Origin of the sequence: Priestia endophytica DSM 13796 (assembly GCF_900115845.1) — a bacterium.
GTDB classification, from domain to species: domain Bacteria; phylum Bacillota; class Bacilli; order Bacillales; family Bacillaceae_H; genus Bacillus_I; species Bacillus_I endophytica.
In genome coordinates, this window is record NZ_FOXX01000004.1 from 114,518 (window position 1) to 172,188 (window position 57,671).

The window sequence follows — 57,671 nt, forward strand, 5'->3', positions numbered from 1 at the left end:
TCATGACAGGGGTTTTGCTCTTATTTATGATTCAAAAACTTTTTTCTCTTTCCTTTGATCAGTTTAAAGATGGCCTTTTCGTTATTTTAGCAAATCTTTGGTTAGGAAGTTCGGTATTTATCCTCAGTCGCAGACATTAATCAAAGCCGTTAGCATCTGCTAGCGGCTTTGATATGATGGAGTTTGTTCGCAAAATGCGCGCGCCATCGCCTCGTATCCTTTGTCATTTGGATGAACGCCGTCTCGAGATAGCCATTCTTTTTCTTTTCCTTTAAAAAGAGAATACAAGTCGATAATATGAAGGTGTGGATAACGATTTAGCTTTTTAATGGAAGCATTCACTTTTCGAATCCAAGCGTCCCCCTCTTGGCTCTCTGGGAATGGATTATAAAGAGTAGCAACTAGAATAAAGTAAGGAGTACTGCTTTTTTTCTTGAGGGTTAAAAGAGATTGGATAAACCCATTAAAATCGCGCTGAGCTTCTTTTAATTGATCTTGAAGCGAAGATAAACTTTTTCCTTTCATTACGTCTTCATAAGCATCAATCAAATTGTTTCCACCTGCTGTAATGGTGATGACTTCCGCTTCCACTAGGCTTTGGAGGGAACGGGGATGAGAAGAGAGTGTAGCAATTTCTTCGACAGTCAATCCGCTTCTTGCGATGGTATAAAGATCTACTCGTTCTTCCCACACACACTCTATTTTCCTTCGGTAACGCTGAGGGAATGTTGGGGAAAACAAGGAAGCTCCAACACCTGCTGTTAAAGAATCGCCTAGGGCCACATATGAAATCTTTTCGTTCTTAAAGGGAAACATATTTTCCTTCCTTTCCTCTTTCATACACTATTTTATTATTGATGTATTCTTCTCGGAAGAAAACGGCTTGTGCGTTACAGGAAAATGGGCTAGAAAACGAGACTCTATAACAAGTCTGAAAATTCAATCATACCTCTCTCTGTTGCATTCAGGTGAACAAGGATGCGAGAGACGAAAGATAACTGCAAAACTATAAATCTCCTAATTTTTGAGAAATAATCTTCCTTTCTTGCCTTTTTTTGCACGATCTAGTATTCTATTGCGTGTAAGATATATTACACGCAATAATATGAGAGAAAATGTAAGGAGTTTTGAAGAATGAAAGAGACGAACATCGACACCCTTTATGAAGAAGAATTAGATGTATTTGATTTATATATGGAAGACTTAGGGTACTCTTTTTCAACCCTTCGTCACTATGGACATGACGTTCGCCTTTATTTACACTATATAGTGGACAAACACGAGGGCAAGAAAGAAATGGAGGATACGTCCAAGCGAGATGTGAGCGGGTTTTTACGCATGCTGAGAAAACGCAGTAACACGTCGCTTCGTCAAGACCATTCCTCCGCAAGCCGAAACCGAAGATTGATGGCGCTTCGTCTTTTTTATAAAGCCATGATCAAACACGATCTAACAGATGAAAATCCGGCCTTAGAAATTGAAACCGCTAAATCGAAAAAAACGCACATTCCGTCTTATTTAAATGAAGAAGAATTACATGCGTTTTTTGAGAGCGTGCCACATGATGCGTTTTACCGCCGGAATATGTTGATTTTAAAACTAATGGCCTTTGCAGGGCTTCGGGTCATTGAAGTGCATCATTTAAACGTTACAGATATTGATCGTTCTCGCCCTGGAATTACGGTGTTTGGAAAGGGAAGTAAATCACGCTATATTCCGCTTCCGTCCTTTTTATACGACGAGCTAAGAATATACGAAAAAGAGCGAGGAACCCCACACGCGGAGCATGAGGAAGCTTTCTTTTTAACGCGGCACGGCAAACGCATTTCACGCCGAATGATTCAGCATGTGACAACGAAAACGCTTGAAAATTTAAAAGAAAAAAAGGGATTTGAATATCTCGCAACTAAATCTCTTTCAAGTCATAAACTTCGCCATTCGTTTGGGACGTATCTAGTCAAAAACGGAGCAGATTTGCGCACAGTACAAGAACTGCTTGGACACGAAAACATTAGTACAACCCAAGTGTATACTCACATTTCAAATGAACAGAAGGAAAAAGCTATGGAATTGTTTCATAACAAGAACTGGCAATAACGAAAGGAAGACAATTAATGTTACATGAATTTACGGTACATATCCCTTATAAAAAAGCAGAAGAAATGGTCGAGAACTTAAACCTAGTTGGTCTTTATAATACGTACTACGAGGCGCCCATTGAAGTGGAAACAACATCAAACGGGTATGATTATGAAGAAAAAGAAGACGAAACTATCCCTTTTCATGTCTACATCGGGGAGGAGGAAATCGATGTCAAAGCAGTCTTACACGAGCAGTTCTCTTTTCCGAAAGAGGATATTCACTACCGCTTTCTAACAGAAGAGGATTTACTTGGACAAGCGCCGTCTTTTGAAGATATTGATCTTGAAAACGGATGGGTGATTGCGTTTCCAGACTTCTCTTCTTATGAAGGCAAACGCCGTCTTTTATTAGATCCTCAAGGTGGGTTTGGAACAGGTCTTCACGGCACAACCCAAGATTGCGTTCGGTTTATCGTTTCCCAAGATCTGAAGGGACAGAGCGTATTAGATCTTGGGACAGGATCTGGAATTTTAAGCATCGCCGCTTCCCTTGTTGGAGCTCAAACGGTAGAAGCAGTCGATATTGAACCCGTTGAACGTGAAGTGCTCTATAATGCAGCGCTAAATGAAGTATCTAATATTACCGTTCATCAGCTGGATGTCATGCATACAGAGGGAGTGATCACAGCTCAATATGATTGGATCTTTGTCAATATCGGTGGAGATGAAGCTGTTACGATTATAAACGCGCAGCAGCTTCTTTCTAAAACATCCCATATTCTAATCTCTGGTATGGTAGACTGGAACACCCTTGTCGTTGAAGAGCTTTTACAGGACCATGGATTTCAACCGATTCATCGTGTTCAAACAGAAGAATGGGTCACAATGGCCTTTCAAAAGATGAAATAATCAACATACATCCTTCACCATACGAATAAAGTAAAAGAGGTGTACAAGTTCTATTGAAGGAGGAACCGTGTGGTGAGTTTATGGATTAGTTCATTTCTGTTAGGATTGTCTCTTGCCGCTCCTGTGGGACCCATTACAGCCGCACAGCTTGATAAAGGGATGAGGTACGGATTTATGCATGCGTGGATGTTTGGACTTGGCTCCTTTATAGCCGATGTTCTGTATATGATGCTCATCTTTTTTGGAGTTGTGCACTTTTTAGAAGCTCCACTCGTCAAAACGTTCCTATGGTGTTTCGGCTTTTTTGTGCTTCTTTATACAGGGATTGAAATTTTGTGGAACGCGCGCTCAACCGATCTTTCAACGCGTTCCCGTCAAGATAAAACACTATGGAGTTCCTCGTTTTCAGGCTTTTTAATGTCGCTGTCTAATCCGTTAACCGTTCTGTTTTGGATTGGGATTTACGGCTCGGTTTTGGCTCAAACTGCTGATCAATACGGGACAAGTCAAATGTTACTAAGTAGCCTTGCGATGTTTGCGGGGATTATGCTATGGGATGTGGGGATGGCCTTTATGGGAAGTAGCGCTCGTCGCTTTTTAACACCTGGTTTATTCTTTATGATTTCGTGCTGCTCTGCGCTTTTTATGATCGGATTTGCGTGTTACTTCGGAATAAAGGCCTTCCACAGCTTGTTTTAAACAGTGGACTGTCACCCATTTCTTCCTCTTTTAATACGTTGTAGCAGAGGAGGAATGGAAAGGATGACAACACTATATACAAAAGAGACGTTAGAAGAAAATCCAACGCTATTACAGGCCTGGGAGCGGGAAGTGTTTACTCGTTTTAGCGAGAAGCTATCGAGTAAACAAGCACTGTTTCCGTGTATCCCTGCAACACAAGGGTTTGCTCTGAATCAGCTCCGTTATGGATTTTTACGTGATATCAGGACGGATGAATCGGCTCAAGACTTGAAAGAGCTTCTTACTCGTTATACGAAGATTTCTCGTTCAACAGGTAAATATGCATCCCTCATCGTTTTTGCAGAGACGCCGGAGGATGCTGTAAAGACTTATAAAGTCGAAGATTACTATACCTTGTTTTGGAAGACGTTAAATACGCTTGCCCAAGAAGACGAAAAAGAGTGGCCAATGCACATTCCAAAAGATGCAAACGATCCATCATGGGAATTTTGTTTTCACGGTGAGCGATATTTTATGTATTGTGCAACTCCAGCCCACAAAAGACGTCAAAGCCGTTCGTTTCCGTGTGTGATGTTGGCTATTACGCCGCGCTGGGTATTAGAGACGTTTAATGCAACAAAACAAAAAAGTCAACGTGTACAAGAATCCATCAGAAAGCGCCTTGTTGCCTATGATAGCATTGAGCCTCATCAAGACTTGAACGTGTACGGCACAGAAAATAACTATGAGTGGAAGCAGTATTTCCTACCCGATGATGAAACTTCTCATGCGAAATGTCCGTTCGAACATCTCTGGAAAGAAAAACACTCCAAATAGCATGAAAAAGAGCCGAAAAAGGAGAGAAAATCTCTCTTTTTTCGGCTCTTTTTAACTTGTTTTACTCAATATGCGCCTCATCTGCTCTGAGGACAGACGGAAGGAGACCAGGAAAAAGGGCTTCTAAATCTTCTGTTCGAAGAGAATAGAAATGCTGTGTTCCTTCAATTCGTACTTTAATCACACCCGCTTCCCTCAGCACTTTAAAATGGTGGGAAAGCGTGGATTTTGCTATGTTTAAATGTAAATAAGGGCTGCAATATTGCTCCGTTGTTTCCGAAAGTCCTTTTACAATCTTTAGACGAAGTGGATCACTCAGCGCATGTAAAACAGACGGTAATTTAATATCTTTTCTTGATGGTTGATATGGTGTTCTCATGATTTTACTGTATCATACTTACTGAGCTAGAGCTACTTCTTCCTCATCTCAACATTTTCCAAACCAAAATGATTGCAGTCTTAATTCCTTTATGATAAAGTTTCATTGTTCGATATTTATAGAACAAACAAGTGAAAAACGTGTAATCTCATCTCTCTTTGGGAAAAAGAAGAGGGAAAGAATGGCTTTAAAGTTCGATTAATTTCGAACAAACTAAAGGAGGAATATCCCATATGATCGGAATCGAAGCAAAAATGGTAGTAAGAGAAGATAAGCGCGAAGAGTTTTTACAAGAAGCAAAAGCGTTAATTGAAGGAACGCGCAATGAAGAAGGAAACATCAGCTATACGCTATTTGAAAGCACAGAAAACAAAAATGAATTTTTAATGTTAGAAGAATGGAAAGACGAAGAAGCTGTAGCTTCTCATAATGGAGCTCCTCATTTTGTAGCATTTGTAGGCAAAGCAAAAGAACTTCTTGCAGGTCCTTTACAAGCTAAAAAATTTGAAAAGAACGCCTAATGTGTTAGAAGAAAGGGAGATGATCATCATGAATTCAGTACTTGAAACATTAAACGATCATCGTTCTATTCGTCAGTATACGAATGAACCGGTATCAGAAGAGCAGCTAACAGCTATCATTGATGCTGTACAAGCTGCACCATCTTCGATTAATGGTCAACAAGTTACAGTCATTACGGTACAAAATCCTGAAACAAAGAAAAAAGTAGCGGACCTTACAGGAGGTCAAGTGTGGATTGAGCAAGCCCCTGTATTCCTTTTATTCTGCGCAGATTTTAACCGTGCGAAAATTGCAACAGAGCTAACGGGCACAGAGCTGAAAGTGACAGATGGAGCAGAGTCGGTTCTTGTTGGCGCGACGGATGTGGGGATTGCTGTTGGAACGGCAACAGCAGCGGCGGAGTCTATGGGGCTTGGTACAGTGCCAATTGGTGCAGTTCGAGGCCGTATGGATGAGATGATTGAGCTGTTTGATATTCCAGAATACGTATTTCCTGTATGTGGTCTTGTTGTCGGTCACCCAGCAGATCGTTCAGCGAAAAAACCACGCTTCCCACAAGAAGCAGTGCGTCATGCTGAAAAATACAACAACAATCTTAAAGGGTTCGTTCAACAATACGATGAACAAATCTCAGCTTACATGATAAATCGTACAAATGGAAAAGAAACGCGTACATGGTCAGAAACCATTTCTTCTCTTTATACACGCGTTTACTATCCACATATTAAAGAAATGCTGAACAAACAAGGCTTCAGCTTGAAAGAATAGTTTCAAAAAAACGAGGGGACCTCATCGGTCTCCTCGTTTTTTTATGATTTGTCCCACCTTATAAGCTTAATGATAATAAAAACCGCTTGCAAAATGGCTAAAAACACCGCGAGACAAAGAACGCCAATCAGCCCAATGATGACGTTTGTACTTAACAAGTTTGGAAAAAATATGTTCATGAAAAAGACTACAGTGCTTGCTGAAATTAACGCAAAGGTAATATAAGCAGAAATCCATTTCTCCCACATAAACTCGCTCCTTTTTCTTCCTTTATTGTTGATATGTCCTCACCGCCTCGTTTTTATGCATGCTAGGTTTTCCTTTTCAAAAGACAGGGAATAATCCTTTATACGGAATAAAAAAGGAGAGATAGAATGAAAAAAATAGATGCAGTGATTATCGGTGGAGGACCCTATGGATTAGGTCTTGGCGTTCTTGCTGAAGAAATAGAGAATTTCGAGGTCCTTGTATTTGAGCGGGAAGATTCCCTTGAGTGGCATCCAGGGATGTTACTTGATGGTACAACGCTACAAGATGCTTTTTTAGCTGATTTAGTCACGCTATTAAACCCAAAAAGTCCGTATACATACTTAAACTATCTTCATGAACACGATCGTCTTCATGCCTTTTTCTTTTTTGAAGACTTTGAAGTGCCTCGCAAAGAGTTTAGTTCCTATTTGAAGTGGGCCGGAAGTCAACTCCCAACGCTTCGTCTGCGTCGTGAAGTCACAGACGTGTTAGAAACGGGAGATGGATACATGGTGAAGGTGCAAAATTATGAGAGCGGAGAGGAAGAAACATATGAAACACGTCACGTTGTGCTTGGGACAGGTCATGAACCAAATGTTCCAGAATTTGTGTACTCTCTCCCTTCACGTGATGTATTTCACACAAGCCGCTATCTGTACCGAAAAGATGAGATTAAAGAAGGGGACACCGTCACAATTATCGGCTCTGGTCAAAGCGCTGCTGAAATTTATTACGATCTTCTGCAGCGGAAGCGAGACGAATCGTTCACCTTAAATTGGTATACACGCTCTGGTGGTTTTTTTCAAATGGAATCTGCTAAAATGGCTCAGCAGCTATTTTCACCAGACTATATCCGCTATTTTCGAACGCTTCCTGTCGACAAGCGAAAAGGCACGGTAGATGACTTATCAAAGCTACGACACGGGGTGAAAGGATCTTTGCTAGAATCCATTTACAAAGAGCTTTATCATCAATCGATTGACGGAGAACCTCTTACGACAACGATTATGCAAACAACTTCTCTTGAAGATATCGAAGAAAAAGAAGAAGGCTACACGCTTACGCTTCATCATACAGAGAAAGACGAATTATTCCAAATTCACTCTGATAAAGTGATTTTGGCTACAGGCTACAAACCACGTATTCCTGACTGGTTAGAACGATTTGAAAATAAAATCGTATGGGAAGATGAACACGTATTTAAAGTAGATGATCATTACCGAATTGTAAGAGAAGAAGAAAGCAAGGGACATCTTTACACGCTTACAAACTTAGAATACTCGCACGGCTCTGGAGCAACGAATTTAAGCTTATCTCCATACCGAAATGCGACCATTTTACACAACATGACCGGAGAGGAACATTTTCGTATTCCGAAAAACTCGGTATTTCAAACTTTTTTCCCAAAGGAAGAGGGGCTATAATATAAGAAAGCCACACAGAATAGGCTGTGTGGCTTTCTTATTCACCAATAAATTTAGGACTTGTGATGAGAGCGGTGTTCTTTTTCTTGTATTCCTGCTAGTTCGTTTCGAAATGGACGAAACGGGCGTTGTACAACATTTGAAGTTAAAAACCACAGAGTTGCCAAAAAACCAATTCCAATAAAAGCTATCCCCGCGAGAATTCCATAGAGCCATAGGGAATGATCGAACAGGAAAGAAAGAATCACTGACCCAACACCTCCTTCACTATTTATTGTAAATGACAAATATTTCAACGACAAGTTAATCTTTTATTACATTTTATTTATTATATGAGGAAAATATTTTTTTTATAAAACCCCGTGTTTTTTGGCATTTTGTCTATATTTTCATATATTACAATAGCAAAAAAGAGAAAATAGAGAACGAAAAGAGAGTAAATAGAGAAACGGGAGGAAAAAACGTATGCTTGTGACAAAAAGACTTCGTTTACGACCGATGTTGCTCGGGGATGCTTCGTCTCTTTTTAACGTGTGGTCTGATGAAGAAACAACCAAATACATGGACATTGAGCCCTTAACATCACTCCAGCAAGCAGAAGAGATGATTTCGTTTTTTATCGTGTTAACACAGCGAGGAAAAGGTCATCATTTTACACTTGTTACAGAAGAGAGTAAAGACATTATCGGCACGTGTGGGTTTCATGAATGGAATCATGATCATCATCGAGCGGAAATTGGCTATGAATTAAGTAGAGACTATTGGGGCCATGGCTATATGAAAGAAGCGCTTCATATTCTGCTTCATACAGGATTTCATCAATATGGCTTAAAACGTATTGAAGCGAAAATTGATCCTCATAATCATCGGTCTCGTTACTTACTAGAAAGTCTTGGATTTCAAAAAGAAGGCGTACTTCGTTCCTATGAAGAATTGAAAGGACGTCGAGTAGATCTTGAGCTTTATTCACTTCTTAAAGAAGAGTTTACGCTTTCATTGAAAAAAGATTCTTAATATTGTGTTTCATTTGATCTCTCAACACGATAGGATCAATGGATTTTAAGGAAGACACCGTTTTTTCGACATGCGGAAGCAGCAAAGGAGATGTTTCACAGTGGGCAAAACGTTTTTGAAAAGGCCATGGACCGTCTGTCTCAAGAAGGAGTTGTGAAAGCGGAATACGCTTCACTAACTCTTGAGCTCGTTTCCGATAGCAGACTTCAGGCGTTACAGAGACATAATAGCCTGCATTTATAATGTGTTGCGTTGTCTGTTCATCGCCTTTAAACCAGTGAAAATGCGCTTTCTTAATCTTATGTGCTTGAAGGTGACGGTAAACAAGCGGAGCGCCCATATGAACAGCATGCAAAAGAAGAGGGAGGTGATACATTTTAGCCGTTTGTACCATCTCTAAAAATAGCGCTTCGTATTGTTTTTTAACGTACGGATGAAAGGCATCTTCACGGTACTGTGGCATCCCAACTTCACCTATAGCTGAGAAATGAGACGTTTCATGATCAATTAAATCATGCCACTCATGGAGATCACGAGAAGATGGAAGCGGATGCTCTGGGTGAAAACCAGCGGCTGCAATAATGAAGTTCGGATAGCGGCTTTTTAATTCTAATGTACGATAACTCGAAACTAAATCTGTTGAAACAGCTACAATGCCCGTAATTCCATAATCTTGCCAGTGTTTGATTCGTTCTAGAATATTGGAATATTCAGCAAGGTGCAGGTGCGCATCAATCATCTAACATCATCCTTTATGTAAGAGTTACCGTTTATTATAAAGAAATGAGACGCCTTCGAAAAGAATTCTTGTTTAGAAACTATAGCATTGCATGCTATTATGTTGAAGGAATATCAGCTAGATGATTCATTGAAAATATAAAAAATCTTTATTTATGACTGATCGTGTGTGTAAACTCACAATGAATGATATGAAAACATTCAAAAAAAATTGTATGAAATTCATAAGCATTTTATTTTTTTCGTCTCATAACGTTAAGTTAACTTAGTTCATGAGACAGAAAATCACTATTTTATTCAACTTCCTATAATATATATTATGTAAACTAGAAAAATGAAGAAAGAGAAGAGGTTTTATTTCTTCATCCCCTATGCTAACGTTTCTCAGAGAAGTTTTTCTTTTGGATTTTTAGATTGAAGCTTCAGATTTTCATGTTAACATCGTCATTTATTTTAAACTTTCACGCCGCTTTTATAAATCTTAATTCATATTGAATCTTAAATCTTCATGTTTGGTTGCAATCAAATGGATAGAAAAATACATGTTATAGTGACAATTAATGAATTAAGCTCGTTTCAATCATTTTTACATCTTATCCGGACTTTGCTGCTTGATAAGCTTTTGGAACGTTTATACTCCGCTGGTTCATTAAAATCCTAGGATTAGCTTGAAAATGATTAAATTGCAAATCTCATTTGTCTCAGAATGTTTAATTTGCTTTGTATCTATATGAGAATTAAAAAATTAAAGGGTTAAGAACTCCCGCTTCTCTAAAAGAAGTTATTGATGTTTGAATTCATAGGAACAAATCGACTTAGAGCCACAAATGGTTTTGGTGTTAGAAAAAGGTGAAAAAGAGCGCCTCTTTCGTTATGGAGCTTTTACAGATTGCAAAGGATTATGAACCTAAAATCAATCCAGAAGTTTTTTTATGTGTTTTTACAAGACATAATTTCAAGGATAAAAATATATTTTTATCCCCTCTCTTCTCCTTTAAATAAATTTTCTTCACTTTAATTGCCTTTAATTTTTTAAGGAATACCATTCCCTTGGAGGCGTTCTACATATGTTGGATCTATAGGGTTATTTCCTCCCCACTGTACATATCTACTACTATGTCCTTGTGTATTAAAATATAGAAATACAGTTATTGTTAAGCTTGTGATACCTAGTAAAGGGATTGCAAATTTCTTCATCTCTTTCTCCTTTGTAAATATAATCATCAGTTATTAAACTATTCTTTCATAGTATCGTACAAATTGCCAAGGTTTGGGTGCACAAGAGGAGATCCCGCTTATTCCAGAACTAAAAGAGCAATCTCCGTTCTATAATAGCACGGAGACAGTAAGGGTCAAACCTAAATTGAGAACAAATATTGGTGACATACAAACACGTCTTTAATATTACTAAGTATTTTGGACTTACCATAAGGTCATTGCTCTATACTTTCTCCTATTTGAATTATCTCTACAACGTATCTATACGATAGTTATTGCCTTCAGATCCCTTGAAAAGCAAAAAACCAATCCCTTCATTTACCGCTGAGTAAAAAATGAGGTTGGTTTTTACTTATTATTTTTATTTAAATAAAAATTTTTTAGAATAATTAACTTTTAGAACACTGTATTAACAAAAAATAGATTACAATACACTACTTTACTTAGCCTAAGACCTAATCAAAGGCGGTATTTATTTTGAATTAAGCATATATCACAATACACTTGTCAAGGCTACTGATTTTGGAATGCAGGAAATAAATTGATTGATAAATTCATCGATTTCCGCTTTCGTAATGATATAAGGAGGAAGTAAACGAATAGTGTTTCCGTTTGTAACGTCCACTAGCATTCCCTTATTCAGTAATTCTAGCTGTAGTTTTTTTGCGTTTTTATGAGTGTCATGAGTACTGATCCCAAACATCATGCCACAATAACGTACTTCTTTGATAAAATAAGAATTTTCCTCCTGAATTTTTTGAAGTTTTTCATTCAAATATAAGGACATTTCATAAGACTTTTGCATTAAACCATCATCAATTAATGTGTTTAATACAGCTAATCCTAAAGCCGTACCAATTGGAGAATGAGCAAATGTTGTGCCATGGTCACCTGGTGAGAATACATCATAAAGTCGTGACCCTACTATTATCCCTCCTAAGGGTGTACCGCCACCCGCTGCTTTACCAAATTGAATAATATCAGGTGTAATATCAAAATGTTGATAAGCAAACAATTTTCCCGTTCTCCCTATACCACTTTGCACCTCGTCAACAATAAATAACATATTATACTGTCTACAAAGCTCTTCGACCCCTTTTAAATACTCCCCTGACAAAGGATATACCCCACCACTTCCTAATACAGGCTCTAGCATAATAGCAAGCGGCTTTTTCTTGAGTATTATTCTTTCTAGTTCCTTTAAATTCTCTCGTTCCACCTCATATACAGGAATAGATGTACGAGGGAAATTCTGATATACATTTTCTTGTCTTGTAAAGTGAAGAGCACCTAATGTACGTCCATGAAAACTTTCTTTAAGTACAACAACTCCATCCTGTTTTTGATTTGTTATATGTCTGTACTTGTGAATTAGTTTTAAAGTTGCCTCGGTAGCTTCCGCACCTGAGTTTGTATAATAGACTTTCCCATCTTTTAAAGAATAATCGACTAATTTTTTAGCATATTCAATAGCAACTGGGTTTAAAAAATGAAAAGGAAGATGTAAACATTTTTCAACTTGTTCAAAGGTGGCTTTTATAATATTAGGATGATTGTAGCCTAATATATTCACTCCTACACCAGAGAATAAATCAAGATATTCTTTACCGTTGACATCATAAAGCTTACAACCTTTTCCCTTTTCTATAGCAACTGGCATGCGGAGATACGTAGACATTAAATATTCTTTATCTAATTGAAACCAATTGATCATACATGATCCCCCTTAGGTGCCATCACATTCATAGCAATACACAGCTTTATGACCATTCCTGAATTGACAGCACCATCATCTTCTGTAATTTGAGTTTATGAGTATTTTTAATCTTCTACGGAAACATGAGTGCATTTAAAATGCAATTAGAAACCTTCGCTTCTCCTAACTTGCAAGGAGGTGTCAATAATGATATCCAACAGCTTGTTATAGGGAATTCCTGCCGCATGAGCACTTTTAGGAAGTAAACTATTTTTTGTCATTCCAGGCAATGTATTTACTTCCATAACATACGGAATTCCATCTTTTATAATCATATCCACTCTAGCATAAACACTGCATTTCAATGCTCTATAGCAAGCCATTGCAGCTTCAGCGACGCGGTCATGGATATTAGGTGGAAGTTCTATAACCTCCTCAATCGTAGCGCTATCATGGTATTTCGTATGATAATCAAAAAACTCAGCCGTATGTTGAATTGAAATGATAGGTAAAAGCTTTCCGTCCAAAATAGAACATGTAATTTCTTCGCCCTTTATATATTTTTCAATTACTAGTTCAGTATCCCATTTGAATACCTCTTCAAGAGAGGAAAGTAAGGAATCCTGATCGTTTACGATTGTTACTCCTATACTGGAACCACCTAAATTTGGTTTTACGACTAATGGATACCCCATTTTATCTATTTCGTCTAATTGAAGATTTTCTATATTGGAAAGGTGAATCCAATCTGGTGTTTGAATGCCCTCATAACGAATCATTTTTTTCGCTATATGTTTATCCATACAAATCCCGCTTGATAACATGTCACTTCCGGTATATGGAACGTCGAGGGTTTCCAGAGTAGCTTGAACCATGCCATCCTCTCCATATTTCCCATGAAGAGCTAATAGAGCAATATCAACATTTCTTATCTTTTCAATAAGATCTTTTTTGTCATTTAATTTAATAGGTACAACTTCGTATTTACTCTTATCCAAATGTCCAATCATTTCTTCCCCTGTCATCAGGGACACTTGTTTTTCGGAGGACACTCCTCCCATAATAACGCCAACTCTCATTTTTTCAACTCCCCATTTTCATTTTCAATGTATCACCAATTATTCTAATTCCCTGGATAATATCTTCTTCGTTCAATCTAGAGAATCCCAATCGAAACGTATTACTTCCTCTTCCATCCGTGTAAAAAACATCCCCAGGAGAAAAAACCACTCCCTTTTCATAACAATTTTTCAAAAGTGTACGAGCATTAATTCCTTTTTCTAACTCTATAAAAAGATGAAGCCCCCCGTCCCCAGTTATTCTCTTTAATGGAATGTATTGATTACAAGCTTGAAGGGATAGCTCATATTTTTTCTTATAAACAGATTTGGCCTTTTTTAAATATTTTTCAAAATAGCCATCATGCAAATATTGAAAAAGCACTGCCTGATCCAGTGTGGAGGTGTGAATAGTCCGTGCCCTTTTCATACTCTCCAGCCAGTGAATTAATTCTTTATCTGCTAAAATCCAACCAACACGTAAGCCTGGAAAAAGAATTTTTGAAAAGCTGCTGATATAAATAACGTTGTTTCCAGATCCTGCGAAAGTCAATAAAGGTGCTAGATGGGAACCTGAGTAACGTAACTCCTCATTAAAACCATCTTCTATAATAGGAATTTGATATTTTGAAAAGAGTTTCATGATTTTGGTCCTTTTTTCAGAGGAGGTCACAATCCCGGTCGGATTATGATAGGACGGAATTAAATATGCAAAATCAAAATCCGCTTGAGATAAGCTTTTCTCAACTTGATCAATATCGATACCATCATCCTTCATGTCTATCCCGTGGACCTCAAGTCCATGTAATCGAAAAAGTTTTAATGCGGTATGATGAGTAGGATTTTCACATATAATACGTCCTGATTTTTTAGTTAGAGAAGACAATAGGATATCCAGCCCCTCAGTGAAGCCATTTGTGATAAGAATATCCTTGTTGGAAATATCTATCCCTTTCATTTCCATATAGTGTAGAAGGTAATTTATTAGGGGTTTGTAACCTTTTGCATATCCGTAGTTCAAAACAATATCTCCTTCAATTGACATCCGAGTGAGAAAAGCCCTTTTAAAGTTTTCAACATCAAAAAGCTTTTCGTCTGGAGCAATGCTATTGAATGAAATCATGCCTTTTTCCCAGCGAACACCATGTTTCATTAAATCTAATTCATCCGCTAGCAAGGTAGCGGTATTGAGCTTTTCTTTCCAGTCTAGTTTTATAGATGGTGTTTTGGATACATCGACTTTCCCCACAAAATTTCCTTTTCCCTTTATTGCATAGATTAGGCCTTCTTGTTCTAAGTCCGCGTAAGCAGTGAGAACAGTATTTCTACTGACCGATAATAATTTACTAAGTTCTCGGGTAGATGGAAGTTTCTGGTCCTCCAATAGATGTCCTTTCATAATCATTTTTTTAAAGTAATCCTTTAATTGAATATAAACCGGACGATTATCCGTAAGCTTAAAATCATTAAACACTTCCTTTTCCCCCTTGCTATCATTTTTACATAAGTAACCACTACCTCAAAAGGTCCACCACATATGTATTTTCTTTAACTAGCGGTATGGTTTTATTCCCCATCTATACAGTTTATACATATAGATAATATTGTAATTTAAAATTCGCTTCATCTTCCTCCTTTTACTTTAGCGGTATTCCACGTTATAAAATGACTCTCTGTTTCCGGTTTACACATTTTCTTATGCAACCGAAATATGAGCAGAATTACAATTTTGAATGGAGATAGTCTTTGCACCTAAACTAGCGACGTGAATCTACATAAATAAAAAGGATACTGTTCATCAGCATCCTTTTTATTTATGTTAGGTTATAATTCCCTCTTGATAATCCTCTATCCTTTTGAGAAAAAAGCCAATATGAAAAGAAAGATTTTCAAAACGGCTTTAAAGTATTTCTAATTGCCCATTTTCAAAAGCGATCTGCGGTGTATAACTGTCCTTTGGAAATATAAAGGTCCAAGGCATACTCACTCCGGGTCGAATAGTAAGCGCAGGTAGAGTAAACACCTTGTCTGCGATGACTTCTCCCCTTATGCTGTAAAGTAACCTTGCATTAATAAATGTTAAAAGACGGTCCGTACCATTATGGACCAATACAGATACTAATAGAGCTTCCTTATGGTTAATTGCTTCTCGTATAGGAGAGCAAAAAATGGTGGAGCTGTTTAGATGTTTTGTTTCATTAAAGATTCTTTCAATATTTTCTCGGTCCTGATTAGCTAATGCTTTATCCCAAGACGTTTCAAATTGTAATTGTTGCATAACTAAAACCACCTTTTGAAGGTTAAGTGTAACATAAGTGGAAGAAAGACTGAATTAAACTAATTTGTCTCTTTAGTTGTCAAATTCCTCATTTTATCACCTTGTTCCCCTCTATATCATAATCTTACTATATTGAGTTTTTATGGAATGATGAACACCGCTCCATCAATAATGTGGTAACAAACCAAAAAAGCTTAAAAATTATTTAAGCTTTTTAACAGGTTATTTTTGGTAAAAGAGAGCGGAAATTGTTAGAGAAGGCTATGTGAATTCTCCGCTCCCTTTTGAATTTACAAGGTTTTTTGTTATTTAATTGTGTTCTTTTTAATTGTTTTTATTTTAGAATAGTTAACTTTTAGAACACTGTGTTATCAAAAATAGGTTATAAGCTATTACTTAAATGACAATATATAATATCGTAACTACTAGCTATTATGCTCAAACAACGTTTCTATAAAAAAGCTTCTCTTATTTCTATAATTTAAGCATCTTAGTTTCCACACCAAAGTGATCAGATACAACTAATTTGTTCTTATCATTAAAGATTACATTTGAATATTCTACCTGAACAGGCTTATTTGTTAAAATTAAATCCAATCTCAAGTCTTCCTTGTTGTCACTCCAACCTGCAATTTTCCCTTTCACTGTAATTCCTTCATCCTTTTTCTCTGCAAGATGGTACGTGTCATAAAGACCGTGAGTTAGCAAGTATTCATAGCCTTCTCCTTTAAGAAAAGCATTGTTGTTAAAGTCTCCCATCAGAAAGAATGTTTCATCCTTATTTACATGTTGAAGAAGGTTATCTGCTTGATTTTTAAATGGTTCCTCTTCATCATGCCACCACCCCATATGACATGAGTAAAAGGAAATCGGGTTGTTATTGTATGTAATTGTAGCACCGACAATTTTTCGTGTTTTCCAATGGTTAATCACGTCTGTTCCCTTAGAAACAAAGAATGAATGTTTCTCTATCATGGGATGCTTTGTTAAGATAGCCACTCCTTCTTCGTATGTTTCATAAGCGATATGAGCAAGATCCCAAACAAACGAGTATTCAGTACTACCTAACTTTTTAAGTTCCTGTAACAATACGAATGCAAAATTGTTTTCTCTAATATTGTCGTATATATATAGTTTATCAATAGACTGACTTACCTCTTGTAGTGAGATAACATCATATGATTTTTCCTGAATGATTTGTGCTAAATACTTTATTTTCTCTATTTGATTTTCCTCCTGCCAGGAATGACAGTTTAAAGTTAGGATTTTCATTTACTTTATACCTCCGACCGACTTTAGGGATTTGATCAAAGTACACGTTGAATGAAAAGACTCTCTGATTGCAGCAATCAAAAAGGAGGATTCTCTCCCCCTTTTTTTAAAAAGATCTATAGCCTTATTTACAGCAACTAAAGGCCTTAGGTAACAAGGCTACACCCTATCTATTAAAACAAAATGTATTTGGTTTTTAGCCGTTCGACTACTCAGCATAAGTTATTTTAAATTACACTTTAAAATTAATTCTTGTCTTGACACCTCTGAGGTAGAGAATTGCTCCATATTATCTAATTTGTCTAGGGTATTTGTAATAATAATAGGAGTAACAATCTCTTTATTCTTACTTTCTAAGAAAGGGATATCAAAGGTTGATAATACATCGCCTGCTTTTACAGATTGTCCTTCTTCTACAAATGTTTCAAATCCTTCTCCTTTAAGGTCAACAGTCTCTAATCCAACATGAATGAGAATTTCTAAGCCTCTCACAGACTTAATTCCTATCGCGTGTTTAGTAGGGAAAACTTGAACGATCTCCCCCTCCACTGGGGACAAAAGCTTTCCTTCTTTCGGTATGATTGCGATACCATCTCCCATCATTTTATTTGAAAAAACAGGATCAGGCACTTCCGCTAATGAAATAATCTCTCCAGTAAGAGGAGAATATATTTCTTCTGTTTGAGTTTTTACTTTCTTTTGAAATAAATTTTTAAACATTTATGTCAGCTCCTATGTTTTAGAATAGTTCTTTAATACATGTGGTGAAAGACAATTCATTCATTCCAAAAAATATATGTATAGTACCTAAATAATGATAATCACTATATAGAAAATAGATTGCAATTTAGATAGCCGTACTCCTTATCAAAGGGAATAGGAATTTGTATATTTTGATAGATTTCTTCTTTTTGTTATAGCTTATTAGGATTCTTCTTTTTGAGACACTTCAATATGTTGTCGATACTCTACATACTTTCGAAACAATGTTTCCCCAACAATAAAAAGGGTGGAAAATGTCGGAACTGTAGTGCCATCATCTAACTTAGTTTCTGAGCAATTAGCATATAAGTTGAAAGGAGTCATTCTGGCTAACACATTATTTCTTAAATTTGTTATAGAAATGAAGGGAATTCCTTTTGAAACGATCGATCGTACTGTAGGAACCATTATCGGTGTATCACCTGATAATGAGATAATAATCACAACGTCCCGAACCGTTACGTCTCTGATGATCATCTCAAACTCTGAATGAACTCGTATAACATGTAAATAGCGTTGCATAGCACGAAACATTCTTTGCAGTTCATATGCACAATTCAACTGTAAATCCCCAGTTCCATAAACAAATATCCGTTCAGATTGCTCTATTAGCCCACATATCTCATGAAAATTTTTGGTTTTCGTATATTTTAGAGTTTCTTGTATGTCTGTGCTCAATACTTCCACACTGCTTACTTGTTCACTCGGTCCTTCTTGGTCTTCCCATTTTAAAAAAACACGAAATTCACTATAACCACTAAAACCTAGTTTTTGGGCTAAACGGAGAATCGATGAACGAGAAACATTACATTTATCCGCTAAACTGTTGATTCCTAGCTCATAGCATGAACTTTTATGATTTAGAACGTACTTTAAGATATGAAAATCATTTTCATGTAATTGATTATAATATTTGTTAATTAACTCTTCTAACTTCATCGTTTTTGTGCCCTCCTCAGTTTTTTATATTCTATCACATTCTTTAATACGTAAAGGAGAGGACATAAAACCAAGAGAACGAGAAGTGTTAGTGATTTTTATATCTTTTATTTACCTATATTCATTAACATAGATTTTAAAATATGCTCCGGGATTACATGCATTTTTTCATGATCTGTTCTAGGAAACAGGAATAGGATTTCTGTTTTATAAGTACTTCACCCCTTGTAATACCCATTAAAGTTTTCTTCATATATCTTCTGTTCAATATTCTCACCGCTTGCATTATCTTTATAGCATATCTAAAAAACAGTAACAATAAATCACAAGCAATATGGTCCTAATCACAGTTTTTGTTCTTTTTCTCATCTTCTAGGAATTTTCCCACCAACGATAGAGTTACTCCATGAACTCTACAATTTGAAAGGCATCAACAGACCATTCATAGTTGTGAAATGCTTAGTAGAATAAGAGTCTTTCTTTTCTAATGTCTTTCTCCATATCACTTCTCTCCCTTTAGTTATAAAGAAGAGAAAATTCTCACCCTCTGTGAAAAATCACAATAATAGTGATTGTGACCAGTTTGCTTTCGAATTATTGCTGAAAGGAAAATATATGTGTGAAAATAAGGAAAACGTTCCCTACTATGGAGGAGGAAATCGTATGTAATCAAAATATCATTGAGAAAGCAAGACCTTATCTGTTTCCTATGATTTTTAAGCATTAAGGAATTATTTTTCGTTATATGAATGAGGAGGTTTTATTTTATGATGAAAGCGGTTCAACGCTTCGGTGGAGCAATGTATGTACCCGTTATGCTTTTTTCTTTCGCAGGTATAGTAGTTGGGCTAACTATTTTACTTCAAAACCCTCAGATAATGGGTAATCTTGCAGATCCCGATGGTCTTTTGTATAAGTTTAGTTATATCATTCAAGAAGGTGGATGGACGGTATTTAGACAAATGCCAATTTTATTCGCCATCGGAATCCCAATCGCCTTAGCAAAAACAGCTCAAGCCAGAGCCTGCATGGAATCACTTGTTGTATACTTAACATTTAATTATTTTGTAAGCGCTATCCTGACCCTTTGGGGAAACAAATTCCGTGTCGATATGAATGCCGATATTGGTGGTGTAAGCGGACTAACGGAAATAGCCGGTATTAAAACATTAGATACAAGTATTATAGGATCTATTTTAGTCAGTTGTATTGTTGTTTATATTCATAATCGTTATTTTGATAAAAAACTGCCCGATTTTCTAGGAATCTTCCAAGGCTCTACTTATGTTTTTTTTATCTCATTTTTTGTAATGCTTCCACTTGCATTTATTGTTACATTTATTTGGCCCATTATTCAGGGAGGCATAGCATCTTTACAAGGTATTCTCGTATCTTCAGGCGTTTTTGGAGTAGGTTTGTACACGTTCTTGGAACGAGCTTTAATTCCGACTGGCTTACATCACTTTGTGTATACTCCATTTATTTATGGACCAGCTATAGTAAACGGTGGGATTAACACGTATTGGATAGAACATCTAAACCAATATGCTTCTAGTGCGTTATCATTGAAAGAACTCTTTCCTCAAGGAGGATTCGCTCTTCATGGGAATTCAAAGATATTTGGTGTTTTGGGAATTGCGTTGGCTATCTATGCAACGGCAAAACCAGAGAAAAAGAAGGTAGTTGCTGGGTTACTGATACCAGCTACCTTAACGGCTGTTGTTGCCGGTATAACAGAACCTATTGAATTTACTTTCCTCTTCATTTCTCCCGTTCTATTTATTGTACATGCTTTTTTAGCAGGGATAATGGCAGCTACTATGTATGCCTTTGGTATTGTAGGAAACATGGGCGGGGGAATGATCGAAATGGCAACTCAAAACTGGATACCACTCTTTCATAATCATTGGATGACCTATGTAACACAATGGATGATTGGTCTTTCCTTTACCGCTATTTACTTCTTTATGTTCCGTTACTTAATTGTAAAGCTGAATGTAGCAACACCAGGTCGTGAAAAAGAAAATGGAACCGATGCCAAACTCTATACGAAGAAGGATTATAAAGCTCAAAAACAACATGGTTCAAATAAGGATGCTGCCCCTACAGATGCTTATTCTAATCAAGCTCTGCTTGTACTCGAAGCGCTAGGTGGAGCGGATAATATTGCAGATGTAACAAATTGCGCAACCCGCTTGCGCGTTAGCGTTATTGATGAAACAAAAGTACAAGCAGACGCTACTTTTCGTGCCAGTGGTGCCCATGGCATTGTTCGAAAAGGAACAGCTATTCAGGTGATTATAGGCCTTTCTGTTCCTCAAGTACGAGAGAGAGTGGAGAGGTTTATTACCAAAGCTAATGCTCAGTAAGTTTTTCTATATATAAACGTGAAAAAAGCCGCACCATTTTGAATGGTACGGCTTTTTTGTCTATGTTTTAAATTACAATTGCTTGAAGCGGTCATGTATATTATTTTGTTTATACGTTCCCCCTTCACTGAACTCCATTAATTCCATTGAAAGGGCTAAGTATCTTTTTTCAAACAAACAAGCGAAATGTTCCTTCATCACTTGAAAAAGTTCATCACATACTTTATCTTTCTCCAATGAAGAGCGCCCAGCCCCAATCTTTAAAGTAGCATGTACAAATGCATCATCTTCTTTTCCGTCAGCTATCCTATAATGTTTAAGTTCCACGGCTCTTGAACGGATTCCTCCGACAGGAAAGGTACCATTTTGCGCTATAAGTGTGCTATTCACTTTCTCGAGTAATTTTAGAATATCTGTTTCTTCCTTTATATTATCTGTGTACTCCACAATAAAATGAGGCATCTTTTCCCTCCTCTAAATAAATGGCTATCAGTTATGATTCACAGTACTTTCCTTAACATCCACTTTACTCTTTCTATTAAATTTAGAATCACCAACAATCATATTTTCTAATCTTCCAATCCCTTCAATTTCTGTCACTACTTTATCCCTTGCTTTAACCCCTTTAAGGCCCTCTGGTGTCCCTGTTAAAATAATATCTCCCTTATCCAAAGTCATAAAACTGCTTAAGTATTCAATCAATGCCGGAATGTCAAAAATCATGTCCTTCGTTGTTCCTTCTTGGGTGAGTTGATCGTTAATATAAGTACGTATTTGTAGATTCATGGGATCTTTGATATCTTCTCTATCAGTCAGCCATGGTCCAATAGGCGTACATGTATCCCGATTTTTCACCCGTAAATTCGGACGATAATAGTTTTCAAGATAATCGCGAATCGCATAATCATTAGCAATGGTGTACCCTTCCACATAATGATAGGCATCGTCGCGCTTTACATTTCTAGTTTTTCGACCTATTACGACTGCAAGTTCACATTCATAATGCATATAGTCAACACCGTCCGGACGATGTGTTTCCGCTTTATGTCCGACAAATGTGTTAGGACCTTTTAAAAAGACAAGAGGTTCTTCTGGAGCATTAAACGCGAGTTCTTTGGCGTGGTCCGCATAATTGAGACCTAAAGCAAAAACGGTGCGAGGCTGAACAGGTGGCAACCAAATAACTTCGTCTTCTGACACAAGCCGTCCGTCATTTAAACGTAGTAAACCGTTTTCTTCAACAGCATCATGTACCCCACCACTATAAGCTATACGAGCTCTCTTCATACCTTTCCTCCTAACTTCACTTCATCCTCAGCGACAATTTGATTTTCCAAAAAACCCACTTGATCTATTTCAATTCGAACATAATCCCCTTTTTTAGCTATTGGAGCATTTTCAGGAATCCCTACAAGAAGGACATCCCCTTTAGCCAATGTCATAAATTCGGTTACATCCGCTATTAAATGTTGGATTGGGCGAATGAGGTTACTTGTTGTATTTTCTTGTTTTAATTCGCCATTGATATATACTCTTATCCCTAAATGATCCGGATTTTTAACTTCACACTTCTGCACAACCCAAGGACCAACAGGACAAAAACCGTCGCGAGCTTTTTGCTTTATTGCTGGTCGGTATATACTTTCATGAGGAACACTCACATCGTTTACAATTGTAAATCCTTCTACATAATTCAAAGCTTCGTTTATTGAGACATTTGTTGCCTGTTTTCCTATGACAATTCCAAGTGATGCTCCTATTTCTAATTCATCTATATCTATGGGGCATGGAATAGGCATACAGTGTCCAATCACTGTATTCGCTGGTTTAATATACATTATCGGAGCTTTTGGAGGTTTTTTATAAGGAGCCTGATGTATAGCCTCTCCTAATGAGCTTAGGGCACCTTTATAATTTAGTAATGTTCCATAAATTGTCCCACTTGTTGGAGCATCAAGAACTAACCCTTTTGTTTGATCGAATATAGCACTGGTTCCTGTATAGCTTGGATCTATTGCTGTTTCTTCCGTATACGAAATTCCATGCCTTTTCATCTGTACGTTACTCATCTTGTCACTCCTCACATAAAGTATCTTATAGCTTGTTTCTAATGATCATTTACGCCTTTTACATCTACGCCTTTTACATCGTTTCCTGTATTTGATTTCACTAAAATTTCATCAAAATCCCCTGTTTCCTTTCTTGTAGAAAGTACGGTACCTAGATAAGCGCCTAAGAATCCAAGTGGAATAGATACAATTCCTGGAGAGGTTAATGGAAATAAGGGTTCTCCAACAAATAGAGAGGCTCCTTTTATTGGACTCCATATACTTGGGCTTAATGAAACTAAAAGAAGTGTTCCTATTAATCCAACAAGAATTCCTGTGATTGCACCATTTATATTGAAACGCTTCCAATAGACTGTAAACAAAATAACAGGTAAATTAGAGCTAGCTCCTACTGTTAAAGCAAGCGAGGCTAAAAAAGCCACATTCATATTTTGGACAAATAAAGCTAGGATAATAGAAAGAACGGTAATTACAATAGAGGCAATACGAGCCATCTTCATTTGTTGACCTTGTGTTGCCTTTCCATTTTTTAGAATTTCATTATAAAAATCATGTGAAAAAGCGGTTGCTCCCGTAATAACAATGCCTGCCACTACGGCTAATATCGTTGCAAATGCAACAGCTGAGATAATAGCAAATAACGTTTCTCCTCCAAGCATTTCTGCTAATAAAGGAGCTGCCATATTTCCAGCAGAGTTCGCCGCCATAATTGTATCCACTCCTACAAATCTAGCAGCAGCAAATCCTAAGAAAATAACCATAATATAAAAGAGGCCTATAATCCACATGGAATAGACAACAGACTTTCTAGCAACTTTTGCATCTGGAACAGTCAAAAATCTGCTTAATACGTGAGGCAAACCAGCTGTGCCAAGAACTAAACCAAGCGTTAGTGAAATAGCATCAAGCCCATTTGTATACTTTGCCCCAGGATTTAAATAGGCTTCTTTAAGTGGTGTGGCTGTTTTCATTTCTTGGAATATACGAATAAAATTAAAGTCAAACTTACTCATGACAAGGATAAAGATAAAAATCGTCCCGCCCAAAAGAAGAAAAGCTTTTATAATTTGTACCCAACTTGTCGCGGTCATACCTCCGAAGAGAACAAATGTAAGCATAACAATCCCTACGATAATTACGGAAAGTTCATAGTTGATATCTAATAAAAGTTTAAATAAGGCTCCAGCCGCTACTAGTTGAGCTAGCATATAGAAGATAGATATCGTTAATGCGTTAAAAGCCGTTACTGCTCTTATTTTTTTAGATCGAAAGCGCTCTGTAATCATGTCAGCTAGCGTATACTTTCCTAAATTGCGCAGTGGTTCTGCAACAAGCAACAATACGACAAGATAAGATACAAGTGCTCCGTACATCAGAAAAAGGCCGTCATAGCCAAAAAGGGCAATAGCGCCAATTAGACCTAGAAAAGAAGACGCAGACATAAAGTCTCCTGCAATAGCAAAACCGTTTTGCCACCCTTTTAATCCACCTCCAGCTGTATAAAAAGAACGAGCATCCTTCGTTTTTCTAGCTGTGTAAAAGGTGATCAAGAGAGTGATAAAAACAACTAAGAGAAAAAGTGCGATAACTTTACTGTCCATCTCGCCCCATCTCCTTCTCTTCTGCTTCTAGCACATCTTTTGCGATTTGATCAAATTGGGCTGCTTTCTTTATATATAAATGACAAACTCCCCATGTCATGAAAAACTGGGCAAAGGCAAAAGCCCAGCCCCATGAGAAAGGCTCAATGAGCGGTTTTGTTAGAATATCAGAATAAAAAGCTAATATAGGAAGTAGTAACGAGAATGCGAGAAAAAAAACGGTAGTGAACAACGTGAATCTCTTTTTAGATTTTATTAATTTTTGAAAAGGAGATGAAACTACCATTCTTTTATAATTAAGCGAAACAGGGGTTTCCGCTGCTTCTTTCTTCAATTCCATCTTAACTTCCTCCCTTAATTCTACTTTCCGTTTTTATAAACTAGGCTTGATTAAAAATAACTAGCTTTAATTCCAGCATTTCTTCCATTGCATATTTTATTCCTTCTCTTCCCGTACCGCTTTCTTTCACCCCTCCGTAAGGCATATGGTCTACACGAAATGTGGGGATATCATTAATAAGAACGCCTCCAACATGAAGCTTATCAGCCATCTTTAAAGCTGTATGAATGTTCTCTGTATAAATCCCAGCCTGTAAACCATATTTAGAATGATTGACTTCTTTTGCTGCTTCTTCCATTGAAGCCACCTTATTTATCACAACAATTGGAGCAAAGACTTCTTCACAGGAAACTTTTAAAAATGATTTGGCATTTAAAACAATCGTTGGGAGTAAGGCATTTCTTTTGGTTTCTCCCCCAAATCTGATTTCAGCACCTTGTTCCTTAGCCTCTTTTAACCAGCTCAGTGTACGCTTTATATCATTCTTAGAAATGAGAGCTGACACATCTGTTTCTTCATCTAATGGATTTCCAACCTTTAACTTTCGCGTTTCTTTTACGAATTCTTCAACAAACTCTTCATAAATGTTCTCATGAACGTAGATGCGTTGAAGAGAAATACAAACTTGTCCTTGAAAAGAAAATGCACCTTTGACACAACGAGAGGCTGCTTTTTTAATTGGGACTCCTTGATCAATAACAACGGCCGCATTTGAACCTAGTTCAAGCGTCACACGCTTTAGACCTGCTTTATTACGGATACCAAGTCCAACACTGGGACTTCCTGTGAAAGTTATGGCAGCAATCCGCTGATCCTCTACTAATTGACCACCAACTGTTTTGCCACTGCCTGTTATAATGTTTAGAGCACCTGCTGGGAGACCTGCTTCATGAAACAAATCTGCTAAAAAATAGGAGGAAAGAGGAGTCTGTGATGCAGGCTTGAGCACAACCGTATTTCCAGTAGCAATTGCGGGTCCTACCTTATGAGCAACTAAGTTCATCGGAAAGTTAAAAGGAGTAATAGCTCCAATAATGCCGATAGGCTTCTTTACCGTATAGGCAGTTCGATTCTGTCCTCCTGGAGCTGCGTCAAGGGGTAAAGTTTCCCCATAAATCCGTTTTGCTTCTTCAGCTGCAAATTTATACGTATGAATGGTTCTCTTTATTTCCTCTCGTGCTGCCGTAATAGGTTTTGCTGCTTCATTTGCAATAATTGTGGCTGCCTCTTCTTGGCGTTCTCTAAGCAACTGAACGACTTTCTCTAGAATGCTAGCCCGTTCATATGCTGGCATTGCCGCCATTTTCTCTCTTGCACGATCAGCAGCTTCTATTGCCATCTCAATTTCTTTTTCGCTTACTACTGGAATTTCAGCAATTACTTCATCAGAATAAGGAGATTTTAAAAGTCTATACTCCTCTGCTTCTTGCCAGACTCCGTTAATATATAACTCTCTTCTTAATTTAGTTTGCGTTGCCACGTCTAAGCCCCTTTCTTAAGGTTGTTTTGGATTAAATAACAAGCTCATCCCTTTGTATATATTTGTTCATATCATTCAGTTTGTTTGGCTCTCCTTTTATAAAATCGAGCCAACTTATGTTTACGGACTTAAAATCCTCTTTACAATCACATTTTTTCATTTGAACTAATAAAGAAGCTCCATTTTTGTTTATAAACATTTGATGGCAGACTCCCTCATAAGATGAATCATTAACCTCTACTTTCACTTTATATAATCCTGGCTTAGGCAATCTGTACTCTCTATCAACATGAATCTCCATAAAAATATTATTTTGACCAACATGGGAATAGTAGAGAGGTGTTCCTTGAACTTGATAAGGGCGCCCAAGGTAGCTTGGTATATCTCTCACTCGTCCATGTGCAAGCAACCCTCTAATAGCTGTTGAACTAATTTTTTCATAGTGATGCTTCACTTTCGAAATCACGGTCACCTCGAATTTACCCGCGCCATGCCCTACCATTGTTTCCATGTTCCCTTTTCCTTTCGCTCCATAGCAGTAATCAAACCCTGCTACAACGTGCTTACATTTAAAACTACATATATATTCGTCTACAAATTCCTTAGGAGAGAGAGCAGAGAAGTCTGGAGTAAACTCGACAATAAATAACTTCTCCACCCCTAATTCTTTAAAACCTTCTTCTTTTACTTTTAGTGGCGTTAAATATTTCATTGGCTTCTTTTCCGGAAATAAAATGTCTTTTGGATGGGGGAAAAAGGTCATAACGCCAAACTTCAATTGCTTTTGCTTTGCTATCTGTTTAGCCTTCTCTAAAATTGCTCGGTGACCGACATGAATCCCATCAAAGAAACCAAGTGCTAAAACACAAGATTCCCGATTACAAACCGTTGTTTTTTCCATTGGGTAGCGAAGATGAATGGTTTCCATTCTGCCCTCTCTCCTTTTTAAGTTAACTGTGGGGTCGTTAGTCTACTATACTTTCCTTCGTAAAAAGCAAGTGGTTTTCCATCACGAAAGATAACATCCTCAACTTCTCCGATAAATAGCGTATGATCGCCTGCTACTTGGCTTCCATATACAGTACAAATAATGTTTGCTAAAGACTCTTTTATAACCGAATTTCCATTCCTCTTTTCAAAGGAAACGTTCTCTTTATCACTTGATTGGCCTGCGAACAACATGGATACTTCCTGCTGTTCCTCGGATAGAATGTTAACGGAAAAACACCCTGATTTTTTAATTTTGGAGAGCATTTTTGCTTTTTCATCTATCGAAATCAAAATGAGAGGCGGGTTAAGCGAAACAGACATAAAGGCATTTGCTGTCATCCCATGAACTTCTCCATCTATATCGGTTGTAATAACCGTAACGCCTGTAGCAAATTTCCCCATTGCATTTCGAAATGTACGATTATCCATTACAAGTCCTCCCTCTTAGATCACAAACTCTGGTTTTCGTTGGGCAAGGTTTGGTTGTTTTGTTGAGATTTCTTCATTTGTTTCAATATCTAGAAAAGGTGACGTTTCATTAAACCAGCTAGCTGGTGCTTTCGCTCCCCAGAATGTTTGGCGTCTAGGATCATTTAAGTCCCAACGCACAGGTTCAAAGTCGTTATCACTTGTCAAATAGTCCCCATTGTAGAGTTCAATACGATAGCCGTCTGGATCTCTTAAGTAAAGGAAGAAGGCATTAGATAAACCATGACGAGCTGGTCCTCTTTCAATATTTTCAGCATATCCTAGTGAAGCAAGAACATCACAACAATGAATCAGAGCTAATGGATCTGGAAGCCAATAAGCAAAATGATGAAGTCTTGGACCTTCTCCATTCATAAATGCCTGATCATGCACAGTTTGCTTACGATGTAACCAAGCAGCCCAAATACGATCTTCTTCTGTTGTTGTATATTCTGAACAAGCAAAGCCAAGTTCGTTTATGAAAAAATCATACGCTTTCTCAACATCCGGAACGGCACAGTTCACATGATCAATACGCTGAATACGAGCACCACTGTATAAATCATAGCGCTGGATTAATCGTTCCGCTTTTTCAATTTCGCAAAAGAATTCAAGTGGAATTCCTGAAATGTCATGGACATGTAATGCTCTTCCAAGGGCATGTTGTTTCCCTTTTTCTACCCATTTTGTTTTTAAACCTTTTGACTTAAAGAGCTCTTCAATACGCTCTAAATCTTCCTCTTTCTCGACCTTATATCCAAGTGCTTGTACCCCTAGCTTTTCAGATTTCTTCAACACTAAACTGTGATGAGTATGCTCTTCAAGCCCTCTCAAATATACACAATCATCCTTAGTTTCTGTTTCAATCATTCCTAGAGCTTTTACATAGAAATCTTTAGAACGATTCAAATCTTTAACGTTAAGTACAGTTCTTGCAATTCGAATAATATTAAATTTTATCACCTTTATCCCCCTCTTACCCTTATTTACTTTCTACAACTTCTTCTGAGCGATTTAGAAATTCTTTTACACGACCCACATACTCTTGCTTGTCATATCCGTTATAGAGGGCACTTGCCATACGAACTGGATCGCCAAAGAAGAAACGTTCGTAAAGTGTTTGACGTGAACCAAATGCACTTATACATATATCCCATGCAAGACGATACAGTTTCACTCGGCTGTAAGCGTCTCCATTTGCAGCTTGAAGATACTTATCGAGATCTGAGCGAATAGGGGAATGAAAATCTGCTTCATTCGGAATAGCCATCAAACCGCTCGCTCCCATCAATTGCATAATTTCAGTAAAGCGAGGATACAATTTCGGAAAATAGTGACGAGCAACATTTAAAGGCGCAAACTCTGGCGTCATTGTGCCCCATTGGTCCATTTTGGCATTAGCTTCTGAAGCTGTTACATACGCTTTCATTGTTTCGAGTCCAATAATCACTTCTGAAATTTTTTCTTGAATATGCTGATACTGTCCAATATTGATTGTTTCTGCCATAAGTTGAAGAGTGCCAAGAATAAACTCTGTTTTAGCAATATTTTTAGATACAACTTGGTGGGTCATATGAACAACAGCATTGCTAGCATTATAAGCCTCATTACACGTGTCTACGTCTCCTAAAGAAAACACGCGATCCCAAGGTACGACTACATCATCAAACACAACAATCGTATCCATTTCTTCAAAACGTGAACCTAATGGATGATCAAAATTTGATTTACCATAATCAAAAGATTCACGACAAATGAATTTTAACCCAGGCGTATTATTAGGAATTGAAAATGCATAGGCATATGGATTTTCTTCTTCTGATTGTTTCAATAATGTAGAAGGAAAAACCATAATTTCATCAGTGATTCCACCTTGGGTAGCCAGTAAACGAGCTCCTTTAATGATGACCCCTTCTGACGTCTTTTCTTTAATTCGCGCTGCGATGAACGGATCAGGAAGTTGGGCAGTGTTCACTCCTCTATTTACTTGAGGATTAATTAAAGTATGGGTTAAAGACAAATCTTGTTCCCGGCAATATTCAAGGTAATTTTCCATGTTTCTCGCATACATTTCGTCTTGTTTTCCAAACATAGCGGCAGCGGCTCCATATGCCATCATGCCAACATTAATGTAGTCTGGAGAACGTCCCATCATTCCATTATTGTATCTGGCCCATTCTTGCATCATTTTACGTCGCATTTTTAAATCTTCTTTTGTTTTTGGCTGCATGAACGAAGTTCCAATTCGATTTCCTGTCATTGGTGAAATATACGTCATATAGTCTTTTTTATCTCGGTCATGCTGCATATCATACAGCGCCGCCTGTGTTTTCATCACTCCTTTAAAAGCTGGATGCTCAGATACATTTCCTGTTACTTGTTCTCCATTAATCCATACGTTTGCTTTTGCCTTATCAACGCGTTCAATATATTGTTTTCCTGTTTTAGCTGGCATCTCTTTTTCCCCTTTCATGCATCTCTGTTAGTTCCACTGCTATCATATTGATGTTCATCACTTTCCAAATTGAGGGATATGATGATTACCAATAGCTACATGAATAACTTTTGGTTCAGTATAAAATTCAAAAATAGCGTAATGTCCTCCCTCACGACCAATACCACTATCTTTCGTTCCTCCAAATGGAATGCGAAGATCGCGAACATTTTGTGCATTGATCCAAAGCATGCCTGCTTCAACTGCTTGTGCAACTCTGTGGGCTCTTTTAATATCGTTTGTCCATACGTATCCAGCTAGACCATATCTCGTGTCATTTGCTAGAGAAATAACTTCTTCCTCTGTTTCGAATTCAATAACAGCCATAACAGGTCCGAAAATTTCATCCTGACATACTTTCATATCATTTGTTGCATTTAATAGAAGAGTTGGTGGAACAAAGTTACCTTCTTTTACTTCTTCTGGTACAGTTCCTTGAACAACTTCACAACCTTCTTCTTTCGCAATCTCAATATAGCGTTTTACTTTATTGAAGTGATTTTTTTCAATTAAAGGTCCAAGCTGTGTAGAAGGATCCATCGGGTCCCCAATTTTAATATTTACTACACGTTCTTTTAATGCTTTAACAAATCTATCTTTTATATTTTTGTGAAGAAACACGCGTGAGTTCGCTGTGCAGCGTTCACCATTAAAAGAAAAGATTCCCCAAACAGCTGCATCAAGTGCTTGATCAAAGTTTGCATCATCAAATACAATGAGAGGAGACTTACCTCCAAGTTCCATGGATGTTTTCTTTAATGTATCCGCTGAATTTCTTATAATTGTTGCCCCTGTTGTCGTTTCTCCTGTAAACGATATAGCTTTTACATCTGGATGAGCAACAAGAGCAGCGCCAGCACTCTCTCCAAATCCATGTATGACGTTAAAAACGCCTTCTGGTAACCCGGCTTTATGAATGATTTTGGCTAACTTATCTGCTGTTAGCGGAGATAACTCTGCAGGTTTTAGAATAACGGTGTTTCCTGTTGCGAGAGCTGGTGCTACTTTCCAAGTTTCGAGCATAAATGGAGCATTCCATGGTGTAATAAGTCCAACAGGTCCAAGCGGTTTATATAATGTATAATTAATAAACTCGTCATCTACCGGGTATGATTCGCCATGTAATTTTGTTTGAACTAAGCGGGCATAGAAGCGAAAATTTTCTGCAGCACGAGCCGTCATTTTCTTTGTTTGGCTAATAGGAAGACCTGTGTCCATAGATTCTAAGAAGGCAATCTCTTCAATATCTTCATCAATTAAATCTGCAATTCTATTAATATACTCCATTCGATTTTGGACTTTCATCTTTCCCCATGAACCTTCAAAGGCTTCTTTAGCCGCTGCTACCGCTTTATTTATATCTTCCTCTTGCCCAGATGAAACAGTGTTAATAACTTCATTTGTAAATGGATTTGTATTCTCAAATGTTTCTTTAGAGCTTGTTTCTACGAATTCACCGTTAATATAGAGTTTTACACGTTCAACATGCACATCTTTCATTCTTGTCGTAGTAATAGCTGTCTCGTTTCTCATCTTTTCACATCCTTTATATCATTTCCTTGTTGCCTTTTAATTCATTTATTTTACTCCGCTGTGACTTTATCAAGTTCAACATAGTGCTGTAGGACTTCACGAATCTCATCTTGAAGTTCCTGTGTCGGCAAATCCATCGGTAAACGAAGAATAGGTTTAATTCGGCCCATCATCCCTAGCGCTGCTTTTAATGGAGCTGGGTTCGTATCTTTAAAAAGAACATCATTTAATGGCATTAACTCATAGTGGAGATTTGCAGCTCGTTCTACATCGCCTTCTTTCCATGCGTCATAAACTTCTGCCACTTTTTTAGGTTCAACATTTGCTGTCGCACTGATATAACCAGCTCCCCCAATTGCAAGCATTGGATAGCAAAGTAATTCAATACCTGAGTAAAGAAGAAAGTCTCTTCCACATTCTAATAACACACGATTAACATGCTCAAAATCCTTGTTTGATTCTTTAACGCCAATAATATTAGGGCAATCTTTATTTAATTTGGCTAGTGTCTTTACTTCCAAATTCACTGAGGTTCTTCCAGGAATGTTATAGACGATAATCGGAAGACTCGGTACTGTATCTGCTACTTTTTTGAAATGTTTGTAAAGAGCATGTTGAGATGGTTTGTTGTAATAAGGAACGATAATAAGTACCCCGTCTACTCCCTTAATCTCACTTGCTCTTTTTGTTAAATAAAGCGTTTCCTCATGATTTGTAGATCCTGTTCCAGGGACAAAAGGAACCCGACCATTAATGGCTTTAGCTGCTCGCTCTATCACCTGAATTCGTTCCTCGATTGTTAAAGAGCTAGGTTCTCCTGTAGTTCCCGTAACAGAAATACCATGGCTTCCACTTTCAATATGCCAATTAATAAGAGATTCTAGCGTCTCAAAATCAACAGAACCGTCTTCATTAAATGGGGTAATAATTGGAGCAATTGATCCTCTTAATTTTTGTTTCACCTGTTCGAATTTTGACATCGTTTTTTCTCCTTCTTTCCTGAATTTTTTAAGCAATTACTATTACACCTACAAAATAACTAAAAATTAAAAATATTTAGAATTTTATATTGGTATCGCTTACAAAAATAATGTATCATAATGTCAGATATATGAAAATTACTTAAAAAATTGGTTTTCCATACGAAAAAAGTATACCGAAACAAGGAGGATAAGCTTATGGACTTAAGACAGCTCCGCTACTTTACTGCTATTGCTGAGGAAAAACAAATTACAAGGGCCGCTAAGAAACTACATATGGCGCAGCCCCCTCTTAGTCATCAGTTAAAATTGCTTGAACAAGAATTAGGTGTTTTACTATTAGAACGTAACGGAAAGGAAATGGAACTTACAGAAGCCGGAAAAACATTGTATAAACGCGGCAAAGACCTTATTGAAAAATTAGAAGAAATCAATGTAGAAGTTCAAGAAACAGGAGAAGGACTTAGAGGAATATTGGCTTTTGGGACTGTAAAAACATGCTTTTCTTATTTATCAGAAAGAATCCGTCTATTTAGAGAGCAATATCCTCTAGTAACCTATAGAGTACTTGAGGGAGATTCCTATGAACTTACCAAATATCTGCAAGAAAGAAAGATTGAATTTGCAGTTGTTCGCTTACCGGTAGATATGGAGAACTTTTCTTTTCTGCCTTTACCAAAAGAAAAGTTTGTAGCCATTGTTCCCGAGGATTTAGAGGTGCATTCATCACTTTCATTAAAAGAGGTTGCTAAAATGCCTCTTATGTTATTACACCGTATAGATGGAACAGGGTTGTATGAACTTGTAATGGAGGCTTTTATGAAGAACGATTTAAAACCTAATATTGTATGTGAATGTGCAGATGCTGCTATCCTTTTATCTCTCGTGAAATCAGGCTCTGGCATTACCTTACTCCCTGAATCAACCTTATCCTCGTTTCCTTTAAACGGATTGAAAATCATTAAAGTTAATGACTGTGTCATTGAATCAAAAGCAGCTGTAATTTGGCTAAAAGATCGTTACATATCTAAAAGTGCCAAACGTCTTATTGAAACGTTTAATGAAACGTTTAATGTTTAGTAGCGAAGAACTTTAAGTCCATCAAAAAGCACTAAAGCACTGGTGTTAACTATTAACCCCAGTGCTTTTTAACATCATAACTTTATATTTTATACTCGGGATAAATTCTCAAACTTCCAAAATGGAGATTGTATCTCTATTATTTGTTGGATAGCTTGCTTTTGGTGAGGTGCTAAAATATTTGTAGGAAGTCCTTTTATTGTTTCATAATACGGGTCTTCTCTTACTTCACTTTGTAACCCACTTATCCCTTCTATAATTTTTAGCGTGCAAATTGGCACATATGCTGCACTATATCCTCCTTCATGACATAGAACTAAACGTCCCTGACAAAGACGCTTGGCTAATTCTTTTATGGCAATAGCCATTTCTTTAAAGCCTTCTGCTGTTACCATCATTTGGGCTAGAGGATCAAAGACGCTTGCATCTTGACCAGCGGCTACAAGGATAATCTCTGGTTTAAATTGTTCTGCTATCGGACTGATAATCTTCTCTATAGCATACAAATATCCCGCATTTCCTGTTCCAGCAGGTAGGGGAATATTAACATTAAAACCTGCCCCGCTATCTTCCCCAACATCCTCAGCATAACCTCTATTAGACGGAAAATTATATTCTTGATGAAGGGAGATTGTTAATACTTCTGGATCATTATAAAAAGAACTCTCCGTCCCATTCCCATGATGAACATCCCAGTCTATAATTAAAACTCTCTTCAAGTTATATTCTTTTTTTGCGTAATGGGCAGCAATGGCTACATTATTAAAAAGACAAAACCCAATACCTTTATCCCTTTCAGCGTGGTGTCCCGGTGGTCTTGTGAGAGCATATACATTTTGAACTTCACCTTTCATCACTGCATCAATCCCTGAAATCACTCCTCCAGCAGATAATAGGGCTATTTCATAAGAACCTCTCCCTACAATTGCTAATTCTCCTGCATCTCCTCCCTCAGTACGACTTAAGTATTCTACTCGATCAATATAAGAACGAGCATGATTCCATTCTACTTCTTTCCTTGTAGCGGAACGAGGCTTTAAAACGTGCAGTTCTTCTATAAATCTACTTCTTTCTAAAAGATTCTTCACTCTCCTTTTACTTTTCGGACTTTCCCCATGTTCATCAGCCTCAATCCATCCACCTGGTGGCAAAAAAAGCGCTCCATTTCCTGTATCATGCCAGAAATAGCTTTCATCACAAATAAACCCCATTTTATTCCCCATTTTCATTCCTCCCATATCTCTTAAAGAAGCGGTGTACAATCACTTCTTCTTTTGTATTTTTTAACTTTGATTTGGCTGTGTCATAGATAACTTGATATGAAGTGGTTTTTTCACCCTTTTCCCTCTCTCATGACAAGTAAAGGGAAGCCTAGAAATTTTAGCTCCCCCCCCGATGCCATGTTTATTCATAAACTTAAATTTGTTCTTCAAATCTTTTAAGTGCTTTATCCATTCTGCTAATGATTTCTTCCACTTGTTCACTCGTAATAATAAGCGGTGGTGCAAGGGCTACTGTGTTTGTCCCTTTCCAATCAAAATAACGTAGCTGTAATCCTAGCTCCATACAAATATCTGTGTATTGTGCTGCAGCATGTTCAGATGGGGCAAATGGAATACCACTCTCTGGGTCTCTAAATAGCTCTATCCCCGCTAAAAGGCCAAGACCTCTTACTTTCGTTACATGTTTATGATTTTTTTCTAAATATTGAAGACCTCTTAATAACTCTTCGCCACGCATTCGACTATTTTCCACAATGTTGTCTCTATCAATCATTTCAATCGTTTTTAATCCGACTGCACAAGCAACAGGATGACCGCTATATGTGAATCCGTGAAACATCATCTCATCAGATTGCACAAACGCTTCCCTAACATGTTCTCTCATAATGACGGCTCCAAGATGAGCATATCCACTTGAAATTCCTTTTGCTACACAAAGAAAATCTGGTACTACGTTCCAATGATCTACACCAAACATTTTTCCAGTACGCCCAAATCCGCAGATTACTTCGTCAGCAATCATTAAGATACCATGTTCATCACAAAGTTTACGTACTGCTTCAATATATCCTTTAGGAGGAAATCTTACTCCTCCTGCTCCTTGAATTGGTTCGATAATCACGGCAGCGATGGTATCTGCTCCCTCTGCTTCTATCGTTCCTCTAATAGAGCGTGTATAGTTTGGATCCGTTTTATCTCCAAGTTCAGCTTCTACTGCATGAGCTGCGGCTTTAAGAAAGTTTGGAGCATTGGAAGTTGTAAACTTTTGAAATCCTTCTATCCCAGTAGCACTTGTAGCACCTACTGTAACCCCATGGAATGATTGATCTAGGGAAATAATCTTTGTACGCTCTGGCTTTCCTTTCACTTTCCAATAGAAACGAGCTAACTTGAAAGCTGTATCATTAGATTCTGATCCTCCTGATGTAAAGAAACAAACATTTAAGTCCCTAGGTGCCATTGAAGCCACTTTTTGAGCTAAAAGAATAGCTGGTTCGTTTGATTGTCCACTAAATGAAGAACTATAAGAAAGTTTTAGCATCTGTTGCTTAGCCGCCTCAGCTAACTCTTCATTTCCGTATCCTAAATTTACATTCCAAAGCATAGACACACCATCAATTCGTTCTTTACCTTGTAAATCTTTAAGATACACTCCACGACCCTCCGAAAAAATAGTAGGGGGACCTGATAGGTAATGTGCTTTTGGGGGAGTAGTTGGGTGCAAATAATGTTTCTTATCAATCTCTGCTAATTCGGAATGTGTAAAAGTAGAACCTTTCGATAATTTTTGCATACGTATTCCTCCTAAATTATATTAATGGGGAAAAAATCCCCTGTTCTCACTTAGGACCTCCATCAATTGTTGCTTCCTCTTTATTAGATAAGAAGGCTTTGAATTCTTTTGAGGATGAGGATCGAACAATAAGATAAATAAAACCTAGACCTAACCACAAAAGGCCTACTGTTTTCCCAGCTGTCGAAAGTCCCCATAAAATATAGAGACACACGATGGTTCCTAATGATGGAATTATTAAATATTTCAATACATTTCTTTGCTTATTTTTTATATAGTAATGGTTAATCACACATATATTGACAAAGGCAAACCCTAATAATCCACCAAATGCGACAAGATCTGATACCAATTGCATATTTAGCGATAGAGCCCCTATGATGCCAGCTATAGACATTAAAAGAATGTTATTAACCGGTGTTTTATATTTCGGATGGATATACCCAAAAAACTTCTTTGGCATGACATTATCACGCCCCATTCCTAAAAGTAAGCGACTTGAAGCTGATTGACTCGCCAATGCACTCGCTACCCCAGAAGCTATAATCATTACTGTAATAAAGGTCTGAAGAAATAGACTACCAATAGTATCGAGTATGTTAAAAAAGGCTGTATCCGGGTTCTTAATCACTGTATAATGGCCTACTATAATCACAGCTAAATAGGTTACTGAAACATAAAATATAGTTTGAATAACACATGTGAACACGATAGCTAACCCAATCTTATTCCCGCCTACACTTGTTTCTTCTGCTAATGTTGTAATAGCATCAAATCCAAGATAAGCAACGATAACGATAGCAGATCCGCTAATAATAGCGCCAATAGAGAAATGGCTGGGATCATAGATCGCCTCAAACTGAATAAGGGATAAGTTTCCTGTTACAATATAATGGCCTGCACTTATAAGAAAAACTAAAACAGCCAAAATCATTAAAAGGACTAATACTGTATTTACTTTAGCAGCAACTTCAACACCCATTATATTTACTACTGTAATAGGAAGGGCAAAGATAAGGACCCATGCCCAAATCGGAATACTTGGCACAAGAGCATGTGCAAAATTAGAACTAATAAGAAAGGTAAGCATAGGAATTAAAAGATAATCAAGTAGCATTCCCCACCCTGCAATAAAACCTATCTTAGGATGAAGAGCATGCTGGGCATACGTATAAGTAGAACCAGCTACAGGATATGCTTCTACCATCTTTCCGAAACTGTAGGCTGTAAATAACATAGCAACAAATCCAATAATATAAGAAAGCACTGAATGTCCTTCGGAAATGGCTGTTATAATTCCAAATAAGGACATCGCTGCTACTGGAGCCATGAATCCTAGGCCAAAGATTACTAAATCTCTTAACTTTAATGTTCGATTAAGTTCAATTTTATTTGGACGAAAGTCTATGTCATGTACTGATTTCTCTGTCTCCAATCTTCTCCCCCTTTCCAAATAGCCAATAAAAAGATCGAATTCTTACTACATCTCTTTTTCTCAAAATATAAAACTTCCGTCATTCTTTCCTAATAGAGTTACAGGAAGAATGAGGTGTTCATGTAGAAATTCAGCCACCATACCAGTTCATTGCTCTCTCATTTAAATCCACCCAAACGTGTTTTGTTTGAGTATACATTTCTAGAGCTTGCACTCCTAATTCGCGTCCAAATCCACTTTGTTTTGTTCCTCCAAATGGGGCACCACTATCCAGAAAGCTATACGCATTGATCCAAACTGTCCCTACTTTAATTCCACGTGCCATGCGATGTGCACGTTTTAAGTCATTTGTCCAAACTCCGGATGCTAATCCATAAATGGTTTCATTTGCTTTTTGAAGGGCATCTGCTTCGTCACTAAATCGGATAATTGAAGCTACTGGTCCGAAGATCTCTTCTTTAGCAATAGTCATTTGGTTTGTAACATTTTCAAAAACTGTTGGTGTGAAGTAGTATCCATCCCCAGCTCTTGTAAAGCGTTCTCCTCCCGTTACTAGATTGGCCCCTTCTTCTATTCCTATTGATACATACTTTTCAATTTGTTCCAGCTGTTTATTTGAAACTTGAGGACCCATTTGGGTTGTTGAATCAAGCGGATTTCCAACGCGTATAGATTGGGCTTTTTTAACAAAGCGTTCTATAAATTCATCATAAATTGAATCTTGAACAAAGATTCTGGATCCAGCTGCACATACTTGTCCTTGGCCGAAATAGATTCCAAAAGAAGCCATATTTATCGCATCTTCTAAGTTTGCATCATCGAATATAATATTTGGTGATTTCCCACCAAGCTCTAATGAAATAGGTTTTAAATTTTCACTTGCTGATTGCATAATAAGTTGGCCTGTACGCGTCGAACCTGTAAAAGCAATTTTATCAATTCCAGGATGAGAAACTAGAGCATTACCTGCTGTGTGACCGAACCCTGGAACTACATTAATGACCCCATCCGGAAGACCCTCCTCTTGGAATATCTTCACTAACTCCAAAATGCTAACTGGTGTTTGCTCTGCTGGTTTTATCACAATTGTATTTCCCGCTGCAAGAGCAGGAGCGACTTTCCACATTGTAAGCATGAGCGGGAAATTCCATGGAACGATTGCTCCGATAACGCCTAAAGGTTCTCTTAATGTATAATTAAATCGGTTCATCGGAGAGGCCAATGTTTCTCCACTTAGCTTATTCGCCATACCCGCATAAAACTCTAAAACATCAATTGTCGCTGGGATCTCAATCAGTTTAGTCTCATTAATAGGCAATCCGTTATCTGCTGATTCTACTTCAGCAAGAAACTCCGCTTTCTCCCTCATTTTTAAAGCAACTTTATATAATAAGCGTCCCCGTTCACTTGGGTCCATTCTTGCCCAAGGACCATTTTCAAATGCTTGCCGAGCTGTTTTAACCGCATATTCTACATCTTCTGTTCCGGCCTCTGCTACAATAGCATGTACTTCCCCAGTCCCAGGATTAATAGATTCAAAGCTTCTACCTGATATGGAATCAACCCATTTTCCATCAATAAACATCTTATAATATTTCATATCCCAATATCCTTTCTACTGTAGTCTATAGAGTAACTCTCTACTAACCTCGCTCTAAGTAATTCCTCCTCCGTGTGGTTTAGCTTATAAGTCCCTTCCAGTAATTAAAGGTTATCAAGACACAACTTAAATTTATTGGATAAATCGGAACAATCAGAATATTTATTGGAGAATAATATAAAAAAAGCATTCTTTATAAGCAAAGAATGCTTTTTCCTATAAATCTCTTTATCATATTCCTTCCTATCTTCTTCCAGTAAGCTTATATGGGGTTATATATCCAAAATCCTTAAATTCATTAATGAGGTGGGACTGATCATAATATCCATTCTCATAAATAACATCATTTACTGTGTAATGGTTATTATTTAACAGCATATTTAATGAACATTGAAACCTGATAATTTTACTAAACAGTTTTGGAGAAATGCCAATGTGAGTTTCAAATTGTTTACGCAAATATCTTGTTGAATAGCCTATTTCATTTGCTAATTGATTCATAGATATATTCCCCCTCGTTGAGTAAAGAAAATGTATAGCTTGCTCCACAGGAAAAGATGTATGAAAATCAAGTAAGATATTTCTCAACGTTTTATTAAATATATCTATCCTCTTTATAAAGTAATCTTCTTTTACAATTCTTTCTACAATTGTATTATCCATTGAAATAAGCTCAATTAAGGGAAGCTCTTGATCATGCAGTTCCTTTAAAGTATAGTCCATTTTTTGAATATGATAGAGATACGGAATTCTAATACCAAAGTAAGTCGTATTTGGGATCAGATTTATACACTTACTTTTACTAACATTCCCACAAACCTTTGCACCTGGTAAGCGTTCATCACAGCTAATTAAAATATCAATACATCCATCTGGAACAACCGTAACTTTCTCTTTTATATCTCTCACTTTAAATTGATAGAAAATGAGAATAGGCTCATTCTTTAAACCTTTCTCCCTATGTTCCACATAATACTCTGTGTAAGATTTAAATTCAGGTTGGGACGGTAAATAGCTATTATTCTTTACGTTAGGTAAACAAATCACCATATATATCTCCTTTAAATATTTAATGGGATATTAATCATAAATGGTTATGTAACTTTTCATCTCTTAATAAGATACAGTTCATCCCTTAGTGCTGGATAAACATCGATTATTTACGCCTAAAAGAAAACGCTTACATTAAAATGCATATTATTTCAACTCTAAAATGAATCTCTTCATATAAAATTGAAATAACAAGGTTGTATATGTATCTCTTGTACCTATATCCAACTTTATTGTATATATTATATAGATTCTTCTAAATAGTCTCAAGTATTTGTCAGAATATTCTCTCTTATAAGCCCATATCTTAATCCCTATGCTACATAACCCATGCTTTTCCCTTCGTAATGGTGTCCATTAGCTGTCTTGGACTGTAATAACTAAATTTTTTATATTCATTAATTAAATGCGCTTGATCATAATATCCACTTTCCTCAATTATATCCCATATTGAATAATTTTTATCGTTCATAAACATAGACAGAGAACATTGAAAACGAACGATTTGTGAAAATAACTTAGGAGAAATTCCGATATCTTGTTCAAATTTTTTACGTATATATCTTGTTGAGAAACCTGACTTCTGAGCTAAATCGTTCATCGTGATATTTCCTCTACTTAAATGTATGCTATATAAGGCATTCCTTACAACGGAAGAATAACTCTTTTCATTTAAAAATATGGTGCCGATTGTTTCTTGGAATCGCTGTATTCTTCCTTCAAATGAAGGGATATTGGCTAATTGATGCGCAGGATCGTCTAATAACAATAGATCCTTTATCGGAATTTCACACTCAACTATATCCTTCATAGAACAATTTAAATTCAAAGACTCTCGTCCTGCAGGTAACCTCACACCAAAGTATTCTGCCCCTGGAACAAGTTGGATTTCCTTACTTCTAAGAACACTTCCACAAACTTTTCCATAAGGGGCTTGAGGCACACAAGTAAACAAAATATCTATACATCCGTCAGGAATCACCATCATTGAGTTAGAAATAGAATCGCACTTAAATTGATAATACAAATAATACTTGTTTCTCTTCTGATCAAACTCTCTCTTTTCTATATAATAAGCTGTCTTCATTTTAAACTCGGGTTGTAAAGGTATGTGAAAACTCCATTTTTTTCTGTTACTCATACTACGTCCTCTCTTTCTTTGTTCCTCATCTGTATAAAATAATATTAGATAGTAACATTATGAGAGCAAGTAGGTTTCAAATCTTCTTTTTTGTTAAATTACTTTACACTATATATTTTAATCATCTACTAAATATAATTGACATATCATTTGTGCGTTTTTTCCAAATCATATGGTCACTTCCATCTCCCCAGTAATCCTTCAACAAATAATGAGGTTCTCCTAATTTTTTCTTCCATATTTTCTGTGCATTGATGTATCCGCTATCCAAACAAAATTCTTTAATTTCCCTATTCTGCAAAGTAAGAATCATTACATTTAAGAGTAAAGTTCCTATACCCATTCCTTGATAAGTAGGATGAACAAATACTGTTCCTATCTCATTCCATTCTTTTAATTCTCCATCTGTACAACAATTAATCAGATCACTAGCAGGACCGTATTCAATAGTACCAATAACTTGATTATGCTTTTTATCTAGAGCTATTAGAAAATATCGATCCTTTCCATAGCTATCAAAGTCACATTCTAAGTATCTTTTCTTATCTTTAATTTCATTTTCCATATCCTCAAGTAACTCTGATAAACCTTCTTTGGCAAATGTATCTTGAATGACTGTTCTAAAAAATTGCTGGATTTCCTCAGTATCTTCCATTCGTGGCCTCCTAATTTCAACCTTATACACTTAAAATCACTCCTTACTATTCTAAAATCACCTTTTCAATTCAGTTGTCATACTTTTTATTTCGTTAGTTCCATAGCAGCTACATAGTTAGCCATGCTCTCTACAATTTTACTGTTCTAGCAGCATATAAATACAATATATCGAAAAAAATTTCTTTGTTTATTAATCCTTGCTTAAAAATAAAGAAAAAGCTCAAAAAATAATTTGAGCTTCTTCAGGAGGATCCGTCATTCTTCTTCGAAAAGTGCTACAGGACTAAATGCTTCATAATGAATATTTTCTTTTGATACACCCCATTTTACTAATGCAGTTAGAATAGATTCCATAAAGGGAATGGACCCGCACAAGTAAAATAAGGATTCTTTTGAAGGAACGGTAGATTTTAATACGTCTAGATCAATGATCCCTTCTTTATCAAAATCATGCCCAATCCGGTCCTCTTTATTAGGAGAGCTATAACAAATAAATGACTTAACGTTTGCTTGATTCTCAGCTAATTCTATTACATGTTCTTTAAAGGCATGTGTTTTACTATTAATGGCTCCATGAATAAAAGTCACTTGACGTGTAGATTGTGTCTCAACTAAAGTATTCAACATGCTGAGTACGGGCGTAATCCCAATCCCTCCGCTTATCAACACAACCGGTAATTCACTATGATCAAGAACAAAATCTCCTGCTGGAGCAGAAAACTCCAATTGTTCTCCAGTCTGTACTTGGTTATGCAAATAGTTTGAGACAATCCCGTCCGGACTATTATCATGAGCATCTTCACGTTTTACACTGATTCGGTAATACGGTTTTCCAGGAGATTCTGAAAGACTGTAGTGACGAATATGAGTATACTTTTCACCTGGTATCGTTGCTTTTAGCGTCAAATACTGTCCAGCTTTATAAGAAGCAATGGCTTTTCCATCAGCAGGTTTTAAATAAAATGATGTGATATTATCGCTTTCTTCAACTTTCTTATCTACGTAAAAACTTCGATATCCATTCCACCCGCCAGGCTGACTCTTTGTTTCTTCTTCAAGGTTCTTTTCAAGATTAATGAAAGCATCAGCAATATATCCGTAGGCCTTTCCCCATGCTTCAATAATTTCATCAGAAGCAGCATCTCCTAAAACATCTTTTACTGCTTGAAGTAAAGTCTCCCCCACAATGGGATACTGCTCTTCTTTTACCCCTATGGCACGGTGTTTCTGAGAAATTCTTTCGATTACAGGCTTGATAGCCTCTAAGTTTGTAATGTGTTCTCCTGCAGCGTAAACCGCATATCCTAACGCTTCCTGCTGAATCCCGCGTTTCTGATTTGTTTGATTAAACATATTGTACAAATCAGGAGCTTTTTCAAATAGTAACTCGTAAAACCTTTTTCCAATTTCTTCACTATGTTCTTTTAACACCGGTACTGTTGATTGAACAATTTCAATTGTTTTAGGGTCAAGCATTTCGTTTCATCCACCTTTTATAATTTATTGGGATAAACTATAGCGTTTATACGATTTAAGTTGGGTATATGTACCAATTGATATTATGTTGTACAATAACTGTTATACCTATCCATACTAAAGGATATTCTGTTTCCTCGTATTCAAACTAGGGTAGTGAATTAGATCTGCTTGGTTACGTTTTTTCAATCTTTCTAGATTTTGTGGCAATAAATAATCCATTCCCAGGATAATAGGTAATTATTTATGCTCTCTTACTTTAATGGCAAGTTATAACTGTCCTATAACTTAAATAGCCTTCTATCATCCAAATGATAGAAGGCTATTTAAAGTTAGCTAATTTGTCCACTATATGCGACATATTTATCCTTTTTATTATTCATCAGACTTTTAAGAAGTCCACTATTATATATTGAACAACTCGTAATAATAAAAAGAATCGAGTTGTTATAAAAGTCTTATTTGGCTGTGTATCCACCGTCAACAAGAAGTGTTGTACCTGTCACAAAGTCATTTTCAGCTAAGAATATAACAGCATGTGCAATTTCCTTTGGTTCACCTAGTCGACCAATAGGATGTTTGGCTACTAGACCATCATAGTACTCACCCATTGCCTCTTTGTTCACTAGTCCAGATTCAATAAATCCAGGAGCTACAGCATTTACTCGAATATTCCGATCCGCATATTCTAATGCAACGGACTTTGTTATTAAATTAACAGCACCTTTACTTGCAGCATATGGAATAGAAGTTGGTTCACCAACTGTGCCCAAAATAGAAGAAGTGTTAATAATAGAACCGCCACCCGTTTTAAGCATTTCACGAAGAGCGTATTTAATCCCGTAAAAAACACCATCTTGGTTCACAGAAATCACTCTCTTATATTCTTCAGCCGTTAATTCGTGAGTAGGTGTTTGAACACCAACCCCAGCGTTGTTAAAGATGATGTCTAACCCTCCAAAATGTTTGACGGTTTCAGAAACAAGATTTTCAACTGATTGCTCATCAGCCACATTAACTGTGATAAATAAAACATCCTTATATGTTTTTTCAACCCTTTTTCGACGCTTACTCCAGCTTCATTATTGTAATCCCCAATAACGACTTTCACTCCTTTTTCTAGAAAAGCTTTAGCAGTAGCTAATCCGATACCAGAAGCACCACCCGTTACAATTGCAACTTTGCCATCTAAGTTTGTCATAATCTAATTCCCCCTTGAAGTAATAAAAAGGATTAACAAGCTCTTCATATTTTTTCTTATCTTCTCTGTTTTATACTTAGACCCTGAGAACCAAAACAAAATAGAAAATATAATCTCTGCTACCATTTTTGAAAAGTGCTAGAGAAGCTACATGATCACTTCCCTCACTATTTCTGGTGACAATTTTCACTTTATTATCACAAGCAAATTAGTTGCTTTGGCTAATGGGAATCTAAGAAGGGTAGGTTCCATTGCTTTTCCGAGAAAAATACTAAAAATATAAAAAGCTCCCTGTTTACTAACAGAGAGCCCTTTATATTTAAAGTTATTCATTTAAATGAATGTAAAGCTTTTTAATAAAATCTGAATCTATATCTACCATGTAAAAAGCACCTAAATTGTTATGCAGCTTTTCAACCATTTTTAAGGCATTCTTATAAGCTGTTTTCAATTCACACTCTCTTAGTTTTGCAGTTATTGAAACATAGTCATGATAAGATTGAACACTTATATCCGCCTCTAAGTTTTTGGTACTGTTTAACCAACGTTCTACCGTTTTTTCCTTTACTCTTATGAGTTGTAATATATATTTTTGCACTTGTGTTAACACCTCTAGAGAACGTGCTAACTCTCCTCTCTTCATTACATTTACACCCATCAGCCAAGCGTTCGCAAAGTTATTAAAAGCGAAATTTACATTTTTATCTGTCATTCTTTCTGGACCAGATCCACCTAATCCTTCAAGCAAAGGCTGTAATTGTTCTGTAGAATCGTAAACATACATAGACTCAGGGTTTGGAAAAACTCCAGTAGATTTAAAACTTTTGATAATTTCCATTTTTGATTCAGGGAGAAAATGAAATTCCCCCCGAATCATATTTGAAAATATGACTACCTCTGTTCCATACTCATTGTAAAATATCAGATCAGCGGTGTTGACTTCAGAGATCCAGTATCTAGAGTTAAAATGATTTATATCCTGATCCCTAATGAATATATAAAACTCAACATCTGAATACTGGTCTCCTTCCCCTTTAGTAAAAGACCCATACATCATACAAGCTGAGACTGATTCATCTTCAATACATTTATTTTTAACGTTTTGAATGATTTTCTCTTGAATTAGCACATTCAACACTCCTTATCTCATATTTTCATTTTTAGATAAGGGATTTATCAAACACAGGACAGCATGAGCAACACATATATTATGCTCCTTCCATTTTTAATCAACATGAGTATCAAATATGTCTCATCTTATTTAAAAAATGCTTGAGAATATTGATCAACACCCTGTGTATTTTTAAGGGAGTCCTTAGTTAACTCTATAGCCATAAATACTTCGTCTGGTACTTCGAATGGTGATCTTATATTCCATAAACTTGCTGGTTTGAATCCGAGTTTTGGATAATAATCTTGATGCCCTAATACAATAACAGACTGATAACCAAGCTCTTTTGCTTTTCTTAATGTATGAGTAATTAATAAACTTCCAATTCCTTTTTTCTGATGATTTGGTGATACAGAAACTGGGGCAAGAGTCAGGGAATCTACAGCCCTATCATCATTTACGACTTTAATTTTAGATAACATAATATGCCCTACAATTTCGTTATCTACTGCCACTAATGAAAGTTCAGGAATAAACGCATCAGATGTTCTAATCCGATATACAAGTTCATGTTCTTTCTGATCGCTAAACGCTGCATGTAAAAATGCTTGTTTTACAAGTTCCTCTGTTTTTTTATAATCTTCCTGTCTCTCTTGTCTAATCATTATCGCCATTTCATCTCACCCTTTATGCTTTCTTATCTCTTTTTGGATTTTACGAAGCGCCTTTTTTGAACCACGTTCTATATCATGCTGCGTTTTTCGGGTAGTATAATCGATAAACAAGGTCTCTAAATCATAGCCGTCTGGATATAGTTCCTTTGCTGATATTTCTAGGGAAATCCGCTTAACATTTACTTCGATAAATTCTTCATTATAGAACACCACAACATTATAGAAATTATCCATTTCTTTATAGATGATCCCAAAGTCATCATAGTCTAATAATTTTACACGATCGCCTTTTTTATATTCATACTTTTCTTCATTCTTTTCTTTAACAACCTTAGGTTTTCTTATTTTATTCTCATCTACCCGTTCTAAATGATATCCTTTGTTCTCCATATAGTGCTTCGCTCTTTGTAGAACATTTTCTCGTACATTCATTTTTCTAGAAATCCAAAGTGCATTACTTTCTCCTGATTTTCCTATTAACAATTGATACATTGGCTCTAATGTATCACTATGAAATTGCATTGCTGCATTCATAAAGTCGCTGTGCATTTCGGAAAAACGTTTAATTTCGCCATAATGAGTTGTCGCTACTGTTATACATCCCATTTGGTAAAATTCCTCTAAAATTGAAATCGCAAGTGCAGATCCTTCATTTGGCTCTGTACCACTTCCTATTTCATCAAATAGTAAAAGGGTATTATTATTAGATGCTCTCATAATCTCTGATACATTTTTCATATGAGATGAAAATGTACTTAACGCATTTTCTATACTTTGATTGTCTCCAATATCAACAAAGATGTTTTCAAATACGGCTATTTCCGTTTCTTTGTTTGAAATAATATGAAAGCCTGACATTGCTGCTAATGTGACTAATCCAATGGTTTTTAGAACAATGGTTTTCCCGCCAGCATTAGGACCCGTAATAATCAAGCTACGATAGTTTTTCCCTATCTCAAAATGAAGTGGTACAGCCTCTTTTGTTAAAAGGGGATGTTTACAATCAACTAATTTGATATATCCATAATCATTTAACTTCGGTTCTATCCCTCCAACATGCTTACTGAATTTTGCTTTCGCAAACACCATATCATATTGACTGATAAGGTCCATATTTATCTTGATTTCATGAATATTCTCTAAAAGCACTCCTGATAACGTAGCTAATATTTGATACTCTTCTATCGCCTCTTCAGCTTTTAGGCTTGCAAGTTCTCCATTTAACTTTGTAATGGTATTTGGCTCGATAAACACGGTGGAACCTTTAGAAGAAACCTCAATTACGGTTCCTGGAACCTGGTTTTTATAGGAAGCTTTAATAGGAATTGTATATCGATCATCTTTTTTACTAATAAAGAATTCTTGAATATACTTTTTATATGAACTGCTATTGAGAAATTTATTTAAGCGTTCCTTTATTTTTTCTTCCGCTACTTCCATGTTATGTCGTATTCGTTTTAGCTCTTTACTTGCAGCTGAATCTACACGGTTTCCCTTAATTGAAAAATTAATTTCTTCTTCAATACTTTTAAATTCAGTCATTGAATTGGCGTAAGATGTTAATACAGGTGCGAAAAATTCTTTATTCATCATAAACTTTTTCATTTTTCTACATCCTCTTAAAAAGTCTGATACACTTACCAACTCACTTGGATCAAGCATCATCCCTTTTTCAAGGTTTTGTATTGTATGATCGATATTGGATACTCCTAAAAACGGCACATGTCCCTCAGCGTCTAAGATTGCTCGTGCTTCTGTTGTTTCATTCAAGCGATTTTTAACTATTTTTATATTTGTACTTGGTTTCAATTTATCTAGTAATTGTTTACCTAATCCACTTACACAATAAGATCTAACGGTCTGTTTTAATTCGTTATATTGTAACTTTTCATAAGTCGCATGATTCATTTTCCATTCTCCTCACTGTGATTTATTCATTTCACAAGCGAAGATACCTACTCATTAGATTTCAATGGGGTTTCAAGCATAAAAGAATATCATTTGCTACTTATATAAACACAAAAAAGCTGCGGGGATACCGCAGCTTTTTACATTACAAGGCAAGTGTAATATGTATAAGGAAATAAGCCATTAAAATAGAGCTATTCCCTTATTCCCTTACTATTACATGCTTTATAAAGTACTGTAGGTATCTTCATAGGTTTTGAAATAAATTCATAGCAAAATAAGGGTCCATTGTGTACCTTATCCACTTCTGCTATCGTATTTATTTCATTTAACTTTTCCTATTTAGAACCTACCGCACTCACAAAAAGCACCTCTCATTAATTTATTGTTATTACCATTGAAATCTAACTTAATGATTTTATCATACTATAAATGGATAAAAAAGTAAAGTTTAAATACATTTTTGTTCTTAGAAATTACTCTTCATCTTTATAGTAATTCCCTATTTTATCTATACGGTTGGTCCATATGCCCCCTGAATAATCGTTTGGAAGTCTTTTTAAATTTTGAATAGAATCAAAACCAGTTGAAAACTCACTTCCATCTCCACCAACAATAATTGTGCGAGTATTTACATCATCCATTCGATTTAAAAAGCGGTTTGGCCATCCCCAGAGGATGTGAGCAATTTTTTCTGGTATATGTAATTCTGTGTTTTCACATGCGTTAGGTACATTCCCTGTCCATCCTGTTGCTATATATGGAATGAGACAAGCTTTCATAGTTGCTTTAGACATAACCTTTAGATTTGGCATTTCCCTTTTCAATGAATCAATAGGTTCGTCTCCCCCATAAACCGTTATATTTTTCAGGCGCTTTTTAGAAAATGGGGATAAATATTGGGCTAGTTGTCTTCCTTCCTCTGGATCATTACTTTTCACATGAATAAGAAATGCTTGGTGAGGAAAATGTTTCATTACTTCATTCAGGGAAGGCATAAGGTTGACTCCCTTACCTCGAAAAGGATATGTTTTTCCTCCATCAGCCGTATACCCGTATCCAATATCTAATTTCTTTAACTCAGCCATTGTATAATCCCTTGTAACGCCTGTTCCATTTGTTCGGCAATCTATTGTCCAATCATGAAATACGGCAAATTGATTGTCTTTTGTGATGTGCACGTCAAGTTCAACCATATCAGCTCCATCCTCAAAAGCAGCTTCCATAGAAGGAATGGTATTTTCTAAAAAATTATGTTCCGGTTTGTAAATCCTTTCGGCTGTACATGTATCATTTTGAATATCTTTCATAGTAAATGTTTGTGCAACACCTCTATGAGCAAGCAAAAAGGGTTGACTCTCTCTTTTCTGAGCTAGTAAAGAACTATTATTCAAGTAAATAAAAGCTATTATCACTCCGAAAATCAGCCATGTAGTTCTACGTTTAAAAGCTTTTTTTAAAAACTTCATAGTCTCCTCCAATTAGTCAATATAACTTGTTATCAATTCAAAATCATATAAAAGACCATGATTAATTTCAATAATTGAAGGATTATAATTTCCTATTAATATTGGTATAATTGTAACTACAACTAATTTCGGTCACTACTTGATAGAATAGCTATGAATGCTTCATGTATAATCAATTCATATATTAGGAATGATCGGTAGTAAAAGACACCCCACCTCTTTTATATAAATATCAAAGGATAAAAAATCATTTTCACTTATTCTTATAATCATCCGTTTTCATGAGATTTGTTAAGAACCTCGCTTTGGCTTCTCTATACTCTTCCATACTCCTACCGTTAAATTCTTGTTTAATTTGATCATATTGCTGCCTCAAATTTTCATTTTCCCTTAAAACACTTGTGATTTTCCAAAATATATCGAGAGATGAGTTTCTTACGGTTAATTGGATACCTAAAGGAGGATCTCTATCGTCATCCTTAAACGAAATGAATGTGTCAGATGACACACTTCCTGAATTGACATCATAGTGTTTTACTAAAACCTCTCTAGATGAATTAAAATGCTCTTGATTCACTATCACTTGTATGTCTACGTCCCCTTTAGTAAGACTTCCGGGTATGGCTGTACTTCCTATATGATGAATTTCTGCATGAGGCAATAATAACTGTAACTTTGCTTTTTCTTCCAAGAATAATGTTTCAGCAGCTTCACGAAATACATGTTCTGCTTGAAAGTAAACTTTCTCTTCCATAATAACCCCCTTGATGACTCTTTGATTTTAAAAAACTTTAAGGTGAGAAAATGAACCTACTTGAACACCTCCTAATGAATGCTGTTTTTCAACTTCACACTTCGGATTAATATTTAACCAATTAAATTAGTTGAATATTTAGATCATTTAATATTTCTCTCCTATTGTAAGCATTTTCTATTCATTAGTAAATGTATATGGTATGTAAACCTAATTTATATAAACCAGTCTCGGAAAGTGAAGAAGCCATAGACTCCTTATTAATAAAGGAATCTATGACTTTTTTTCTCTTCTATATAGTGTTTTATTCATTTTACCTTTAGATAACATTTTTATCTACGTGATTACTTGTAATGTTAGTAAAGCATTACTTAACAACTTTCTTAATGCATGACTAACCCACCATCTACATTTAAGCATTGACCCGTAATAAAAGAGGCTAAATCAGAAGCTAAAAATAATACACTGCCAGCAATATCTTTAGGCTGGGCCAAGCGGTGCAAAGGCGTCAATTGAATAATTTCGTTTCTGATATCTTCCTTTGTCTCATGGCTTGAATCAGTTGGATAAGTCAGACCTGGAGCAACGGCATTAACGGTAATACCAAAACCGCCTAATTCCTTGGCGAGATTTCGGGTATAACCAAGCAATGACATCTTCGCTGTTGTATAATCATGATAAGGAACAATTGGAAAATGAATTAAATTACTAACCATATTAATCATTCTTCCTGACATTTGATTCTTCATATGAGGCATTACAGCCTTACATATATTATAAGCGCCATGTACGCTTCCTTCCCATTGTTGGTTGTAATCTTCCCATTCCATCTCCCACGCTGTTTTTCTTGTTTTAGGGTTAAAGGTATAGTGGCTTAAGGCATTGTTTACAACTACATCAATGGTGCCAAAGGAATCGACAACCGATTCTATCATTTCATTTACTTGATTGCTATCTGTCACATCTGCCCTAATCGCAACGGATTGACCGCCCATTGCCTCAATTTCACTAACGACTTCACCCGCAAGGTTCTCATTGTTCAAATAATTAACAACAACAATTGATCCTGCGGCACCAAACTGTCTGGCCATCTCCGCTCCAATACCCCTGCTTGCTCCTGTAATTAATACTATTTTCTGCTTTAAATTCATCGTTACCCCACCTTCTATTCAACATCTGGATCAAAACGTTCCAAGTCCTCTTCTACATTCCGTTCAATATCTGTCATTCTTACAAGATCAAGGAGATTAAACCCTCCATCATGGTGCCAACCTGGCTTTGCTTGATTCATTTCGCCTACTGGAGTGATTCTATTTACACCTAATTCTCCTAGGCGATCGGCTAGTTGGAATAATCTCGAAGGAGCTACTGCAAGCCCACATGACTGTAAATATTGTTGATACGGCTTAATAATATGAACTGCCTGTTCAATTGACTCTACTACCGAGTATACGTGAATAGAGCGATTCAAGGGAGAACCTTCAAATCCGAGTTCTTCGTGATAAATAACAGTCCAAGATGTACCCCTTTCGCTTGAAAGAACCGTTACATTATCTTGTTGCAGGGACTCCAGCTCAAAGCGGCTTCTTAACCGTTGAATAGACATGGCCTCTTCATCTGTTAGCTTTGCCCGTGGTCTTTTTTTATGATAACGTTCAAGTTCTGCACCTAACATTTGGGCGAATTGTTTTGCACTGATTCCTCCTCCTTCTTCCACAAAAACAGTCTGGGGAGATAGACAGCTTTGTTGGTCATAGACACTGATATCTTCCGCTAATTTTTGAATCGTTTTATAGTACAAATCGGGAGTTAAAGCTTCCTTGCCAATTAAGGAGAAGCTGATTTTATGTCCATAACTTAAGAACTTCTTATGAGGGGGAACCTTGCTCTTCAGTTTTTCAACAGTATCATTTGTTCCATAGACAATCACAGCGTCGCTAGTTTCAATGGTTGTCCCTTCTAATTCATTTGTTCCCCCTTTCCACGGGAGTATCGCAATCGTTTCGGCAAGTTTTTCATCAACCTCCGCTAATGACTCTGTAAATAAAACAGGGAACAGAGGTTCAGCCATTGAGACTTTTCCGATCGTACTTGATTTAACCATAAGCCCCATAATTAAACTCCAGATTTGAACTCCTGGAACATTTCCAGAGAAAACATGAAAAATGGTACGTGGTCCAAAAGCCTTGCTCATACCGCCGGATTTTCGAGGACGAAATTCATCTAACATTGCCGGCTGATCGAACTCTTCATCTAGAAAGCGCAATAATTCTTTTTTTCGAAAGGTACGCATATATCTTTTTAGTTGCAACCGGACCATCTCTTGATCATAACCCGTTATAATGGGAATGACTCTTTCTGCTAACTTACGAAGCGGATAGTCCGGATTCAGCCATTTTTGAACGGCCATATCAATTTTGTTAACAATATCAGCAATAGGCATAGAGGCCAAATACTGGTCACGATTAATTTGCACTTGATGAATAATTCTCTCTAACACATCCACTGTAATAACAGGAATTTTTAATGTGAAAGTAATGTCACTACTTTCAATCGTTTTCAACTGAAATTCGTTTAATTCAATGGAATCAGGCACACGATATGCATTCAATTCTTTTATCTTTTTCACTATCTTACCGCACCACCTGAATTTGACTGTATTAACTGATCGACGGCAATGGAACAGCCTCTTGCCTCGGAATCTTTTATTCTTCCAAGAAGAACGAAGCCATTTTCCGTTTGACAGCCCAGATCTTCTGTTAAAATAGCTAGGCACGAATTCCAATTGGCAAGATCGTAATGTGCAATAACACCTTTCTCCCCCTCTTGGACGGGTTCTAGCGTTTCCGTATTTAAAATAACGGTTTTTATCCAAGGAGCTGCCGCCTTATCATGGATAACAGATGGATGCAAATAACTACTTAGAATTGTTTGATCATAGATTTGAGAACTGAGTTCTGTCATTCCATACATATTGATACATTTATCACGGCCAATTTGAAAATACGTCTGAAACTCAGTGTACAAATGCTCCATATCCACTTCCCGTGACTGACCTTTAAAGCCTCCTGTATCAAAAATCCGGCTTTTTTCTGGTAGCCCGAACTGAATTTGCTTTTCTTTTAAGTAATCAAGGATATGAACATAAGCAAAGCTTGCCCCCATTAGCATCACAGGCTCTCTTTTCTCCTCACATCTTTTTAATTGAGAAACGAGCCTTTCGAAGTTAAGTCCCTCTTCACTGAAAAAGAATTCGCTATTCCCTGTTCCAAAATAGGACACAGCATTTGATAAGTATCTTGATAAGGAAGAATTTTGGTTAAGATCTTCCGCAGGTGAAAGTACAAAAATAGTCATTTTCTCATAATCTGGCATAACAAATCGCTTAAATGGCCCCTTCATAGAAGCATCCCATACAGTAAGATCAGGATGATAATTCTTCCCTTTCGCCTCAGGATTCGTTGTCCCACTTGTCATAAAAACTGCTTCTGCTTCCTCGATTGGTTCACAAGATAACGTTAATTCCTTGTATCCCTGAATGGGCATCGGAGGAATATCTATCCATCTCTTCACTGTCAAAGGCGTTCTTTTTCTCGCCTGGCAAAATTTCTTATAAGCCTTATTATGCTTAAACTGATATTGAAACAATTTCAGTGCCAGCTCATTATATGTCACTTCAGCGATATCAGGATTCGTTTGCTTTTCCTGTGCATTGCTTTCGATAAACTGTAAGATTTCGTAAGTGATCATTCTTGAATCTTCTCTCATTCTAAACGCCCTCTTTTCAGTTTATTAGGTATAGTGATAAGTATCAGTTGTAGAAAGATAGTAGTGAATGCTCCAATTAATATACTATTAGAAAGCATTGTGCCTAAGATTCCATCTATATTACCGGAATAGTGAGGCAATGAAAGTGCCAGCAACATGGATAACCCGATGATAAGATAATTTTTTTCTGTATTTTTTGCTTTAGTAAGAATAGAAATACCTGTAGACACAAGTGTAGCAGCAGCAGGCAAAAAGATTCCTCCTACGACAGGAGCAGGTGTTAAAGCAAGTAATGCTCCGATTTTTGGAAAGAATCCGAACAGCAGGAAAATCCCCCCCGCCACCATGACCGGATATCTCGAAGCTACTCCTGTCAACCTTAGCAATCCGACATTTTGAGCATACGCAGTAGTAGGAAATCCTCCAATAAGGGAAGATAGAAATGAACCAGCCGCTTCGCCTGCAAACCCATTGCGAATTCTTTTTTTGTTAATTTCAGTATTCAGCATTTCACCTGAAGCCTGGTATACTCCCATTGCTTCAATAATGGCTACAATATATACGACAAAGAAAGTTAAAAAGGCTTCCCACTGAAACGTTAAATTTCCATATGGAAGGAACTGTGGAATTCCAAACCAAGGTTTACTTTCAATTAGAGAAAAATCAGCTTTTCCAAGCATAATGGCGAGGATGTCTCCAACAACTAATGCAATTAAAAAGGAAAAGGATTTCCATAAACCTTTACCAAAAAGAGATAAACTTAACACAATGAGGGACGTTGTGATTGATAACGTTAATGTTGATGGACTTGCAAATGATTCATCCCCAGGCGCCCCTCCCAAAAATTCGGATAGAGTGAACTCTGATAAAGATATTCCAACAAGAAAAATGACGGTACCTGAAATAACAGGGGTAAATAATGACTTTAAACGGCCGATAATACCTGTAATAGATAAAACAAACACAATAATTGCACTTAAAAAAATACCGCCGCTTGCAGCAGCTAAGCCATTTGCTTTACCTGCCGCAATCATAACTGAGTCAAAAGCAGCAGATGGTCCCTGAACGATAGGTAATTTTACTAGCTTGGTAGCCTGAATTAATGTCACTAAACCAGCTACAATGAATATAGCACTTACGATATTTGCCGATTGTGAAAGTGGTAAACCAATCATTGCAGCAACAAAGATAGGATCTAGCCAAACGTTTGAAACACAAACATGCTGCAATCCATAGAGAAAGGTTTTTGAAGACGACAATTTTTCATCCAATGCTATCTTTTCTTCATAATGATTAGTAGTATCTTTTGCTTCTTCCTTCATAGCTGTCTCCTTACGCTGTAGTGTTTACAATTCTGATCTAGGTAGGATGCCATAAAAACGGATATTTTGTTTTATTACATAAATTCCCCCTTCTGCTTTATCTCAGTTAATCCGTTCAAGTGCCTATTTTTTCTAGGATTTTTTAAAATAGGTTGGCTCTAAAAGCACTCCAAACGAAAATAGAGCATAATAAAAACCAGGCCCACTTTTGGACCTGGTATAGTATAGTAATAAAGAATAATGTTTATCTTAGCTACTTTCCTACGCTGGTATAATCCAGATCAGGTCCAAAGGGTTAAAAAACATCGGTTTTTCTCTCAGCCCCGTTTCGGGCACCCCTAGTAGAATTGTATATTTATTTATCGACTCTAATAATAACTTTAAAATCTAGATAAGTAAAGACTCATATAATGGTAGGAAACTTTATAGTCTATAAAAATAGATTAGCCTCTACTCTTTTGATAAATAATCATAGACAGTTTCAGTTACAGGAACTCCTTCTCTCAGTCTAATTTCCTCTTTTAATTGCTCAGGCTCCCCTGGTACCATGACCTTTGAAAACCCCTCAGCAGGCGTTATTTCGTGAAGTTCCTTTATCATTTGATCCATATTGGCTAGAAATGTATCATGATCAGTGAAAATAGCGGGGTTAATGGCACATAAGAAATGTCCAAGTTTGCGTTTCTTTGAGTAGTCACCATACATTGCTGTAATATGAGGTCCAAATGCTGCTCCAGTAAGTAGTCCTGAAAGCACGTCCACTACCATAGCAAGTCCATAACCTTTAGGGCCCGCAAATGGCAGCAAGGCTTTTACTTCGTTTGGATCTGTAGTCGTCTTTCCGTTACCGTCCACTCCCCAATCAGAAGGAATAGAGGTACCAGCTTCGCGCGCGTGAAGGACCTTCCCAAAGGCGACATTGCTTGTAGCCATGTCAAGAATTACTGGTTTATGTTCAAGAGCAGGAAAACCGAATGCGATTGGGTTTGTACCAAAAAAAGGCTTAGCTCCACCAAATGGCACCACTACTTTATCTGTATGAGTCACCACCATACCAATCATTTTATGTTCAGCAGCTTG

General features: G+C 36.7%; 54 protein-coding genes, 1 pseudogene and 1 riboswitch (2 of these 56 running past the window's edge). Of the genes and pseudogenes, 11 read left to right on the forward strand and 44 right to left on the reverse strand.

Annotated elements, in window-relative coordinates; all coding sequences use genetic code 11:
• Window positions 1-140: the end of a hypothetical protein gene (locus tag BM012_RS09560; RefSeq protein ID WP_061804323.1), read on the forward strand. The gene continues 160 nt to the left of window position 1, outside the view; the window shows 140 of its 300 coding nt (coding positions 161-300); its start codon lies off the left edge, out of view; it ends in the stop codon at window positions 138-140.
• A gap of 19 nt (window positions 141-159) precedes the next feature.
• On the opposite strand, the gene BM012_RS09565 is transcribed toward BM012_RS09560, so the two are convergent.
• On the reverse strand, window positions 160-816 hold the full coding sequence (locus tag BM012_RS09565; protein WP_061804322.1) for an SGNH/GDSL hydrolase family protein: 657 nt from the start codon (window positions 814-816) through the stop codon (window positions 160-162).
• A 318-nt stretch (window positions 817-1,134) separates the two neighbouring features.
• On the opposite strand from BM012_RS09565, the gene BM012_RS09570 reads away from it, so the two are divergent.
• The 4 genes from BM012_RS09570 (at window position 1,135) to BM012_RS09585 (ending at window position 4,508) form a co-directional block, all read left to right on the forward strand.
• On the forward strand, window positions 1,135-2,097 hold the full coding sequence (locus BM012_RS09570) for a tyrosine-type recombinase/integrase (protein ID WP_061804321.1): 963 nt from the start codon (window positions 1,135-1,137) through the stop codon (window positions 2,095-2,097).
• A gap of 17 nt (window positions 2,098-2,114) precedes the next feature.
• Window positions 2,115-2,990, forward strand: a complete 876-nt coding sequence (locus BM012_RS09575) for a 50S ribosomal protein L11 methyltransferase (protein WP_061804320.1) — start codon at window positions 2,115-2,117, stop codon at window positions 2,988-2,990.
• Window positions 2,991-3,062: 72 nt separating this feature from the next.
• Window positions 3,063-3,689, forward strand: coding sequence for a LysE family transporter (locus BM012_RS09580; protein WP_061804444.1), 627 nt, complete (start codon window positions 3,063-3,065; stop codon window positions 3,687-3,689).
• Window positions 3,690-3,752: 63 nt separating this feature from the next.
• The gene (locus BM012_RS09585; RefSeq protein ID WP_061804319.1) at window positions 3,753-4,508 is read left to right on the forward strand and encodes a YqcI/YcgG family protein; all 756 of its coding nucleotides are present in this window, start codon (window positions 3,753-3,755) and stop codon (window positions 4,506-4,508) included.
• Between the two features lie 61 nt (window positions 4,509-4,569).
• Here BM012_RS09585 and BM012_RS09590 read toward each other — a convergent pair whose 3' ends face one another.
• On the reverse strand, window positions 4,570-4,887 hold the full coding sequence (locus BM012_RS09590) for an ArsR/SmtB family transcription factor (RefSeq protein WP_061804318.1): 318 nt from the start codon (window positions 4,885-4,887) through the stop codon (window positions 4,570-4,572).
• A gap of 233 nt (window positions 4,888-5,120) precedes the next feature.
• Here BM012_RS09590 and BM012_RS09595 point away from each other — a divergent pair, with 233 nt between their 5' ends.
• Complete coding sequence (locus BM012_RS09595) at window positions 5,121-5,408, forward strand: putative quinol monooxygenase (RefSeq protein ID WP_061804317.1); 288 nt, start codon at window positions 5,121-5,123, stop codon at window positions 5,406-5,408.
• Window positions 5,409-5,436: 28 nt separating this feature from the next.
• Window positions 5,437-6,177: an NADPH-dependent oxidoreductase gene (locus BM012_RS09600; protein ID WP_061804316.1), complete on the forward strand. Its 741-nt coding sequence runs from the start codon at window positions 5,437-5,439 to the stop codon at window positions 6,175-6,177.
• 41 nt (window positions 6,178-6,218) lie between these two features.
• Here BM012_RS09600 and BM012_RS09605 read toward each other — a convergent pair whose 3' ends face one another.
• Window positions 6,219-6,425, reverse strand: coding sequence for a hypothetical protein (locus tag BM012_RS09605; protein ID WP_061804315.1), 207 nt, complete (start codon window positions 6,423-6,425; stop codon window positions 6,219-6,221).
• Between the two features lie 126 nt (window positions 6,426-6,551).
• On the opposite strand from BM012_RS09605, the gene BM012_RS09610 reads away from it, so the two are divergent.
• Entirely contained in the window at window positions 6,552-7,850 is a 1,299-nt protein-coding gene (locus BM012_RS09610; protein ID WP_061804314.1) for a lysine N(6)-hydroxylase/L-ornithine N(5)-oxygenase family protein, read from the forward strand.
• A gap of 53 nt (window positions 7,851-7,903) precedes the next feature.
• Here BM012_RS09610 and BM012_RS09615 read toward each other — a convergent pair whose 3' ends face one another.
• Window positions 7,904-8,098 (reverse strand): hypothetical protein, encoded by a 195-nt coding sequence (locus BM012_RS09615; protein WP_019394274.1) that lies wholly within the window; start codon window positions 8,096-8,098, stop codon window positions 7,904-7,906.
• 217 nt (window positions 8,099-8,315) lie between these two features.
• On the opposite strand from BM012_RS09615, the gene BM012_RS09620 reads away from it, so the two are divergent.
• Complete coding sequence (locus BM012_RS09620; protein ID WP_061804313.1) at window positions 8,316-8,864, forward strand: GNAT family N-acetyltransferase; 549 nt, start codon at window positions 8,316-8,318, stop codon at window positions 8,862-8,864.
• Here the strand turns inward: BM012_RS09620 and BM012_RS09625 are convergent.
• The 9 genes from BM012_RS09625 to BM012_RS09660 form a co-directional block, all read right to left on the reverse strand.
• On the reverse strand, window positions 8,836-9,603 hold the full coding sequence (locus BM012_RS09625; RefSeq protein ID WP_061804312.1) for a TatD family hydrolase: 768 nt from the start codon (window positions 9,601-9,603) through the stop codon (window positions 8,836-8,838). The two genes, BM012_RS09620 and BM012_RS09625, sit on opposite strands and share 29 nt — an antisense overlap.
• A 1,031-nt stretch (window positions 9,604-10,634) precedes the next feature.
• Window positions 10,635-10,799 (reverse strand): hypothetical protein, encoded by a 165-nt coding sequence (locus BM012_RS26370; RefSeq protein ID WP_161939304.1) that lies wholly within the window; start codon window positions 10,797-10,799, stop codon window positions 10,635-10,637.
• 514 nt (window positions 10,800-11,313) lie between these two features.
• Window positions 11,314-12,534 (reverse strand): aspartate aminotransferase family protein, encoded by a 1,221-nt coding sequence (locus BM012_RS09630; RefSeq protein ID WP_061804311.1) that lies wholly within the window; start codon window positions 12,532-12,534, stop codon window positions 11,314-11,316.
• Window positions 12,535-12,680: 146 nt separating this feature from the next.
• Window positions 12,681-13,595: a D-alanine--D-alanine ligase gene (locus BM012_RS09635; RefSeq protein ID WP_061804310.1), complete on the reverse strand. Its 915-nt coding sequence runs from the start codon at window positions 13,593-13,595 to the stop codon at window positions 12,681-12,683.
• A gap of 4 nt (window positions 13,596-13,599) precedes the next feature.
• Window positions 13,600-15,048 carry a MocR-like pyridoxine biosynthesis transcription factor PdxR gene (pdxR, locus tag BM012_RS09640; protein WP_061804309.1) on the reverse strand — a complete coding sequence of 483 codons (1,449 nt, stop codon included), beginning with the start codon at window positions 15,046-15,048 and terminating at the stop codon, window positions 13,600-13,602.
• A gap of 426 nt (window positions 15,049-15,474) precedes the next feature.
• Window positions 15,475-15,852, reverse strand: a complete 378-nt coding sequence (locus tag BM012_RS09645; RefSeq protein ID WP_061804308.1) for an SLAP domain-containing protein — start codon at window positions 15,850-15,852, stop codon at window positions 15,475-15,477.
• A gap of 474 nt (window positions 15,853-16,326) precedes the next feature.
• Entirely contained in the window at window positions 16,327-17,124 is a 798-nt protein-coding gene (locus tag BM012_RS09650) for an endonuclease/exonuclease/phosphatase family protein (RefSeq protein WP_061804307.1), read from the reverse strand.
• A 222-nt stretch (window positions 17,125-17,346) separates the two neighbouring features.
• A complete protein-coding gene (locus BM012_RS09655) occupies window positions 17,347-17,844 on the reverse strand; it encodes a PTS sugar transporter subunit IIA (protein WP_061804306.1) in 498 nt (165 codons plus the stop codon).
• A 204-nt stretch (window positions 17,845-18,048) separates the two neighbouring features.
• The gene (locus tag BM012_RS09660; protein WP_061804305.1) at window positions 18,049-18,825 is read right to left on the reverse strand and encodes a MurR/RpiR family transcriptional regulator; all 777 of its coding nucleotides are present in this window, start codon (window positions 18,823-18,825) and stop codon (window positions 18,049-18,051) included.
• Window positions 18,826-19,592: 767 nt separating this feature from the next.
• Here BM012_RS09660 and BM012_RS09665 point away from each other — a divergent pair.
• Window positions 19,593-21,194, forward strand: coding sequence for an alpha-glucoside-specific PTS transporter subunit IIBC (locus BM012_RS09665; RefSeq protein WP_061804304.1), 1,602 nt, complete (start codon window positions 19,593-19,595; stop codon window positions 21,192-21,194).
• Between the two features lie 72 nt (window positions 21,195-21,266).
• On the opposite strand, the gene BM012_RS09670 is transcribed toward BM012_RS09665, so the two are convergent.
• The 12 genes from BM012_RS09670 to hpaI are packed head-to-tail and all read right to left on the reverse strand — an operon-like array spanning window position 21,267 to window position 33,149.
• Window positions 21,267-21,656, reverse strand: a complete 390-nt coding sequence (locus tag BM012_RS09670) for a 5-carboxymethyl-2-hydroxymuconate Delta-isomerase (RefSeq protein WP_061804303.1) — start codon at window positions 21,654-21,656, stop codon at window positions 21,267-21,269.
• A gap of 27 nt (window positions 21,657-21,683) precedes the next feature.
• Window positions 21,684-22,481: a fumarylacetoacetate hydrolase family protein gene (locus tag BM012_RS09675; protein WP_061804302.1), complete on the reverse strand. Its 798-nt coding sequence runs from the start codon at window positions 22,479-22,481 to the stop codon at window positions 21,684-21,686.
• Complete coding sequence (locus BM012_RS09680) at window positions 22,478-23,263, reverse strand: fumarylacetoacetate hydrolase family protein (RefSeq protein WP_061804301.1); 786 nt, start codon at window positions 23,261-23,263, stop codon at window positions 22,478-22,480. The genes BM012_RS09675 and BM012_RS09680 overlap by 4 nt, the downstream gene beginning before the upstream one ends.
• A 38-nt stretch (window positions 23,264-23,301) precedes the next feature.
• Window positions 23,302-24,864, reverse strand: coding sequence for a solute symporter family protein (locus tag BM012_RS09685; RefSeq protein WP_061804300.1), 1,563 nt, complete (start codon window positions 24,862-24,864; stop codon window positions 23,302-23,304).
• Window positions 24,854-25,204 carry a DUF485 domain-containing protein gene (locus BM012_RS09690; protein ID WP_061804299.1) on the reverse strand — a complete coding sequence of 117 codons (351 nt, stop codon included), beginning with the start codon at window positions 25,202-25,204 and terminating at the stop codon, window positions 24,854-24,856. The genes BM012_RS09685 and BM012_RS09690 overlap by 11 nt, the downstream gene beginning before the upstream one ends.
• Before the next feature lie 40 nt (window positions 25,205-25,244).
• Entirely contained in the window at window positions 25,245-26,684 is a 1,440-nt protein-coding gene (locus tag BM012_RS09695) for an aldehyde dehydrogenase family protein (protein WP_061804298.1), read from the reverse strand.
• Between the two features lie 31 nt (window positions 26,685-26,715).
• Entirely contained in the window at window positions 26,716-27,612 is an 897-nt protein-coding gene (locus BM012_RS09700; protein WP_061804297.1) for a hypothetical protein, read from the reverse strand.
• 17 nt (window positions 27,613-27,629) lie between these two features.
• Window positions 27,630-28,103, reverse strand: a complete 474-nt coding sequence (locus tag BM012_RS09705) for a flavin reductase family protein (RefSeq protein ID WP_061804296.1) — start codon at window positions 28,101-28,103, stop codon at window positions 27,630-27,632.
• 15 nt (window positions 28,104-28,118) lie between these two features.
• A complete protein-coding gene (hpaD, locus tag BM012_RS09710) occupies window positions 28,119-29,102 on the reverse strand; it encodes a 3,4-dihydroxyphenylacetate 2,3-dioxygenase (protein ID WP_061804443.1) in 984 nt (327 codons plus the stop codon).
• Window positions 29,103-29,124: 22 nt separating this feature from the next.
• On the reverse strand, window positions 29,125-30,597 hold the full coding sequence (hpaB, locus tag BM012_RS09715) for a 4-hydroxyphenylacetate 3-monooxygenase, oxygenase component (protein ID WP_061804295.1): 1,473 nt from the start codon (window positions 30,595-30,597) through the stop codon (window positions 29,125-29,127).
• Window positions 30,598-30,654: 57 nt separating this feature from the next.
• Complete coding sequence (gene hpaE / locus BM012_RS09720) at window positions 30,655-32,169, reverse strand: 5-carboxymethyl-2-hydroxymuconate semialdehyde dehydrogenase (protein WP_235606153.1); 1,515 nt, start codon at window positions 32,167-32,169, stop codon at window positions 30,655-30,657.
• Window positions 32,170-32,219: 50 nt separating this feature from the next.
• Window positions 32,220-33,149 carry a 2,4-dihydroxyhept-2-ene-1,7-dioic acid aldolase gene (hpaI, locus tag BM012_RS09725; protein ID WP_061804294.1) on the reverse strand — a complete coding sequence of 310 codons (930 nt, stop codon included), beginning with the start codon at window positions 33,147-33,149 and terminating at the stop codon, window positions 32,220-32,222.
• Between the two features lie 198 nt (window positions 33,150-33,347).
• On the opposite strand from hpaI, the gene BM012_RS09730 reads away from it, so the two are divergent.
• Window positions 33,348-34,229, forward strand: coding sequence for a LysR family transcriptional regulator (locus BM012_RS09730; RefSeq protein ID WP_061804293.1), 882 nt, complete (start codon window positions 33,348-33,350; stop codon window positions 34,227-34,229).
• A gap of 89 nt (window positions 34,230-34,318) precedes the next feature.
• Here the strand turns inward: BM012_RS09730 and BM012_RS09735 are convergent, their stop codons facing one another.
• From BM012_RS09735 to allD, 19 genes and pseudogenes are all read right to left on the reverse strand, one after another.
• Window positions 34,319-35,452 (reverse strand): class II histone deacetylase, encoded by a 1,134-nt coding sequence (locus BM012_RS09735; RefSeq protein WP_061804292.1) that lies wholly within the window; start codon window positions 35,450-35,452, stop codon window positions 34,319-34,321.
• Between the two features lie 193 nt (window positions 35,453-35,645).
• A complete protein-coding gene (locus BM012_RS09740; RefSeq protein ID WP_061804291.1) occupies window positions 35,646-37,025 on the reverse strand; it encodes an aminotransferase family protein in 1,380 nt (459 codons plus the stop codon).
• Window positions 37,026-37,071: 46 nt separating this feature from the next.
• Window positions 37,072-38,460 (reverse strand): APC family permease, encoded by a 1,389-nt coding sequence (locus BM012_RS09745; RefSeq protein ID WP_061804290.1) that lies wholly within the window; start codon window positions 38,458-38,460, stop codon window positions 37,072-37,074.
• 130 nt (window positions 38,461-38,590) lie between these two features.
• Entirely contained in the window at window positions 38,591-40,060 is a 1,470-nt protein-coding gene (locus BM012_RS09750) for an aldehyde dehydrogenase family protein (RefSeq protein WP_061804289.1), read from the reverse strand.
• A 243-nt stretch (window positions 40,061-40,303) separates the two neighbouring features.
• On the reverse strand, window positions 40,304-41,110 hold the full coding sequence (locus tag BM012_RS09755; protein ID WP_061804288.1) for a helix-turn-helix transcriptional regulator: 807 nt from the start codon (window positions 41,108-41,110) through the stop codon (window positions 40,304-40,306).
• A gap of 319 nt (window positions 41,111-41,429) precedes the next feature.
• The gene (locus BM012_RS09760; RefSeq protein WP_061804287.1) at window positions 41,430-42,251 is read right to left on the reverse strand and encodes a helix-turn-helix domain-containing protein; all 822 of its coding nucleotides are present in this window, start codon (window positions 42,249-42,251) and stop codon (window positions 41,430-41,432) included.
• Window positions 42,252-42,372: 121 nt separating this feature from the next.
• Window positions 42,373-42,936 carry a GNAT family N-acetyltransferase gene (locus tag BM012_RS09765; protein ID WP_139210325.1) on the reverse strand — a complete coding sequence of 188 codons (564 nt, stop codon included), beginning with the start codon at window positions 42,934-42,936 and terminating at the stop codon, window positions 42,373-42,375.
• Between the two features lie 227 nt (window positions 42,937-43,163).
• The gene (gene hmpA / locus BM012_RS09770; protein WP_061804285.1) at window positions 43,164-44,384 is read right to left on the reverse strand and encodes an NO-inducible flavohemoprotein; all 1,221 of its coding nucleotides are present in this window, start codon (window positions 44,382-44,384) and stop codon (window positions 43,164-43,166) included.
• A gap of 458 nt (window positions 44,385-44,842) precedes the next feature.
• Window positions 44,843-45,585 (reverse strand): annotated as a pseudogene (locus BM012_RS09775) (SDR family NAD(P)-dependent oxidoreductase).
• 325 nt (window positions 45,586-45,910) lie between these two features.
• Entirely contained in the window at window positions 45,911-46,714 is an 804-nt protein-coding gene (locus BM012_RS09780) for a hypothetical protein (RefSeq protein ID WP_061804284.1), read from the reverse strand.
• Between the two features lie 128 nt (window positions 46,715-46,842).
• Entirely contained in the window at window positions 46,843-47,370 is a 528-nt protein-coding gene (locus BM012_RS09785) for a GNAT family N-acetyltransferase (protein WP_061804283.1), read from the reverse strand.
• Window positions 47,371-47,376: 6 nt separating this feature from the next.
• Window positions 47,377-49,278, reverse strand: a complete 1,902-nt coding sequence (locus BM012_RS09790) for an endonuclease MutS2 (protein ID WP_061804282.1) — start codon at window positions 49,276-49,278, stop codon at window positions 47,377-47,379.
• A gap of 476 nt (window positions 49,279-49,754) precedes the next feature.
• On the reverse strand, window positions 49,755-50,747 hold the full coding sequence (locus tag BM012_RS09795; protein WP_061804281.1) for a glycerophosphodiester phosphodiesterase family protein: 993 nt from the start codon (window positions 50,745-50,747) through the stop codon (window positions 49,755-49,757).
• A 253-nt stretch (window positions 50,748-51,000) separates the two neighbouring features.
• Complete coding sequence (locus BM012_RS09800) at window positions 51,001-51,501, reverse strand: GrpB family protein (RefSeq protein WP_061804280.1); 501 nt, start codon at window positions 51,499-51,501, stop codon at window positions 51,001-51,003.
• Window positions 51,502-51,884: 383 nt separating this feature from the next.
• Window positions 51,885-52,652, reverse strand: coding sequence for a 3-oxoacyl-ACP reductase (locus tag BM012_RS09805; RefSeq protein WP_061804279.1), 768 nt, complete (start codon window positions 52,650-52,652; stop codon window positions 51,885-51,887).
• Window positions 52,653-52,666: 14 nt separating this feature from the next.
• Window positions 52,667-54,130 carry an acyl-CoA reductase gene (locus tag BM012_RS09810; RefSeq protein WP_061804278.1) on the reverse strand — a complete coding sequence of 488 codons (1,464 nt, stop codon included), beginning with the start codon at window positions 54,128-54,130 and terminating at the stop codon, window positions 52,667-52,669.
• The gene (locus BM012_RS09815) at window positions 54,130-55,269 is read right to left on the reverse strand and encodes a LuxE/PaaK family acyltransferase (RefSeq protein WP_061804277.1); all 1,140 of its coding nucleotides are present in this window, start codon (window positions 55,267-55,269) and stop codon (window positions 54,130-54,132) included. The genes BM012_RS09810 and BM012_RS09815 overlap by 1 nt, the downstream gene beginning before the upstream one ends.
• Window positions 55,266-56,591 (reverse strand): solute carrier family 23 protein, encoded by a 1,326-nt coding sequence (locus tag BM012_RS09820; protein ID WP_201030246.1) that lies wholly within the window; start codon window positions 56,589-56,591, stop codon window positions 55,266-55,268. Before BM012_RS09820 ends, BM012_RS09815 begins: the two co-directional genes overlap by 4 nt.
• A gap of 241 nt (window positions 56,592-56,832) precedes the next feature.
• Window positions 56,833-56,941, reverse strand: a riboswitch (TPP riboswitch).
• A gap of 100 nt (window positions 56,942-57,041) precedes the next feature.
• On the reverse strand, window positions 57,042-57,671 hold the 3' portion of the coding sequence (gene allD, locus BM012_RS09825) for an ureidoglycolate dehydrogenase (RefSeq protein ID WP_061804276.1). The gene runs 384 nt beyond the window's last position; 630 of the gene's 1,014 nt are visible here — the last part of the coding sequence; its start codon lies beyond the right edge, outside the window — the gene reads right to left on this strand; it ends in the stop codon at window positions 57,042-57,044.

Excerpts from the sequence above, each read along its gene's own strand:
- BM012_RS09705 (WP_061804296.1), bottom strand. The coding sequence starts at position 28,103 with ATGGATAATCGTACATTTCGAAATGCAATGGGGAAATTTGCTACAGGC.
- hmpA (WP_061804285.1), bottom strand. The coding sequence starts at position 44,384 with ATGCTTGACCCTAAAACAATTGAAATTGTTCAATCAACAGTACCGGTG.
- BM012_RS09760 (WP_061804287.1), bottom strand. The coding sequence starts at position 42,251 with ATGAGTAACAGAAAAAAATGGAGTTTTCACATACCTTTACAACCCGAG.
- BM012_RS09645 (WP_061804308.1), bottom strand. The coding sequence starts at position 15,852 with ATGCAACAATTACAATTTGAAACGTCTTGGGATAAAGCATTAGCTAAT.
- BM012_RS09795 (WP_061804281.1), bottom strand. The coding sequence starts at position 50,747 with ATGAAGTTTTTAAAAAAAGCTTTTAAACGTAGAACTACATGGCTGATT.
- BM012_RS09660 (WP_061804305.1), bottom strand. The coding sequence starts at position 18,825 with ATGAAGTTAGAAGAGTTAATTAACAAATATTATAATCAATTACATGAA.
- BM012_RS09565 (WP_061804322.1), bottom strand. The coding sequence starts at position 816 with ATGTTTCCCTTTAAGAACGAAAAGATTTCATATGTGGCCCTAGGCGAT.
- BM012_RS09700 (WP_061804297.1), bottom strand. The coding sequence starts at position 27,612 with ATGGAAACCATTCATCTTCGCTACCCAATGGAAAAAACAACGGTTTGT.
- BM012_RS09680 (WP_061804301.1), bottom strand. The coding sequence starts at position 23,263 with ATGAGTAACGTACAGATGAAAAGGCATGGAATTTCGTATACGGAAGAA.
- BM012_RS09755 (WP_061804288.1), bottom strand. The coding sequence starts at position 41,110 with ATGGTGATTTGTTTACCTAACGTAAAGAATAATAGCTATTTACCGTCC.
- BM012_RS09590 (WP_061804318.1), bottom strand. The coding sequence starts at position 4,887 with ATGAGAACACCATATCAACCATCAAGAAAAGATATTAAATTACCGTCT.
- BM012_RS09670 (WP_061804303.1), bottom strand. The coding sequence starts at position 21,656 with ATGCCTCATTTTATTGTGGAGTACACAGATAATATAAAGGAAGAAACA.
- BM012_RS09805 (WP_061804279.1), bottom strand. The coding sequence starts at position 52,652 with ATGAATTTAAAGCAGAAAATAGTATTAATTACAGGAGCAAGCAGGGGT.
- BM012_RS09630 (WP_061804311.1), bottom strand. The coding sequence starts at position 12,534 with ATGATCAATTGGTTTCAATTAGATAAAGAATATTTAATGTCTACGTAT.
- BM012_RS09740 (WP_061804291.1), bottom strand. The coding sequence starts at position 37,025 with ATGCAAAAATTATCGAAAGGTTCTACTTTTACACATTCCGAATTAGCA.
- BM012_RS09610 (WP_061804314.1), top strand. The coding sequence starts at position 6,552 with ATGAAAAAAATAGATGCAGTGATTATCGGTGGAGGACCCTATGGATTA.
- BM012_RS09785 (WP_061804283.1), bottom strand. The coding sequence starts at position 47,370 with ATGGCGATAATGATTAGACAAGAGAGACAGGAAGATTATAAAAAAACA.
- BM012_RS09575 (WP_061804320.1), top strand. The coding sequence starts at position 2,115 with ATGTTACATGAATTTACGGTACATATCCCTTATAAAAAAGCAGAAGAA.
- hpaI (WP_061804294.1), bottom strand. The coding sequence starts at position 33,149 with ATGTCAAAATTCGAACAGGTGAAACAAAAATTAAGAGGATCAATTGCT.
- BM012_RS09690 (WP_061804299.1), bottom strand. The coding sequence starts at position 25,204 with ATGGAATTGAAGAAAGAAGCAGCGGAAACCCCTGTTTCGCTTAATTAT.
- BM012_RS09570 (WP_061804321.1), top strand. The coding sequence starts at position 1,135 with ATGAAAGAGACGAACATCGACACCCTTTATGAAGAAGAATTAGATGTA.
- BM012_RS09800 (WP_061804280.1), bottom strand. The coding sequence starts at position 51,501 with ATGGAAGAGAAAGTTTACTTTCAAGCAGAACATGTATTTCGTGAAGCT.
- BM012_RS09620 (WP_061804313.1), top strand. The coding sequence starts at position 8,316 with ATGCTTGTGACAAAAAGACTTCGTTTACGACCGATGTTGCTCGGGGAT.
- BM012_RS09665 (WP_061804304.1), top strand. The coding sequence starts at position 19,593 with ATGATGAAAGCGGTTCAACGCTTCGGTGGAGCAATGTATGTACCCGTT.
- BM012_RS09820 (WP_201030246.1), bottom strand. The coding sequence starts at position 56,591 with ATGAAGGAAGAAGCAAAAGATACTACTAATCATTATGAAGAAAAGATA.
- BM012_RS09730 (WP_061804293.1), top strand. The coding sequence starts at position 33,348 with ATGGACTTAAGACAGCTCCGCTACTTTACTGCTATTGCTGAGGAAAAA.
- BM012_RS09595 (WP_061804317.1), top strand. The coding sequence starts at position 5,121 with ATGATCGGAATCGAAGCAAAAATGGTAGTAAGAGAAGATAAGCGCGAA.
- hpaE (WP_235606153.1), bottom strand. The coding sequence starts at position 32,169 with ATGAGAAACGAGACAGCTATTACTACGACAAGAATGAAAGATGTGCAT.
- hpaB (WP_061804295.1), bottom strand. The coding sequence starts at position 30,597 with ATGCCAGCTAAAACAGGAAAACAATATATTGAACGCGTTGATAAGGCA.
- BM012_RS09625 (WP_061804312.1), bottom strand. The coding sequence starts at position 9,603 with ATGATTGATGCGCACCTGCACCTTGCTGAATATTCCAATATTCTAGAA.
- BM012_RS09790 (WP_061804282.1), bottom strand. The coding sequence starts at position 49,278 with ATGAATCATGCGACTTATGAAAAGTTACAATATAACGAATTAAAACAG.
- BM012_RS09585 (WP_061804319.1), top strand. The coding sequence starts at position 3,753 with ATGACAACACTATATACAAAAGAGACGTTAGAAGAAAATCCAACGCTA.
- BM012_RS09650 (WP_061804307.1), bottom strand. The coding sequence starts at position 17,124 with ATGAAAATCCTAACTTTAAACTGTCATTCCTGGCAGGAGGAAAATCAA.
- BM012_RS09675 (WP_061804302.1), bottom strand. The coding sequence starts at position 22,481 with ATGAAGAGAGCTCGTATAGCTTATAGTGGTGGGGTACATGATGCTGTT.
- BM012_RS26370 (WP_161939304.1), bottom strand. The coding sequence starts at position 10,799 with ATGAAGAAATTTGCAATCCCTTTACTAGGTATCACAAGCTTAACAATA.
- BM012_RS09750 (WP_061804289.1), bottom strand. The coding sequence starts at position 40,060 with ATGAAATATTATAAGATGTTTATTGATGGAAAATGGGTTGATTCCATA.
- BM012_RS09605 (WP_061804315.1), bottom strand. The coding sequence starts at position 6,425 with ATGTGGGAGAAATGGATTTCTGCTTATATTACCTTTGCGTTAATTTCA.
- BM012_RS09600 (WP_061804316.1), top strand. The coding sequence starts at position 5,437 with ATGAATTCAGTACTTGAAACATTAAACGATCATCGTTCTATTCGTCAG.
- BM012_RS09735 (WP_061804292.1), bottom strand. The coding sequence starts at position 35,452 with ATGGGGAATAAAATGGGGTTTATTTGTGATGAAAGCTATTTCTGGCAT.
- BM012_RS09815 (WP_061804277.1), bottom strand. The coding sequence starts at position 55,269 with ATGAGAGAAGATTCAAGAATGATCACTTACGAAATCTTACAGTTTATC.
- BM012_RS09655 (WP_061804306.1), bottom strand. The coding sequence starts at position 17,844 with ATGTTTAAAAATTTATTTCAAAAGAAAGTAAAAACTCAAACAGAAGAA.
- BM012_RS09635 (WP_061804310.1), bottom strand. The coding sequence starts at position 13,595 with ATGAGAGTTGGCGTTATTATGGGAGGAGTGTCCTCCGAAAAACAAGTG.
- BM012_RS09685 (WP_061804300.1), bottom strand. The coding sequence starts at position 24,864 with ATGGACAGTAAAGTTATCGCACTTTTTCTCTTAGTTGTTTTTATCACT.